Origin of the sequence: Rothia sp. HMSC08A08 (genome assembly GCF_001808385.1) — a bacterium.
GTDB classification, from domain to species: Bacteria; Actinomycetota; Actinomycetes; order Actinomycetales; family Micrococcaceae; genus Rothia; species Rothia dentocariosa.
Map to the genome: position 1 here is coordinate 26,416 of NZ_KV793068.1, position 56,865 is coordinate 83,280.

The following is a 56,865-nucleotide window of genomic DNA, read 5'->3' on the forward strand; positions in this document are numbered from 1 at the left end:
TTCCAGGAACAGCCTCTTTAACAGGCATTCCCAAGGGCAGAGACTTACGAGGCTTGAGCGGAATAACACCGTTTTCAGGGACGATCTCATCAAGTTTATAGGTATCGGCGATCGAGCCTTCATCATGATCTTTCGGGGTCGTGACCATCTTCCACTCTAGCGGGGTAAGAGGTTTTTCCTCCCCCAACTTCGTGTTCTTTTTGATTGCCGTACCGTCGGGTTTTCCCGTTATAACCGCGTTCGTCCTTTCGGTAGATTCCCAGCTGCCGTCGGAACGCATCTCAACTTTTTCTGGGGATTCCTCACTCCCATATTTTTTCTCGATGGCCCACGTGCCGTCAGCATTAACGTGAGTTTTTTGTTCGCTGGAAGAATCTTTTTCGATTTTCTCCCAGGACCCATCGGCGTTGAGGGTAAATTCTTCCGTAGAATCTTCCGGATTTTTATTCTTCACCTGGAATGTGCCATCGGCGTTAACCGAAACCGATTCCGTGCGTCCGTTATTGTCTTCTTCGACAGTCCATGAACCGTCGTCCTTGAGCTTTACATTCTTCGTTGAATCCAAAGGCTTCTGATCAGAGCGCGGGCGCGATGTACCGGCCTTATTATCGTCAGTAAGCCCCACGATCTGTTTCTCATGCGACGTTGCAGAAGCTGATGAGGATGCGCCGGAACCGCCATGAGTAGAATCTTCCGAACCGATTCCTTGTACAGAGGTCGAGCAAGCACTGAGTGCCAGCATGAGAATACATCCGGCAGATAGGGGACCAAATACGCGAGTGTGATTATCATTCTTCATCGAAAATTTCCTTACGGCTATGTAGTCTATGCGGTGTTTAAAAATACCTTTAGTTTCAGTCTACGGTTCTTGGACAGACCCGATGCCGCTAACACCCCACGTTTTCTTCCAACACTCAGCGAATATAGAGTACGTTCCCATATTTCTTCCAGCAAAGCTCCAGATAGAAGGGCGTTTTAGACACAAAAAGGGTGGCGCATCCAGCCATACAATCTGGATGCGCCACCATACTACCGAGAGAAATTATTCGAGGTTACTGAGCCTTCTCCCCTGCTTTAAGCGGGGTACGCGGTTTGAGAGGAACAACGCTGTTGCCGCCTACACCGCCTTCAGCATAAGCAATCGGGTTTACAGGAACCGTCGAAGGGGTAAGCTCTTTCCCAACTTCGCGTTTCTCTTGGCCTGGTTTCTCTTGGTAGACCTTGCCGTCGGCAGTTCCGTAAAGGGTAGAGTACGAATCTACGCTGCGCCACGTTCCATCGGCCTTAACCTCCATGCCCCTAGCACCTTTAGTCAGATCCGTATCGCCGCTCTCGCGTACTCGAATCCAGCTGCCATCGGGGTTTACGTGAACTCGCTCGTTCCGTTGTGCGTCAAAGCTTTCCCAGGTGCCGTCGGCATTCAGATTAGCTTTATCGCCTTTACTATTAGTCCACTCCCAGGTGCCGTCGGCTTTGGTGGTCATGGTATGGCTCTCGCTCTTATACTCCCATGAACCATCCTCATGCACTGTCGCTCCAGGGTAGGGGTCTCCGTATGTCGAGGTTGGCCGCGGCTTACCGGCCTTATTATCATCGGTCAGGGCTTTTGAGGTAGCGCTCGAACTTGCCGAAGCCGAGGCGCTGGTGCTGCTGGAAGCTGAGGCGCTGGGCGATGCAGTTTCCGAGGCAGAAGCGCTCGCGCTCGACGAGCTGGCGGCGGAAGACGAAGGTGCCACGCTGTTCACCGAGGAGGAGCAGGCGCTCAGGGCGAGCACCGCAACAAGAGCGGCGGAAAGCGGCATCGCTAGACGACGAGGGTTATGCATAGAAGTCTCTTTCAACAGTGATTATTGCACGGTGTTTATAGCACCGACTTATTCATTCTATCGGCATCTCTCCATAAAATGCAGAATATATCCTTCATATTTTAGAAGGACTGCATCGTATTTTATGTTTATCGAGGTAAAAGGCGGCAAGCCTAGAGCGCATAGATTCGCTTTCTCACGGTAAATAGCACGAGGGGGCTGTAAAATCTTGAGAAAGCATTCGATACCGCCCACACGGAAGGAGGGATGCATGCGCATCAGCCGCATCTATAACAATAATGTCGCCCTCACCCGTGATTCCTACGGGCAAGAGGCGGTAGTTATCGGGCGCGGACTTGCCTTTGGTAAACGCAAGGGCGATCTGGTTGATCCAACTAAGGTCGAGCAGACATTCATTCCCGAACACGATATTTCCGCCGAGCGGCTCAGTTGGTCACTCTCCGAGATTCCCCCGGAGATTCTTGCTATTGCCTCCGAACTTGAAACGAAGGTTCGCAATACCCCCGATATTAAAATCGCGAATTCCTTCATCATTCCTTTCGCAGACCACCTGCACTATGCTGTTGCGCGCGCTCGCGAAGGACTGCAGGTTGATTATCCTCTCGCACCAGAGGTAACGCTGCTGTATCCGCGTGAAGTTGAGTTCGGGCGCCGGGCACTTGATCTGGTACATGAGCGTTTGCATCTCACCCTAGATCCGCAGGAAGCGATTCCTTTGGCGTTACATCTCGTCAATGCCCAGTTTGCAACGGCCGATATGTCACGGGCTTTCCGCATGACTGAGGTTTTTGCGCAGGTTTTTGATGTTATCGGAGCAACGTATGGTAAGCCGATAGACACAAATTCCATGTCGGCGGCGCGGTTTATTACCCATCTGCGTTATCTCTTCGTACGTGCCGATCGAGAGAACAATAAACAACAGCATATTACTCAGCCCGGTGTTTTGGCTGCGCTTCGGGCGGATGCGCCCCAAGCCTTCGCATGCGCACAAAAGGTTCTTCTACTATTAGAGATGCAGCTCAATCAGCCGTTACGCCAGGATGAGCTCACATATTTGACGATTCATATTGACCGCCTCGCCCAAGAGATGTGGGGTTCTTAAAATTTAAACTCATCACCTCCGTACAATAAAAATTCTCTTGACCGTAAATAATGCATGATTTTAATGTTTTATTCACGATCACAAGCATTTTTAGTCAAAATGTACCTTACCCCCTGACAAGCCCTTCCAAAACTCAATATATTCCCATATTGGAATATAAGAATATACGCTATTAGTTCATCAAAATACAGCAAATAACAGCTCTTTACCCCCTGTCCGACTGATAACCTTTCACGCTCTCCACCCTCTAGACCATGTCCTTAAGAACGACATAGTTTAGGTCACATATACTATATTTATGTGCCGAGCGGTTCTCGTGTAGAAGCATTTTTTCATATATTTTTCTCCATATTTAAAACCATTACCGACCGTGATATTCTCAAAGGGCTTAGACCCTTAAATACGGAAACAACACACATTCTGTAGTAACGAGAGGACCATCATGGTCACTATCATCGTGGCGGCACACGGGGAGTCAGCACCCGCGCTCTTAAAGACCGCCAGCATGATCCTCGGAAACCTCGATAACGTGTATCCGGTGACATTTCTCCCCGGGCAGGGTCCGGAAGATTTGATCGAAGAGTACACGCGCATCGTTGCGGAAACAGGATCCGAAGAAACCCTTATTCTCGTCGACCTCTTCGGCGGCAGCCCCTACAATGCAGGCGCTCGATTCGCGGCAGAACACGAAAATATTGATGTTGTCGCAGGCGTCAACGTGCCGATGCTCATCGAAGTTATCAGCGGCGCCGGTCGCAAAAATGCAACCCTCAAGAGCCTGGTCGCCAAAGCCCATAAGGCGGGCGTGAAGGGTATTCGCTCCTTCCAAGAAGCCAACCAACCGGTACAGGAAGAAAAGCCTTCTCAAGAGGCAAAACCCGCCAAAACACCGGCGGCACCGGAAATACCCGCAGAACAGCAGGTTGAAGGCGGGCATATGGATGCTATTTTCACGCGCATCGACTCCCGTCTTATTCACGGGCAGGTCGCGGGCACCTGGGTTCCTTACGTGGCACCGCAAACCTTTATTGCCGCATCGGATGCAGCCGCCCACGACAACCTCCGCAAGACCCTGCTGCTGCAGGTGGCGCCCGCCGGAGTCAAAACCAATGTGCTCGATATTGCTAAAGCGGGGCGCGTGTACAACAACCCCAAGTACACCGGCATGAAAACCATGTTTGTACTCGAATCCCCGGTCGATGTGGTGCGTCTAATAGACGAAGGCGTCGAAATTCCAGAGGTCAATGTTGGCGGCGTAACCTACAAAACCGGTATGACGCAGCTTTCTGAGGCCGTCTACGCGAGCGAAGAAGACCTCGACGCATACCGTGAGCTTCTCAAACGCGGCGTCAAGCTGTACGTACAGCAGCTTCCCAACCACAACCCCGTCGATCTGGCAAAAATTTTGAAAGAGAAAGGTCTCGACTCATGAGTCCCCTCGCATTTATTCTCGTCATTGTGGTGGCGTTCATTGCGGGTGTCGCATCCGTGGTGGACGAACGCCAGTTCCACCGTCCCCTGGTGGCATGTACCCTCATGGGTTTCGCCCTCGGAGACCCCACCACTGGCATTATCTTGGGCGGTATGCTCGAACTCATTGCCCTCGGGTGGATGAATGTCGGCGCGGCGATGGCACCCGATGCGGCGCTCGCATCATGTATCGCAACGGTCGTCGTCATTCACGGTCACCTTGATAAAGCGCAGGGCATCGCCGTTGCTATTCCGATTGCAGCAGCCGGGCAGGTGCTCACCATTTTCGTGCGAACTATTACCGTCTTCTTCCAGCATCAAGCCGACCGGTTCGCCCAAACGGCGAATTTCCGGGGTATTGAGCTCATGCATATCAGCGGCATGGTTCTGCAAGGTTTGCGCGTGGCTGTCCCAACCGCCGTGGTTGCCCTTATTAACTCCGAAACCCTGCAGAACTGGCTGCAGGCTATTCCTGCTGAAGTGACGAACGGCCTGCGCATCGCTGGCGGCATGATTACGGTGGTCGGTTTCGCTATGGTCATTAACATGATGAAGTCCCGCGCCCTCATGCCATTCTTCTTCCTCGGATTCATCGCGGCAGCCGCTATTCCGGCGTCCCAGGAAATCACGCTCAGCGGCGGCAACCATGATGCTATCGGCAACCTCGCCGCAACCCTGGCAGATCCCGCGCAGCTGAACCTAGTCGCGATCGGTATTGTCGGGGCGTGCCTGGGACTGCTGTACACCCAGCTGAATCCAATCTTCCATAAGAGTGAGGCGGCACCAGCAGCCGCACGCCCAGCCGACGACCTCGACAACGAGCTTGAGTAGGAGCGAATCATGACTGAGAAAACTCAAGAAAAAGTAACCGCAGAGGTTCCCGACCTCACCAAGCGCGACAAGATTGATACGTACATCCGCTCCACCTTCCTGCTCGGCTCCTTCAACTTCGAGCGTATGCAGGCCATTGGTTTTGCGGTGTCGATGATACCCGCGATTAAACGTTTCTACACCAAGAAGGAAGATCAGGCAGAAGCACTCACCCGTCACCTGGAGTTCTTCAACACCCAACCCTGGGTCGCGTCCTCCATTATGGGTGTGACTGCCGCTATGGAGCGCGAAAAGGCAGCCGGTAAAGAAGGTATTGATGATGCCGCCATTACCAACGTGAAGGTTGGTCTGATGGGACCGCTCGCAGGCGTGGGCGACCCGATTTACTGGGGTACCGCGCGCATCGTGCTGGCGGCGGTAGGTGCATCCTTCGCTATTGCGGGCAATATTCTGGGACCGCTGATTTTCTTCTTTGGCATGACCGCGATTCGGTGGGCTACCCGCTGGTACGGCTTCAAATATGGGTACGAAAAAGGTACCCAAATCGTGGGCGAAGCGGGCGGCAACACCCTGCAGAAGATTACGCAGGGCGCCTCGGTGATGGGCCTGTTCGTGATGGGGTCGCTCGTATACCGATGGACGACCATCAACATTCCGCTCAAGCTCACGGAATACGAACAAAACGGTAAGAACGTTGAGGTCACCGTGCAGTCGATGATGGATCAGCTGCTGCCCGGGCTCGCCGCACTGGCCCTGTGTTTCCTGTGCATGTGGCTTCTGCGCAAGAGGGTTAACGCCATTTGGATTATTTTCGGTCTCTTTGCCGTGGGTATTGCAGGTTCCTACCTCGGATTCCTGTCACTTCCCTCGTAAGCCCTAGTGACTGTTTAGCCACCCTGCGGGATGCGCGCTCCGGTAGACTGGTACCGGGCGCGCATCCCGTGATTTTTAGCCACCGCACAGACCTGAGGAATCCCATGAAAAAACTGATGGCATTCGACTTGGATGGAACTCTGCTTTTTGACCGGACCATCGACCCCGCGAATGTACAGGCTATTCACCGCTGGCAGCAGGCCGGGAATCTTGCGGTGTGTGCGACGGGGAAAAGTATTTTCGCCACGAAACTTGCCCTCGATAAAACCGGCGTAACCTTCGATTACAACGTGCTGTACACCGGCGCGGTTGTGACCGATGCCGAGTACAACATCCTGCACGCGCAAACTCTGCCGGTGTCAGTGGTGCGCGCCTGCTATGAACGGTTCAAAGAAGAACCGGGGGTCGCTCTTTTTGCCACGACTTTAACCCATGACTATCGTCTGGCGGATAATGTGGGGTCTTCGACTAATATTCTGCCCGAGTTCCTGCCGCTGGCAGAGTCCGAGATTGATACCCAAGATTATGTGGGCGTGCCCCTGTGGATTCCTGAAGACGATGCTCGCGAGCGCACCTACCGCTGGATTCTTGAGGAGTTCGGTGATTCAGTGGATTGTCACAAGAATCAGGATTTTCTGGATATTGTGCCCCCGCGGTGCACGAAGGCGACCGGGCTGGCGTGGCTTGTGGAGTATCTGAAACCGGTTGAGTATGAAACCTACACGATTGGGGATTCCTGGAACGATGTACCCATGCATGAGTGGGCGGATCATGCGGCGTCGTTCAGCTATTCCCCGGATGATGTGAAGGCGCGAACCGAGGTTTCGGTGGATCATGCGTGGGAGTTTATTGACTCTTCGTTGGGTGCGTAGATTCTACGTTTCACGTGAAACTTTTTGCGAAAACAACGTCTATAGATTGTTAAAGCGGGGTAGATGGCGAATGTCTTCAACAAATAAAGAGCGCAATCCCGAGAGTTTTGGCGATGCTTTTCGGCAGGCCGCCCGTGAGTCTTTGGTGAAGAACCAGCGCGAGCGTTCCAGCGATATTGTTTCTATTGCCCCGATTCAACTGGCGCTCGCCGCGTTGGCTATAGGTATTTATGCCCTGTGGAATAGTTGGTTGTGCTTGATTCCGCTGGGAGTGGTGCTGGTGCTCATGTGGGTGCGGTACACCATGCAGCGGCAGATTTCCCGCGATTTTGCGCAGCTGGATGCGGCGCGCACGGCTTGGCGTAAAACCCGCGATAAGCAGTATTTAGAGTTTATGGCGGAGAATGCCGGGCGCATCCTGAAGGAGAATAAGGCGCTGACCAAGGATGCGCGCAAGCGTGTGCAGGAGTACGCCGACTACGCCTCATCCCGGCTTTAATCCGCTGCCCCCGTTTTCCCGCGAAAGAAAGGCTCTTTCATATGGACGAAAGAGCCTTTTGCAGCGATTCTGCCTGCTGAGTAGTACACCCAGGGGTGTTTTGATCACCCCTGCCGAGTACGTTGCTGCATTTATTACATATATGTAATAAATGCAGCAACGTACCTAACCTAAACCCATGCTTCCCCATTCCAGACTTCTTCTTTAAGTTCTCCCTTCATCACCTGATCCAAGAAATTTTGGGCAAAATTTTGAGCTTGAGAATACGACTCTGGGAACATTTGGGGTTCATCTACTGATTTTGCGATAAGTTTCCTGTATTCCTGATCATTCCAGTTCTCAGGGAAAATTAACCCCTGACAATATGGGTCAAGGTTATTTTCTAGCCTTTTAGCTTCCAGTGCTTTGTACAGATCTGCCGCACGTATCCCAAGAGACTGCTGCGCAAGTACTGGAATATCAATAAGATCTTTAATACGTGTGCTCCGAGAACCGCAATGTCCTACCCCTGGATATACCTGCATAGTTGCAGTTACTTTATCTGCAATATGATCTACCAGTGGATATAGGCTAATATTAGGCATTTCAGGAACATCAAAGACTTCTGCTAAATCATTTCCTGGATAGGATTCATAAGGGGCTGTCGTTATATCTCCCACAACAAGGTCAATATCAATCGGAGAGCATACCGGAGCTCCTGATGCTTTCGAAAGTATGGAAACTTGAAGTTTTCGCCCTGCTTTATCACCCGGCATGACGATATTACCTTTTTCTCGTAGCCTCATCACAACATCATCAGGCGGTATATGTGCGGGGTTTCGGATAAGAATATCCTGTAATGCTTTGTGAGCATCCTGGATAGTTGATTGTGTACTGAAAAGGTCAATATCCCTAGTAGCACGGGCTTTCGTATCTCGCCATAAAAGCGCATTACCCCCTTTGAGAACCCAACCGTGTGGTGATGCCCCAAATATACGTGCTAATACAATGGCACGGTTAAATTCCGCGTCCCGTCGAGCGGGTGCAATATCAGAATATCTTCCTTTACCATCTTTCACTGAGGTGCGTGCCTGAAGGTATGTTCGTGCCAAGATTCTTCTTTCATGGTCGTGTTTTTATAAATTTTCCGGGATATTTCAACTCGATCTGAGGGATAGATGATATCGGGATTACCAATATGCCCACGACCCTCAACCGGCATAATTTTTTCGCCAGATTCTAGGTATGAATCCAAAGCCGGATGCGCAGAAACACGTGTTTCAATCCTGGTTTTGAGAAGCTCACCCATAATCCAAGGTGCGGACGCCGAGTAAACCCTGTAAGAGTACTTGTGCACTGCATCCACAACATCAGACCAGTGAACCTCATACTCTTTCTGAATAAGTTCCTGCAGAACGAGTGAAACCTTCTCAAGGTCGCGGCCTTCCCGCAAGAAATCACAGATCAGTCGGGTTGGAGGAACCAAGGGAAGACCTTCAACAATAGTGGCTTCAGCAGACATATCTTGGCGACGCGACAGACGAATATCCTCGAAAGAGATCTGCTTACGCTCCCGTGAATAAAACTCGTACTGCTGTGTATAGAAGTCGCCTACCCCATATACTTCGGCCGCAGAGGCAGAAGCAACAATAAATTGGGGAGAATCCCACAGTCTCTCCCCCGCACTCTTTTTGGGGTCCAGCGAAAGCCACGCCGCGCGAAGATCGCGATGGATATCCCAGCGAGCAGAGGACAAAACGTACACACCTCGCCGCACCTGCTGTACATACCCTTGACGCACTTTACGATGCAGAGTCGCACGGCTTACCCCGCGCACATCCACCTGTGCCGAGGTTATGAGCCCATACTGTTCGCCCGCAAGAACTTCTACGTCTAGCCATCCCATACTGAGATTATTTCATATATGAAACAAAAACAGTAATATTTGAGATTACAAACTCATTTTAGAAGGTCTTATACTCACGACTGCCTCACAAGAACCTGGTTCGGCAAGGATATTCGCGAGGGCGTAAACCTCGCTATCGAGAACTATGCTCTGTTGCATAAGCTCTGGCGCGAAGAGCGTGTGAACAGGTCGGGGCGCTTCCGCACGCCGCTCAACGGATTTACCTCAACCCCGCGCCCGCTCAACGGTGTTGCCCCGTTCGTATGACACGGCAGCATCCGTACTCCCAAAATTGCGGAGCAGGCGGCATACTACGGCGACGGCTTCTTCCACAACAACATCTTCTGGCCTAAGGAACACACGCAGCGCATGATTGAGCTGTACCGCGAACGCTACGAATATTACAGTCACGGCAGTGCCGATCAGGCTATCGTAGGTCTGAGTGGGCAGATCTTTATGCGCAAGAATTCACAGGATGCGCGCCGCGAGTTCCGCCCCTTCTTTGATAGCGCCCCGGTCTACGGCGGCGGTCCGTCGATGGAGGACTTCATGGAGCAGACCCCATTGACCGTGGGTTCGCCGCAGGAAGTTATTGAGAAGACCTTGAGTTTCCGCGATTATGCGGGCGATTACCAGCGTCAGATGTTCCTGATCGACATGTGGTCTGGAGTTAAAGACCGTGCTGGAATAGCTCGATCTGTTGGGTGAAGAGGCTGTGCCAGTACTGCGCAGGGAGTTTGCAGCTCTGAAACCCGCCCACGTGCCGGAGGCACCCACCCACACCTCGCTGATTGACTGTAAGGAACGCGGTGAAGCGCCCATTCTCGGCGGTACGCGTGCTCAGCAAGCCCAGCGGGCTGCGTAATTCAGCAGTGCATTCTTTGGCATTACCAAGGGTGCCTCAGTTATCAATACCGGTTCGGGCGATGATCCGCATCGCCTTACAGTCACCCCGTTTGAGCAGCTTCTTCAGGATGCTCACGACGGGTAACGATTATCTCGCGTGTGGTTAGATATAGGGGTGGGCGGACTATCAAAATCCGCCTACCGTTATATTCTTATTTTGGAATATATACCTTTTGACATGGCAATATTCCATCATTGATATAAGAAAATGTAGGGGAGATTCAGCACAACAGTGCATCGAATCTCCCCTTGCTATCAGGTTTTCCGTGAGGGCGAATATACGCCACGCTTATTTTCTGAAGGTCTTACGTTCTTTTTACAGAAGCAGTATCTTTTGCCCCATTCTCCACAACCTCTGGAGCATCAGGAAGATCCTCCGGCAGAGGGTCTGCATCCATATCCACAGCCGGTTCAGCAACTTCTTCATCAAGACGCTGCACCACCGGTTCGCCGATCTTTAGTTCTGATTCATCGGGACGTTTGAGCTGAGCGCCAAGATGAGTCAGTTGATCGCGGTTAACCAAGACAACTAATACCAAAGCGTTCAGAAAAAGACCGACGATAAAGAAAATCCAGCCGATCAGCATAAACCTTCCTCCACTGAGCACAGCACCTACTATCAGCAGTGCCGCCGAGCATAGATATGCGGGTGAGAGAAGGAATTTTGTGTTCATAGCAGACCTTTAGCGAACGTTTGAGCGTGGGTGAGAGCCTCGTGAACCGTTGGGTTTTGAGGGAAGAACTCCAAGCTTACCGGCATCAGACTCGCGGGTCGAAGACTGCGCGGCTTCATCCGATGCGGAGTTTTCTTCTTCACCATCATAAGCCCCGTCATCACCCTCAGGACTGTCATGACGCTCCGTATTTTTATCGCGCATAGCGCCCACAAGGTTATTTTCCATCTCACTTAAGCTTGTCACCAAAGCGGGCGTAGGCTCTCCTTGAGCCTTGGAAATAGTGACCATGTGTGCAAGAACATTCAATCCCAGCGCGGCAAGAACTAGAATCCATCCGAGCCACAGCAGCCATGTCTGTGAGAGGCTAATCAGCAAGGCACCGACCACGATAAGAAGTAGGGAGGTGAGATAGGCGGGCGAAAGTTTTTTAGAATTCATGGGTTTTCACAGCTTTTCAATTATAAAGAAACGCATAAAATATTCGTATACATTATGCGTTTGAACGGCGTAAAATTCCTCTTAATCCAATTTTAGATGATATGAGGTCTCAAAGCATTTCATACCGTGAATTTCCTTAATTTTCCCAGGTTCACGGTGTGAAAATCATAGCTTAACGTTGTTCATCAAATATGGCATTAGAAACATATGGCGAAGAAGGGGCGTCCTTCACGATGGGAATAGTCGAAGTTCCCAGATGACTGCGGAGCATGTTATACCTTTCAAGAGCTACGGCAGGCAACGAAGGCAGAATAAAGTTATTATTCGTGCGCACATTCTCAGCCTGAACCAGAATATCCAACTTACGAATTACTCGGGAAACATCGTGGGAATCGTAACGATCCTGAGCTGAAATCACTGCACGCTGTGCCGCCATCAGCGCCGCATCACGCAGACGAATATAGTCGCTTCGCTTATCCTTGAGCTTTTCGATATGGGGCTTATATTCCTCAGGCAGGCTCTCGATAATCTCGTCGCGGCGAGTAATAGCGGTGTACATATCCTTCACGCGAGCGTAGGTCTCTGGATCAACCGTTGCCTTTGCTTCTTCCTGCAGGGCTTCCAAAGCCGCATTCTGAGCCAGTTTGAGCAGTTCTGGAACGGCGGTATCTTCCTCATGGTTCACCTGCACCTTCAAGATCCTCACCACAAACGGCAGGGTCAGTCCGGGCACCACGAGGGTAAAGAACAGAACCGAAATCATCATCACGATAGCGTCTTCGCGCACCTGTTCCATACCGTCGATCATGGGAATAGAGAGCGCAAGAATCAGGGTCACTAGGCCGCGCATCCCCGACCAGGTCATCACGATAACCTCGGCGAAGGATTCAGGAGCGCCTTCATGCACCGGGCGGGCAGCCTTACCAATCAGCCAGATTACCGAGAACCACACAAGACGAATTATCATTGCGACCACAGCAATAACGGCACCATCGACGAAGAGACCGGCAATACGCTCTGAGTTGGCTTTATAGATAATTTCGCTCGCCTGCAGACCGATCAGCCCGAAAGCAATACCGGTCATAAGCAATTCAATAATCTGCCAGAAAGATGAGGTCGTTAGACGATCCTCTGCTTCTAAGGCCACCAAATACTTAGTGCTGGTGAATTGAATTGCGGCAATCACCACGGCAATAACGCCGGATGCATGAATATTTTCTGCCACCAGGTAGGCAGCGAAGGGAATCACAAGAGTTACGGCATTTCTCGTCACCACATCGTGGGCGCGCAGACGCACATAACCACCGATCCAGCCAAACGCAAAACCGATAATAACCGCTAGAACCGAGCCTAAAGCGAAGTCCCTCATAACTTCGAGTGGTTCGATGGCGTGGTGCTCCTCCATCGAATGAATAGCAGCATGAAAGAGCACAATCGATATAGCATCGTTGAAACTACCCTCAGTCTGAAGCGTGCCAATCAGACGTCGTGGAATACCGACAGGCTCGGCAACGGCCTCAACAGCAACGGGGTCAGGGGGTGAAACCGCGGCACCAAGTGCCAGAGCGACAGCAACCGTCATTCCGGGAACCCACCACAGGGCAACACCGGCAACGGCAAGCGCAGATGCCGTGGTGAGCAGCACCGAATAAAGGAGAACAGATTTCCAGCGGCGCCGGAGTGTACCCCAGGAGAACTTTACGCCAATGGCCCACAGCAGCGGCGGCAGAAAGATCGGCAGAATAATATCGCTGTCGATTTCAATATGGGGTCGATCGGGAGGTAGCAGCAGCGCTCCAACACCCAGGATGGTTATCATCACGGGCCAGGGAAGATTAAGGCGATCGCCAACGCTCACCATAATGACTGTTGCAAGTAGAATCAGAACTATAACGGATAAGTAGAGCATTGTCTCTCGTATCAACCCCTTGTATTTTTAGATACACTCACACTCAACTTTACCGGAGAGTCACAGGTAACAGCCCTTCTCGCAGGAGAGTTCGGGTAATGTTCACCTACAAGACGAATAACCGTAAGGTAATACTATTCCAATTTTGGAATATATCGCTTTTACCCCGCAAAGACAGGGAACCCCTTCACCAAAATCAGCCTCTGCGAACTTGGTGAAGGGGCAATTATATTCCGTGAGGGAAGCTAGATGCTATGCCGACCCACAGCCGCCGGAACCGCATCCGCACCCACCAGAAGCGGCAGGTTTCGGAACCTCAACCGGCTGAGCGGACTCGTGCCCGCCGCAGCATCCACCTTCGGAATGCGCATGTTGTTCTGTCGAGACGGAATCGGAACCGCAGCCGCCCGACCCACAGCCGCATCCGCCCGAGGATGCGGCAGGCTCGCTTTCGTGTCCGCCACAGCATCCGCCGCCATCAACGGAACCGCAGGCTGAGCCGCGTGCCTCACGGTGACCTATCAAATCAACGCCGAGCTCCGAAAGATACGCTAGGTACCCAGCGAGCGCATCACGACTGCCCGAACCGGCGATCACAATCCCGCCGTGACGCAGTGCTTTGAGGGTTTCATTCACGAGCGGCCAACGCTCAATATCATCGGTAATGGTAATAGCACTCACAATATGCATGGCCAGAGATGCCAGCGAACGCAGCGACTCTTCATAGCCTTCGGGAAGGTGAATAACCTTATCGGGGGCGGCAAGCCGCAAGACAGAGAGGATGCGCATCAGCGTCATCGGAACCGCCTGCTGAGGTAGTTTTACGGTAATGCCGGTAGATTTCCCAGCTCCTAAAGCCACCATCCGGTCAGCGAGTTCATGAGAATCAATATCTTGGCTTATATCTAAAATTTCATAAGAATCAATAGAAATTGAACGTGTACCTAATGCTTCAGCTAATTCCTCATCTTCAGTATGAATTGCTATTACATTGCGAAATTCTTGGCGGCGAAGTGCAGATGCTGCTTCAATAAGCGCAAAATCTTGACCGTCTTCAGTGCTCAGAAGCGACTGCGCTTCATCGCGGGTCAATCCCTCTCCCCCGCTAATGCGTGCCACAAGTTCGGAATATGCGTTACTCATACCATTTATTAAACACCTACGTAAGCCTCAATTTTTACAGTTATGCCACTAGCAATTTCTATAGTTTTCTACATAAATACAATTACTTCTTCATACTCTTTACGAGAATTTATAGGTGTTTTTCATGACAGCAGAGAGATTTCACCCGTAAAATAGACGTGTGGTACTTTCTCAAGCAAAAATTTTAGACACAGCATTTGATCTTCTGGTAACCAATGGTTTAGCGGATTTGTCGATGCGCCGTTTGGCGGCTGAACTTCAAGTTGCTCCCGGCGCCCTCTATTACCATGTCAAGAATAAACAGCACCTTTTGGTGCTTCTTGCGAACTATATCTTGGATAAGAAAGCTCCAAAGGAGCTTCTTATGCCCGCGGATTCTAAGGATCCAGAGGCAGTGAAAGAGTCCTTGATCGTGCGCGGACAGGTTCTTTTCGAGACTATTTATTCCATTCCAGAATTTCCTGAAGTTATTCGCCTGGCATTGGCAACTAATCCCGAGCGGCTCAAACCCGTGGCGGCTATTGCCTACGACGCTCAAAATATGGGGTTTGAGCCTGGAGAGGCGCTGCGCCGCGCCCGCATGCTCATTCACCTTGCCTTGAGCCTGGTGGAAGAGGCACAGGCTATTCCTGTATTGACTTCGCTGACTGCGGAAGCCGAAGAGAATCCCCTGCAGGAAATTCCTAAGCCGGTGTGTGAAGCATATACGGCTGATATTTCCACCGCGATCGATGGGCTCATGCTCTCCAAATAATTCCCGCATACAGATGCATATGCATCAGCCGGGGCTGCTGTCGTTGTGCAGTCGTGCCCCGGTGCGCAGGCGTGCAGATGGTATGTTGAAGAGTACCGTTTTATCGCATTGCCTGAATGGAGTTCTATGACGACCACCGCAATCCCGCAGTGGGCTTCTCTGCCCGAACATCAGGATGAAATTCAGCGGGTACGCCAAGAGTTTCGACAGACCTATCGTAAAGAGCCCGATGGGGTGTGGTCCGCACCTGGTCGTTTGAACCTCTTGGGTGAATACATCGACTTTCTAGGTGGTTCGTGCATGCCCATGCCGCTACCCTACCGTACCTACATTGCGGGGTCGCTGCGCCGAGACGGGGTGCTGCGCGCATCCTCTCTGCAGATGCCCGGAGACGAACGCACAATCGTGATTCGGGATATTCAACCCGGGCATATTAAGGGCTGGTTCACCTATGTTGCCGGTGTTGCGTGGGCGATGAATCATGAGGGTGGTCGCGATATTATGCTTCCCGGTCAGTTCGGGGCTGATTTGCTCATTAACTCGCGGGTTCCCGTGGGAGGGGGGCTTTCTTCGTCCGCCGCTTTAGAATGCTCCACAGCACTGGCACTTCTTGACCTTTCCTGTCCGCTGCGCCCCGGTTGCCCGGATACAGATGCGGTTCCTTCCGACCGCTCCCCCGATAACGATGCACTCCGGGCTCGCCTGGCACAGGTGTGCATCACCGCAGAGAACAAGGTTGCGGGCGCCCATACCGGCGGACTCGATCAGACGGCGTCGCTGCGGTCAAAGCCAGGTCAGGCTTTGGTCATCGATTTCCGTGATTTTTCGATAGACCCTATTCATCTGAACCTGCAGAAGCACGGGCTAAGTTTTCTTGTTGTTGATACGAATACCCCGCACGCGCTTGCACATAATGGTTTTGCCGACCGGCGTGCCGCCTCTGAATCGTGTGCGAAAGCGCTTGGTCTCACCTTTCTGCGTGATGCTCTCCCCGAAGATCTTTCGTGTGCACACCACGATGAGCGTGAGGCTAAAGAGTGGCGTTTGGAACTAGTAGATTCTTCGGTTAATCGTTCTCTGACAGCGTTGGAGGAACGTGAGGATCCGGCGACTTTCCCGCGCGGCTGGGTTCGCCATGCGTTTCACGATATGACGCTGGTGGGGCGCGCCAGCTACCTGCTCAAACATGCGGATGAGCTGGGGTATCGGGCTTTTGAAGAGGCTGGGCGCATCTTTACCGAGTCCTTTATTTCGATGCGCGACGAGCTTCGCGTCTCCCGCCCGGAGATCGACGTTGCGGTTGAAGCTTGCCTGGCACACGGGGCCCTAGGGGCGCGCATCGTTGGAGGCGGTTTCGGCGGCGCCGTGATGGCTCTTGTTAAAACATCCCGACTTGAGGAAACAGCTCAGGCGATCGCCCAAGCATACGCCGAACACGGGTACGCCGAGCCTCGTTTTCTGCCGATGGTTGCCGGTTTTCCTGCGGATTGTGATTGGCTCTCGGAGAACTTTAGATAAATTTCACCCTAACTCATGTCATGATATTTCGAGGGTTGTTTATACTCTGTACAACCTCTACACTGTGTTTCAACCAGTCACCCAAAATAAAGGAGAGTCTTATGGGTTTCGATCCGAAGAACATCGTCGAGCAGGGCATCGACAAGGCAAAGAACCTCGTTAACGACAAGGCAGGTAAGGAAGTCGTCAACGACGAGCACACCTCGAAGGCTGAAGAGGTCGTCAATGAGAACGTCCAGAAGATTACCGATAAGTTCGGTAAGTAAGACTCTAGTCTTCAAGAATTCCCCGCATTCATTTTCATGATGCGGGGAATTTTTCTGTATTCGAAGGCCTTTACCAGCAGATTCATGATTCTTTCGCCTATGCTGGAATTATTGTCTCAAACGCTCTGTTTTTGTAGTGTTAGATAGCCCGCATGCAGTCTGTTGCTTTACCCCGATGGGTCACAGTAACCGCGGCGGGCTCCCTATTGTGTTATACCTTTGGAGATCAAAATGCTCGAACGTCAACAAGCAACCCAAGAAGACGCACGCAAAGTTCAGGAAGACGGCGGAGTCGTCATCTATTGGCGCCCTGGATGCCCCTTCTGCGAGCGCCTCGATTCGTCGTTAGGCGACCTGGGCAATCATGCAACCTGGGTCAATATTTGGGAGGATCCTCAGGCGGAGGCCCATGTGAAGAACCTCAACGACGGCAACGCGGTTGTTCCCACGCTCGATACCGGCGATATGCATTTCGTAGTGGCTGACCGACAAGCCCGCGAAAAAGCCGCAACTCTCATTCGCAACACTCTTTCCTAAACCGCCGAAGGACTCCCCTATGCCGCGTCCACCGCTGAACCGCGATACGACCCTTTGCATTTCCCTGTCTGGACGACCGTCAAACCACGGTATCAAGTTCCACAATTATCTGTACGAGAAACACGGCCTTGATTACCTGTATAAGGCGATGACAACCACGGATATTGAGGGTGCTATCGCGGGTGTGCGCGCCCTGGGTATTCGCGGATGTTCCGTTTCTATGCCCTTCAAACAAGCGGTTATTCCGCTCATGGACGAGGTCGATCATTCGGCGCAGGTCATTGGGGCGGTCAATACTATCGTCAATACGGACGGGCACCTGCACGCCTACAATACCGACGTGATTGCGGTAGCTTCCTTGCTGAAGTCGCATGCTGTTGATCCTAAACTGCCGTTTCTTCTGCGCGGTTCAGGAGGCATGGCGGCGGCCGTTGCGGGTGCCTTCTACGATGCTGGGTTCCGGGCGGGCACTATTATCGCTCGCAATGAGGATGCAGGCACGGCGCTCGCGCACCGGTACGGGTATGCGTGGGTGCCTGAACCCGGCGATCTTACCGCCCCAGTGATTGTGAATGTTACCCCGATCGGTATGTCTGGCGGTGCCGAGAGCGAGCAGTTGGCATATCCGCAACCCACGATTGAGGCGGCGTCGGTGGTATTCGATGTTGTGGCGATGCCTGTGGAAACCCCGCTGATTCGTGTTGCTCGCGCTGCCGGTCGTGAGGTTATCACGGGCGGCGAGGTGATTGCTCTGCAGGCAGCTGAACAATTCCGGCTGTATACGGGCGTCACGCTTAGCCCCGATGACATTGCTCAGGCTGAGGCGCAGGCGAACTAGTCTGTACAAGCGTTCCTCTGGGTGCAGTTCGTTGATCGAGCTGCACCCGTTTTTTGTAATTACACATCCTGGGTTTTAAGTTTTCCACAGGTGGGGATAAACATGGGGAAAACCTTACATGCCTGTAATTTCGAGATGATAAAGCCTTCTATCCACAGGTAACTACGGGGTACTAACAAATGTGAAATTACATCACTGTAGTTATTCACAGTGTGGAAAACTCATGTGGATAATCAAAAAATACAGGTGCTTTTCTGTGTTTTAAAGCAATCGGTGAGCCGCAGTATCCCGCCCTGTCCCCATGGGGAAACTTGGGATACTGCGGCCCACCAAAAATTAGTTATCCACAGGTTTTTCGAGCGTTACCTTTGGATACTTCGTGTTCGCTGAATAATCTGAGGTGCTAAAAGCGCCGCCGTAGCAAGAGCACCGATCACAAAACCGCCCGCGTGAGCCTGCCAGGAAATCCCGGGAACGAGGAAGCCAAAGGCAACGTTCACGGCGATCATAATCATGAGGGCCCGTATATTATCCCGTTCGCGCAGAACCACCATAATCATCAGGTAGGCACCAATCAGCCCGAAAATACCGCCGGATGCGCCCACAACCTCCGCAGTTGGATCGTCCAGAAGAAGCACGCCAAAAGAACCGCCTACGATGGAGAGCAGGTATACGAGCAGATACCGCCACCATCCCATCATCTGTTCAAGGGCAATACCAAAGATATAGAGGGAGAGCATATTCATCACAATATGCGAGTAATCGTTCTGTGAGTGTAAGAAACCACTGGTTAGCACGCGATAGTACTCCCCTGTGAATTCGGTGTAGTCCCATTTCAGGGCAAACATGGAATACACCCAGTACTGCGGGATGATAAGCTGAAGCAGATATACCACCAGGTTAATCCCGATCAGGGTGTACGTTACGTAGGGAACGAACCTGCGCGGTGCGCGCGCCTGATATTGGCGTCCATATAGCTCTCGGTAGCAGTCAGGACAGATCATCCCGACGTCCAGATTAATTTGACATTCCCCGCAGGCGGGACGCATGCACCGTTTACACCGTGCATAGCTCACACGGTCGGAATGCCGCGGGCAGGTGGGCTCCGTCTGAGAGCTATTTTGCTGTGGATTAGATGGGTAGTCCACGTTTTTCCTTTCATACGCTCTTACTCAGTCCCTCGGTTCCCGTGGTTCGGCTCATGGATTACGAGAAGAACGCAGATACGGTGAAGGACCCGTCCCGGTTACCCAGGCGGGTCCTTTCCCAGCACGAAATTAGAGTTTCTTGATGTCGATTGAAGAAATGACGACATCCTTCACCGGACGATCCTGTGCACCGGTTTCAACGCTTTCAATAGCGTCTACAACCTTCTTTGAGGCTTCATCAGCGACCTCACCGAAGATGGTGTGGCGACCGTTCAGCCAAGGAGTCTCTGCCGTGGTAATAAAGAACTGCGAGCCGTTGGTGCCGGGGCCTGCGTTTGCCATTGCGAGCAGGTAGGGCTTAGAGAAAGAAAGCTCGGGGTGAATCTCGTCCTTGAACTGGTAGCCGGGGCCGCCAATACCCATGCCGAGAGGGTCACCGCCTTGAATCATGAAGTCCTTGATAATACGGTGGAACACCACATCTTTGTAGAGCGGAGTGTTCATGACCTCGCCGCTGCGGGGGTGCTTCCACTCTTTAGAACCGTCTGCCAGACCGATAAAGTTCTCAACGGTCAGCGGTGCATGGTTGCCAAAGAGATCAACGACAATATCACCGTAGTTGGTGTGAATAGTTGCTTGAGCTGTTGCATTAGTCATAGGTCTATTTTGTCATGTTGTCTCTATGATGCGCTAGAAGCCGCGCTATCACGGCGTCACGTTAAATTTAGCCTGCTGAGAAAACACGGGCGGTTTATCAGTATTTTTAGCTGAGGTGAGGGTTTCAACAAGCATTTTTCAGGGTAATTCCTTATGCTGAGAGGTGAACATTTACCCGCGTACGTGAGGTATTGCGGTATGACTGATGGAGGTTCACAATGTTCTGCAAAAAGCGCAAGGCTCGTAAAGCCGCGAAGAATTCGGCTGTCGTCGCCGCTATGGCCATGGCAGAGAAGGCCGATGACCTGAATATCCCCGGGCACGCAGATATGTTTGCTGAGAAGCTCACCGGCAAGAAAAAAGCCATGAAGAAGGCTCGCAAGACCGCCTCGAAAACCGCACGCAAGGCTCATAAAGAGCTGGCACGCATCGAGCGTAACGGCGGTAAGCGCCCCCGTAAGGGTCTAGCCCTGGTGGGTCTGGTTCTTGCGCTGGGCATTGGAGGCATTGCCGCCTACAACGCGGCCCGTCCGGTTGAAGACCCCTGGAAGAGCGCCTAGTTACCCTCTCCCCCATATCCGAAAAGCCATTTTCTTGATTCCCTTGTTCTCACGGCGGATCGCAGAAGATGGCTTTTCTGTTTTAGGGTTCCTCTACTGAGGTCATATAAGTCTGATACCAGACCAACGTGCAAACACGTAGTTCACTGTGTACGCCCACTGGGTTCTAGAAGCTTCAAGATGGCAATCGAGGCAAAGAGAGCCGATACCGGCCAGAGGAGATCTCCCCAGCCGAAAGACCGAAAGAATGCGACGCCAAAACCCGTGATCATCGCGGATGCAGCTGCCAAGATTACCGAGGCGGTTAATGGAATACGGCGTGGCAGAAAGAAGTGGGCAGTCCACAGTAAAGCCATCAGGAAGAAAATGGCGGATAGTCCTCGCCACCACGGTTCCAGCTTGCTGATCCCAGCTTCGCCCGAGGTGACAACTGCGGCTATCCAGCCGATGATAACCAGTGCCACAACGGCTACTGCCATAAGACCTGAAGCCACGCGGGAAATGTCGTTATCCTTTTTCATCATATCGGTCATCAAGGTGCTCCCATCGCCCGGGCAGGGATTCTATCCTACTGTTTACACCTGTCATGGCTAGAGTCCATAGGGTGGCAACTGAACGTAGCACTGACGGATATTGGCTGAATATTCAGCGCCGCAACAGATAGAGCCTGCTGAATTATCTGGTGAAGAAGACTATTTCGACAAGGATAAGTCATATACACAGCAGAGGGCTAGTAGGTTCGGTATCGTGCAGATACACATTTTGACCATTAGCCCGTTTTATATATGAGCAAGCAGGCAGATATAGCAAAGAGGCCTCAGACATAACGTCTGAGGCCTCTTCGGAAAACTAGTCCGGCGACAACCTACTCTCCCACACCCATCAAAGTGCAGTACCATCAGCGCAAAGAGGCTTAGCTACTGGGTTCGGAATGGAACCAGGCGTTTCCCTCTCACTATAATCACCGAAACGTGGAGGCGAGGGGACTCGAACCCCTAACCCTCTGCTTGCAAAGCAGATGCGCTACCAATTGCGCCACGCCCCCGCGGTGCTCTACTACTATAAACTACTTTTTATAACGTAAGCAAATCCAGCAGAGCGTTTCTTATGAGAAGTACATCACAAGATTTACAGACCCCTAAAAATTGTTTCCTTCACACGTATGTGCATTTCTTTGAGCCCCTCCAGCGTAACCCTCTGTTCACGCATATACGTTTGAGCCACATCGACGAGATCTTCGGGATTTCCATCAATAACAATAATCAGACTGTCCTTCTCACCCGACTTACGGCTGCTGCTTTTTCCTGAGGTATCGTCCATCCAGCGTGCCGTGAAGCTCTTCAAGTTATTGAATTCCTGGGTCTCCATAGCATCCTGAAGCGCCATAGTTATCAGATTCAAACGCTCGGCACCCAAAACCTGAATTGAAATATCCGCAGTAGCACCCGAAGGAACCTGAAGTTTATTGCGCTGCACGGTATATTGCACTCGCATTCCCTGCGAGAACTGCGCGTTTTGCAGGGTTCGCAGATTTTCCTTGATCTTGTTCCATGCGCCCTTCGTGAGGCTTGCATCGACGTCAAGGGTATTCGAATCGTTATCTTTTTGAATGCTCAACGTATCAACAGCATAGCGAGGTACCGAAACCCCAAGAATTGTTCCCCACTCAGCTTCGGATATTACCTGTGGGGCAGGAATGGTCATAGCTGCTTCATTATCCGAGGGTTCAAGAGTAATGGACTCGGGGTGTCCATATTCCCACAAGGCCGAAAGAGCACGTGCGGTACCGGCAGAATCTTGTCGCCCACGACTCGTTATCGAGATACGCCCAATAAGTTCAAGATCATCCTCGGAGTTATCGTCCTTGTTCCGACCCTGAATCGTAAATTCTTCGACCTTGAGATAGGTTCCGTCAATATTCTCTCGAATATCGCGCTCCCATTTTTCAATCTGTTTCCTCCGCGAAACAGTCGCCGCCGCCTCATCGCCTAATATTCCAGCACGGGCAAACTGGGGCATCATCGCAACAACGTCGGCAGCCACGATGCATCCCGCCGTCAGCAAAAGCGAGCGCCTGCTCAGAGAATTCACACGCTGAGGAACATATTTCTTCCATCCGCTAGACTGAGCATCTTTGTGTGCAACATCGTTATTTTCCGCGTTCTGCGACATTACGATATTCCTTTCACCGGTGAGTGAGATTCTACGTTTTTATCTCTACTCCCAGAATACCCAATACCATCGCAGAAGAACTCATCAGGACTGTCTCATCCGCTTCACATCACATGAGATTACGTTCAGGCAGATTAGTATGCGCACCATAAACACTTAAAGCTGTGGGGCAAGAATTACTGCAATTCTCGCCCCACAGCTTTGTCTTCGGATTATCCTAGGCAGATTCAGCTTTTTGAGTCTCTTCTTCATGCTGCCCGGCGTTGTTTTGTTCAAGTGCCTCGTTCTGGAGTGTCACATCGGCTGCCGCAAGTTCGGCAATACGGATTTCCCCGGTAGTGGGGTCATCATAGGTGACATATTCAGGATGCCCCTCGATCTCAGTACCGTCATTTACGTGAGTCTCCGATATTAAGAAACCGTGTGCACCTAAAATTTTGGCGACTCGGTCAATATCTTGAGGGGTTGGTGTATGGTCTACCACACGACGAATGTATTCGTTAATGCGTTGGTCACTTACATACGCCTCGCCGCGAGCGGCACGCGACTGCATAAGACGACGCACAACTTCTTGAAGCTGTTCGTCAGTCAAACGCATTTTCAAAATTGCCATAACCGCTGCACGGTCTTGAACAGGAACGTCCTTCGGGTAACCGACACTGAGCCAGTCAACAACACGCGAGATGATGTTTTTATCCGGCATCGGATACCTCCTCTATACGTTCATCATATCTATCTTCAAGCATGTATTTAGTGACCTCCACCGGTCACACCAAAGATATTCCACCCAAAAGTATGGAAGATGAAATCTTTGGCGACCCACAGAATGCCAATAAACACAATTCCTATGATGATAGCAAATACAACGCTCGCGGCAATCTTTGAACCGCGACTAGGAGGCTGAATCTCGATAAGTTTACCGTCTGCCGTGTACTCGGTATCCCCCGCCAGCAAACGCATTCCAAAGGCGTAGAGTGCTGGCAAACCGGCACCTAAGAAAAGCCCAGCAAGAACAACAGGGACGATCTTTTCAAACAATTCGAAAAGAGACATTATGCACCCGCCTTTTCACGTGCCGGAGAGGATAATTCAGGCATGTCTTGATCATCGCTTTGGCGGCTCTCAAGAGTTTCGTCCTGAGTCTCCTCTGCCTTGCTGTCATTCTTGCTGTCGTTCCAATCGGCGGTCACGTTCGATGCGTCCACAGCATCCTTCTGGGAATGGCGCCACATCCAGATACTAAAGGCCAGCAGGATCAAGAAGACAACCAATTCACCCACGTGATGAGTGTTCGTCAGGTTATTCAGTCCCGTACCAATCAGCCACGTAATAGCACCGATAGCGGCAGCGGCGGGAAGAGTAATAACCCAGGCGATCACCATACGCCCGGCAACACCCCAGCGCACTTCTGCGCCTTTACGACCCAAACCGGTACCCAGAATTGAGCCGGTAGCAACATGGGTGGTCGAAAGTGCCATACCAAAGTGCGACGAGGTCAGAATAATTGCTGCGGATGCTCCGTCGGCGGCTACGCCCTGCGGGGTATCAACTTCCACAATGCCCTTACCCAGGGTGCGGATAATACGCCAGCCACCCAGGTAGGTACCCAAGGCAATGGCTATAGCACAGGATGCTTTGACCCAGAACGGAATAGCATCGTCGTTTTTTACGGTGCCGGAAGCAACTAGGGCTAGGAATATCACGCCCATAGTTTTCTGTGCATCGTTGGTGCCGTGTGCCAAGGACATAAGGGATGCGGTGCCCACCTGACCCCAACGGAATCCGTTGGTCTTCTTATCGTCAGATACCGGCGAGGCGACGCGATAGACCAACCATGTACCCACCGTAGAAACAAGAGCCGCCACAACCGGGGACATCACGGCGGGAATTACGATCTTGGAAACAACGCCTTCCCACTGCACACCATTGAGCCCCATAGCGGCAAGCGCGGAACCGATCAAACCACCGAAAAGAGCGTGGGAAGAACTGGAGGGAAGCCCAAAAAGCCAGGTCAGCACATTCCAGAGAATACCGCCTACAAGGCCGGTAAAGACGATCAACATAAGATCGGCGCCGTTGGTACTGATATCAATCCTGTCAAGGTTTACCAGCCCTTTACCGACGGTTTTAGCAACCTCAACGGATAGAAAGGCACCCACTAGGTTCAGCGATGCTGACAACGCCACCGCTGTCTTAGGCTTAAGCGCACCGGTAGCGATGGAGGTCGCCATCGCGTTTCCGGTATCGTGAAAGCCGTTTGTGAAGTCGAAGGCCAGTGCCGTCAACACCACAATCACGAGGATGATAAGTTCAGTAGTCACATTTTGATTATGGAATGTCTCGCGTAAAATCTAAAGTATTCTTCCCCGAAACGAAATAACACTTAAAACAACATAAACCAACACAATGCCTGTGGGCTACAATGCCTCATCTTGACCTAAAAACCCGAGAAATAAAGGATATACGGATAATAAATCCACCATATATCACGAGCCTTTTCCATGGTTTTCTGTGGTTTATAGCGTTTCCTAAGATTCTCCCCAACAGCAGGTCTCCTCATGTATAACACGTGTTCATCTACTGTTCATGTAGATGCGAGGATTTATGACGCAGCGCGATTATAAGGTTTGTAATTCTATCTAGGAACACTACATATTTGAGAGAATTTAGCGGCATTTTGGTGATAAAACGAAGGACCCCGAGTTCTATGCTCGGGGTCCTTTTCTAAAACTAGTCCGGCGACAACCTACTCTCCCACACCCATCAAAGTGCAGTACCATCAGCGCAAAGAGGCTTAGCTACTGGGTTCGGAATGGAACCAGGCGTTTCCCTCTCACTATAATCACCGAAACGTGGAGGCGAGGGGACTCGAACCCCTAACCCTCTGCTTGCAAAGCAGATGCGCTACCAATTGCGCCACGCCCCCGCATTAGCGGAAAATCGCTATGAAGTTCTAAATGGAATCTGTAGATTCCTGCCAGGCCTGACGGACCTGCTGCGACTGAACCTTTTTGAAGCCCAGAAATGCCACGATCGAGACAGCCGCAAGAACAAAGAGCTTTTTCATAGCAACCTTTCGTCATGGAGAGTGGGCGTACCAAGACTTGAACTTGGGACCTCTTCGTTATCAGCGAAGCGCTCTAACCGCCTGAGCTATACGCCCTCCCATTCCGGCGGAATTCTCCGCAAGAACGAAATATAACTATACAGATGTTTTACCCTGTTGCCAAATCTCTTAGATGTGCATTACAACACAGACAGAAGCCCCATAAAACCAAAAAACCGGGGGAGTATCACTCCGATACTCACCCCGGTTGATAACGCACAAAGACGGCGGTTTTAGATACTCAGGACTATCTTATGATTCGTCGCTGAGGGTCAGCGTAATACCACCCACGAGCTTAGCGGCCAAGTTATACAAAATTGCGCCGATCATACTCAAAAGCGTGAAGATAACGGTGTTAATGACCGACAGAATAGTCGTTGCCAAAGCCACCTGACCGATATTGACCATCTGGGTAATATCAATATTGGTGTTACCGGTACCCATGGAGGTTAAGATCTGGTTCACGCCGGTAAAAGCACCCGAAGCCTGCAAGAAAAGCCAGAGGATTACCGAAGCCACAATGGTCACAATACCCAGAGCCATAGAGAGCAGGAAGACCATCTTCGCAACCGACCAGGTATCAATTCGCTGAACCACCAGACGAGCACGGCGAATACGCGAGCGCGGAACCGGGCGGATAGACTGGCGTCGTTGTCCCTTGTTTTTAGGGCGTGTACCATTGGCAGGACGCTTCGCAGAACGCTGCTGTGATGAACCACCAGGCTTAGATGCATTGCTTTGCCGGTTAGAAGCATTCGTACCGCCCGCAGGGGTTCCCTGTGCTGCGGGTGCCGTTTGTTTTCCTGGAGCCGACCCCTGTGGGTTTGCGCTCATTAGTTACCTCCGTCTACATCGGTGGATGCGGTGGTTGGCGTATTTTCTTGCGTATCCACCACCTCGGAATTTATCACAGATTCTTCTGTGGCTTCCACCTCAGCGTCGTCTTCTTTCTGTTCATCTAGCTGGCGATCTTGGTTACGAGCAATACCAATAATGCTATCGCCCTTACCCGGCTTCGCAAAGATAACGCCCATAGTGTCGCGTCCCTTGGCAGGAACTTCACTCACATTGGTGCGAACAACCTTACCGCTCTGCATCACAACGAGCACCTCATCGTTCTCAGATACGATCAGGCCACCCACAAGAGCACCACGGCCTTCCACAAGCTTAGCAACCTTAATGCCGAAACCGTTACGACCCTGAACGCGATATCCCTCAACATGAGTACGCTTAGCGTATCCGCCCTCGGTCACTACGAACACGAAGGACTCAGGGATAACAACCTGTGCCGATATCAGTTCATCACCGTCACGGAACTTCATACCGGTCACGCCCGAAGTCGAACGTCCCATAGGACGCAGAGACTCATTGTTAGCATGGAAGCGCAGAGACATACCATTGCGCGAGATCAGCAGAATATCATCTTCGGGAGAGACGAGGAATGCAGAGACCACTTCGTCATCATCACGCAGATTAATCGCGATTAGACCGGCGGTACGGTTCGTATCGTAGTCACTCAGACGAGATTTCTTGACCAATCCGCCCTTCGTGGCAAGAACCAGGTACTCGGCATCCTCATAGGTCTTCAGATCCATAACCTGAGCAATATGCTCATCCGGCTGGAATTCCAAAAGGTTTGCCAAATGCTGTCCCTTGGCATCACGCCCAGCCTCTTGCAATTCATAGCCCTTGGTGCGGTATACGCGCCCCAAGTTGGTGAAGAACAGAATCCAGCTGTGCGTGGTAGTCACGAAGAAATGTTCCACAACATCGTCGCCGCGCAGCTGAGCACCTCGAATACCCTTACCACCGCGATGCTGGCTGCGGTACTGGTCGCTGCGGGTGCGTTTTATGTATCCGCCGCGGGTAATCGTTACGACAACTTCTTCCTCAGGAATAAGGTCTTCCATCGACATATCGCCGTTGAAACCGCGCAGAATCTCGGTGCGGCGGTCATCGCCGTAGCGATTCACGATCTCGCCCAGTTCCTCGGAAATAATCTCACGCTGGCGATCTTCAGAAGCAATAATCGCGTTATATTCCGAAATGAGGCGCTGCAGCTCGTCGTGTCGATCCTGAATCTTCTGACGTTCCAGAGCCGCCAGACGACGAAGCTGCATATTCAGAATTGCCTGAGCCTGCGCTTCATCAATATCCAGGAAGTCCATCAAGGCCGAACGAGCTTCATCGGCTGTGGGGGAGCGGCGGATAAGTGCAATAACCTCATCCAGAGCGTCCAGAGCCTTGAGCAGACCGCGCAGAATATGCGCTTCTTCCTCAGCCTGACGCAGACGGTACCGAGTACGACGTACAATCACGTCCATTTGGTGGTTTACCCAGTGGCGAATGAAGGCATCAAGCGAGAGAGTACGCGGCACGCCATCCACAATCGCCAGCATATTGGCGGAGAAGTTCTCCTGCAGCTGGGTGTGCTTATACAGGTTGTTGAGTACAACCTTGGGCACGGCATCGCGTTTGAGCACGATTACAAGACGCTGGCCGGTACGGCCTGAGGTTTCATCACGCAGATCGGAAATTCCGGTGACTTTACCTTCCTTGATGAGATCGGCAATCTTAATCGCCAGGTTATCGGGGTTTGCTTGGTACGGCAGCTCGGTCACCACAAGGCAAGTGCGCCCGTGGATCTCTTCGACATTGACAACCGCGCGCATCGTAATGGAACCGCGGCCGGTGCGGTAAGCATCCTCAATACCCTTGGTACCCAAAATGGTGGCGCCAGTGGGGAAGTCCGGTCCCTTAATACGCTCCATGAGGGCACTCAGAAGCTCTTCATTCGTGGCATTCGGGTTCTTGAGGAACCATTCCACACCTGCGGCAACTTCACGCAGGTTATGCGGAGGAATATTGGTTGCCATACCCACGGCGATACCTGAGGAACCATTCACCAAAAGGTTCGGGATGCGCGCCGGCAATACTGTAGGCTCAAGCGATTTACCATCATAGTTAGGCTGAAAATCGACGGTATCTTCATTGATGTCACGCACCATTTCCAGGGCGATAGGTGCCATCTTCGTCTCGGTATAACGCGGAGCCGCAGCGCCGTCATTACCGGGGGAACCAAAGTTACCCTGACCGAGCGCCAGGGGATAGCGCATAATCCAGCTCTGGATCAGGCGTACAAGGGTATAGTAAATGGCGCTGTCGCCGTGGGGGTGGAATTGACCCATCACATCGCCCACCACGCGAGCACACTTATTGAAGGCACGATCGGGTCGATACCCACCGTCATACATCGCGTAGATTACACGACGATGCACAGGCTTGAGTCCATCACGCACATCGGGCAGGGCGCGACCGATAATAACCGCCATTGCATAGTCCAAGTAAGAACGCTGCATCTCGGTCTGCAGATCTACCTGTTCAATATGACCGTGGGGATCGTCAAGCACAATCTCACCACTATTTGTGGTGACCTCGATATCTGGGTTTTCGCTTTGGTTTTCTTCACTCATAGTTGTTCCGTTCCTCTGTGACTCTCTCGCTTATATTCCGTTTGGGAAATATAGCCAATTGGCTATATGCCAAACCCTTTAGATATCGAGGAATCGAATGTCCTTGGCGTTCTGCTGAATAAAGTCGCGGCGTGCTTCCACATCTTCACCCATCAGAACCGAGAAGATCTGATCGGCAGCAGCCGCATCCTCCATCTTCACCTGAAGCAGGGTACGGCGTTGAGGATCCATCGTGGTATCCCACAACTCGGTGTAGTCCATCTCGCCAAGACCCTTATAACGCTGAATACCGTTGTCTTTGGGTAGACGCTGATTCTTTGCCTGACCGCGCGCTAGAGCCTCATCTCGCTCGGCATCAGAGAACACATAATCATGCGGAGCGTTTGACCACTTGATGCGATACAGCGGAGGCTGTGCCAAATACACATATCCGGCTTCGATGAGCGGGCGCATAAAGCGGAAGAGCAGGGTTAGCAATAGGGTGGTGATGTGCTGGCCATCCACATCGGCATCGGCCATAAGAACGATCTTGTGGTAGCGTGCCTTCTCTAGGTCGAAATCGTCGCCGATACCGGTGCCGAAGGCCGTAATCATAGCCTGAATCTCAGCATTGGAAAGCGCTCGATCGAGGCGGGCACGCTCCACGTTGAGGATCTTACCGCGCAGCGGCAAAATGGCTTGGCTGTTTGGATCGCGCCCCTGCACTGCCGAACCGCCTGCTGAGTCACCCTCCACCAGATAAATTTCGGAGATCGATGGATCCTTTGAGGCACAGTCCTTGAGTTTACCGGGCATTGAGCTGGTTTCCAGCAGACCCTTACGCCGAGTCGTTTCTCGCGCTTTACGTGCCGCCATACGTGCCTGTGCCGCCGTAATAGCGCGGCGCACCACATCCTTGGCGACAGCGGGGTTACGATCGAACCAATCGGCCATATGATCGTTAATCTCGCGCTGGGTAAAGGATTTTGCTTCGGAGTTACCGAGCTTTGTCTTCGTCTGCCCTTCGAACTGCGGCTCAGAAATCTTAATCGAAATAACCGCAGTCAGACCCTCACGCACGTCTTCACCGGTGAGGTTATCGTCTTTATCACGCAGCAGTTTATTCTCGCGAGCATAACGATTCACCAGGGACGTCAGCGCAGCACGGAAACCCTCTTCGTGAGTACCGCCTTCGTGAGTGTTGATCGTATTCGCATAGGAGTGCACCGACTCTTTATAAGAACCGGTCCACTGCATAGCCACCTCAAGCGCCATATGGCGCACGGTGTCTTCAGCCTCAAAGTAGATAATGTCCTCGTTGATAACGGTTTTTGAACCCGCATTGAGGAAGTGCACGTAGTCGAAAAGACCATTATCGTAACGATAAGTGACCGTGCGGTGCCCTTCGGAGTTTGCACCTACACGGTTGAGGGGAAGAACTTTATCTTTTTCATCTTCTTCTTCAGCAACCTCATCGCCCCCCTCAAACTGGTCACGCTCATCGGTGAGAGAAATTGTCAGTCCCTTGTTCAGGAACGCCATCTGTTGGAACCTGGCACGCAGAGTCTCAAAATCAAACTCAACGGTCTCAAAAATCTCGGGATCAGGGTAGAACGTCTGAATAGTACCGGTCTTCTGAGAGGCTTTACCGCGGCGCAGGGGACCATCAGGAATACCACCGTTAGCAAAAGAAATGTGCCAGGAATAACCCTGACGGTGGACTTCGGTTATAACCTTTTTTGAGAGCGCATTAACGACGGAAATACCCACGCCGTGCAAACCACCGGAAACGGCATATCCGCCGCCGCCGAATTTACCGCCAGCGTGAAGAACAGTCATAACGACCTCGACCGTGGATTTATGCTCGGTCGGATGCTCATCCACGGGAATACCGCGGCCATCATCTTGAACGCGCACGCCACCATCGGCCTGAATTGTAACTTCAATATGGCTTGCGTAGCCTGCGAGCGCCTCATCTACGGAGTTATCGACCACCTCGTAGACCAGATGGTGTAGACCACGTTCGGTTGTCGAGCCGATATACATACCGGGACGTTTACGAACCGCTTCCAGACCCTCCAAAACGGTAATGTCAGATGCGCCGTATTCATGGGGTTGTTCAGATGTCACGAGTGCGTAACTCCTTGGGGTAGATCTCATGCCCGGTGATGTATCACCGCTGCACCTAGATGAGCGCAGCATCAGCATATTCTCTACTATTCTACCGAATTTCACGACTTTACGCCCATATTTTGAAGGGTGTGGAACGGCTTATTTCGAATATACAGCCTTCTAAGGCTTTTCTGAGCATACTCACCCCGGTATGCGGTGGGGGATATATACCGTACCGTTATCTTCGTTTCCGGCGATTTAGGCCCTTATGACGCAAAGGTGTCAAATAAGCGGGTTATCCGTAGGTGTCTCGTACCCCTCGGCCTCCCGGTGCCCGTTTAGGACCGCGCGATGCCCAGCGCCCATTATTCGGCCCGTAAATACGAATGTTCGTCACCACGCCTTCGCCGAGCTCACGCGCGAACATCTGCACAATCTGATTGCGCATGAGCCTAAGCTGCGTTGCCCACGCGGTCGAATCACACTGCACATCGACCACGGCATTCTCAAAGCGCGTGGGTTTAGCGTGCGTGGCAAGTTCGGGCCCAACGAGTTCACTCCATCGTGCCATGACGCTAGAGACCGCCACGGGTTCTTTCCACCCGCGAGATCGAATCAGGTACGAGATCACGCCGTCAAGCGGTTTAGGATCGCGAGAATCTTCACCGGATGCGGTATAGCCGCCCAACGCGCGCATATCGACCCGCTGGGCGCGAGTTTTCCGCTGTCCCGGTTCGGCGTTCATAGCAGAGCCAAATTCACGAAGAATTTTCTTTGCAGAGAATGAGTTGAGTCGCCCCTCGCCGCGGGCGGCTGCGGCGGCACGCATCCGTTCTACCATGGCGGCGGGGGCATCGACCTCATCACGATAGTATTCTTGCTCGGGATCAAGCGAAGATTCTTCATGATTCGACGCTTGCGTGCCTATTTCCTCACCGTCATCCCAGAGTTTCTCGCTCATGAGGGCAATTCCTCAGTCTGCGGTGCGTCTGTGGTTTCGGGCGCATATTCGGCGTGAGCGGCACTCACCCGCACTAAGCGGTACGTCCCCAGTTCCTCGGGAATATCGCTCAGCACGGCGCTGGTGAGCAAAACCTGTTCTGCCTGCGCCACCAAAGCGCCGAGCCTATGACGCCGTTCTGAATCTAACTCGGCAAAAACATCGTCAAGAATAAGAATGGGGGAGGACCCGGGGGAATCATCGTCGGCACAATGCACAAACCAGGAAGCCAACCGCAAAGAAAGCGCAACCGACCAGCTTTCTCCGTGAGAGGCAAATTGTTTAACAGCTAACCCGCCCAAAAGCAGCGTTATATCGTCACGATGCGGTCCAACCAGGGTCACCCCGCGTTCCAGTTCGGCGGCACGACGCTCGCGCAAGCGCTGCGCCATCGCATCTTTAATGTCGTCGATGCTCATACGCGAAACATGTTCGAGCCCTCGCTCGGTAATCTCCGGAAAAACCGTCGAATCGTAGGTAAATGAGATGTCCTTTGACCCGTCGGTCAGACCGGCGTAGGCACGCCGCAAGTGGGGAAGCAGAAGCCATAGAACGCGAAATCGTGCTGCGAGGAGCTGTGCCCCTAGCTGCGCTAATTGTTCCGACCATACATCAAGGGTGTGCATTGCGTTTTCATCGTCTGCCGCCAGGGAACCGAGGCGCTGCAATGTTTTCAACAGCGAATTGCGCTGGCGCAAAATGCGTTCGTATTCCTGACGGTACCCGGAAACGACGGGTCGCAGCGAAACCGCTAAATCATCAATAAAACGGCGTCGTCCCGCGGGTTCACCCTTGACGAGCTGCAAATCTTCGGGGGAGAACAACACGGTGCGCGTAATCCCTAGGGCTTCACGGGCGCGCACGGGAGCGGCTCGATTAATGCGCACCCGATTGCTCGCCCCGGGTGCTATCTCAAATTCGGTGACCGTTTGTTGTGAACCGCGTACCGTACGCACACGAATATAGGCTCGGGATGCGCCCACCCGCACGAGCGGACCATCATGGCTTACGCGGTGCGAGGAAAGGTTCGCGGTGTAGTCGATAGCCTCAATAATATTGGTTTTTCCAACACCGTTAGGCCCTAAAAAAACGGTAACTCCGGCGCTTAGCGGCAAATTAAGAAGGGGGTAGGTGCGGTAATCAAGAAGCGAAAGATGATCAAGATACACAATACCCCCTTCAATAAAAACGAATGATTATTCTAATTTTCTATGCCCCGGCGCCGAAACGCACAATTAGTTAGCGGGCAGGCGAATCGGCTGAACCAGGTAACGGTAGCTAAGATCTTCTTCACTCAGCGGTTCATCCTGACCAGAGAGCACGGCAGGTTTAGGAGCCTCAGTGAAGGAGAAACGTACAAAATCGGTATCAAAGGCTCCCAATCCCTCCGAAAGGTACGTGGGGTTGTATGCCACCGTAATTTCGTGACCGTCCAGCTGCGCGGGCATCGATTCGGATGCGCGAGCCTCATCACCGCGCCCGGCATCGATCGAAACCTGTCCGTCTTCGGTGAACTGAAGGCGCAGGGGAGTGTTACGTTCCGCCACGAGGGAAATACGGCGCGCCGCCTCCGCCAAATCTGATGTACGGACCACGGCATGAACTGCGGTTTCGGTTGGGAAGAGGGCACGAAGATTCGGGTACTGACCGTCCATGAGAACACTCGTAGTTCGGCGGGATCCTGCGGAGAAACCGATAAGATCGCCATTTTCAGGAAGTGCGATAGAAAGCTCTCCCGAGCTTGAGAGGGTACGCCCCACCTCGGTCATGGTTTTGGCCTTGAGCAGAACCGCAGCCTCAATTTCAGGGTTCTCAGGATTCCAGGTAATTTCGCGCATCGCCAGGCGGTACCGGTCGGTAGCAAGAAGAGTCATGGTTGAACCGGAGATTTCCAGGCGAATACCGGTAAGCAACGGTAAAGTTTCGTCTTTGGAAACTGCGATCTGAACCTGGGAGACAGCCTTAGCGAATTCCGCGCCATCAACGGTACCGGAGATCTGCGGTAGTTCGGGAAGCTCCGGATAGTCCGCCACCGGCATACCCGCTAACTGGAACTTTGCGGAACGACAGGTCATAAAGATTGTGGAGTCATTAGCAACGAACTCAACATCTGCATTAGGCAGCGAGCGGCAAATTTCGGCAAGCATCTTACCCGGTACTAAACAGGTTCCTTCCTGCTCTACCGACGCCTCGATCGTCTGCTTAGCACTGATTTCATGATCGAAGCTCGAAATAGAAACCTCACCACTTTCAGCTTTGATGAGAAGGCCGTTGAGCACGGGAGAGGTGGGACGAAGAGGTAGCGAGCGCGCGGTCCAACCAACCGCCTCGGCAAGTACGTCACGTTCAACGGTAAATTTCATCAAAGAGCCTTTCGGTGATGAAGCAAACGGGTTTGAAAAACAACGATGATGAGCTCACGGATGCGTATGGAATTGAGAACCCTACATCGTGCGTGTGTAGTTTATGCAAAACTGCATAATCCATCCTACCGGATACAGGTTCGTCAAGGAGAGGCTACGGGATAGTTCCGCTCAGAGGGTTTAGAAAATTTTGTAATTACATCTTTAGGAAGGTAGATCATGCAGTACAGCTTCAGAAGGTTATGAAAATTGTAATTACAAAATCTGGTGCTGTTGTCTCATTACCGTAGTCAAGACAGTTGGGTATTGCGTTCAATTGGACCTGCGTGGGTGCGCTTTATGTTATGTGAGGGTGTTTTCTTTAAAGTACAGTAATGTTAATAACCCCTGTGGATATCGTGGAAAAACCAGAGTTTCCCTGTAAAATCAAGGAAATCATCTGTGGATATTAAGTGGACAAAAATTAGCGTTTCTGAGGATGTATTGTGTATGGATATTTATACATCTACTTTCGTCCACACATCATGAATAATCATGCACTTAATATCCACTTAACGCCCCGGTTTAACACACACGTTATCCACAGGCTGTTTAAACCTTGAAATTCCGGGGAACTACCGACTTTCACGCTGATCCTGCTTGATTTTGTTCGTCAAATCGGTGACCTGGTTAAAGGTAGTGCGTCGTTCGGCCATTTGTGCTCCCACCTTCCGTACCGCGTGCATAACCGTGGTGTGGTCGCGGCCGCCTAATTCCTGCCCGATGCGCGGCAATGACATATCTGTGAGCTCACGCAGTAAGTACATGGCAATCTGACGTGCATTTGTAAGGGTTCGAGTGCGGGACTTTGACCGTAAATCTTCTAAAGTCACATCGAAATAGGAAGCCGTAGTCGCCAGCACTTGCCCCGAGGTAATTTCGGTGTCGCCCGCATCTGTAATGAGATCCTTGAGCACAACTTCGGCTAAAGCAACATCGACGGGCTGCTTATTGAGCGAGGCGAATGCCGTTACACGAATGAGCGCGCCCTCCAACTCGCGGATATTCGCCGTAATATGCGATGCAATATACTCCATCACATCATCGGGAACGTTGAGCGATTCACTCTGTGCCTTCTTGCGCAAAATAGCGATACGAGTCTCCAACTCGGGAGGCTGAACATCGGTAATCAGACCCCACTCAAAGCGCGAACGCATACGTTCGGCAAATCCAGTGAGCTGTTTTGGTGGCAGATCAGAAGTAATCACAACCTGCTTTTGGTGATTATGCAGGGCATTGAAAGTATGGAAGAACTCTTCCTGCGTATGTTCTTTACCCGCCAAAAACTGGATATCGTCAATCAGAAGCATATCGACATTGCGATAAATCTGCTTGAAAGATGATCCCTCATCGTCACGAATCGAATTGATGAAATCGTTCGTGAACTCCTCAGAATTTACGTACCGCACGCGCAAGCTCGGGAAAAGATGCTTGGCATAGTGCCCAATCGCGTGCAGGAGGTGGGTTTTACCCAGCCCCGAATCGCCATAAATAAAGAGGGGATTATAGGCTTGGGCGGGGGACTCTGAAACAGCAAATGCTGCGGCGTGTGCAAAGCGGTTAGACTGACCAATCACAAAAGTATCAAAGGTGTAATTTGGGTTCAGACGTGCCGAAGAATCCCAACCGGAATCCGAAGAAACAGCGGTATGAGTATCTGCGGTTTGGGAAGAAATGTCCTCAGTCTCTGCAGGAGAAGAAATCGGCTGAGCGGGAATGGCAGAGTCCACATGCTGCGGCGTGTGTACTTCGGAAAAATCGGTGGGGGAGGGGGAAGAACTCTGCGGGCGCTCGGCGAAGATGGCGGGATCAACCGGTGACGCTGTCGGTGCATCGGCAACGGGCACATCCGCAGTTTGATGAGGCGGTACAGGGGTGTGGAGCTCGGCCTCAACCTCATGAAGCGGGGGCATAGGAGAATCGTCTTCGATCTGCGGTATCGAAGGCGAAACCGTCTGAGATGTTTGCGCAAGCGATTCATCAATCGTGAAAGCCTCTGATACACCGGGGCCAAAAACGGTGGTCAGAGCCTGTTGGAAGGGGGCCTTGAGCTGAGACTGAAAAATATTGCGGGTTAGTTCGCTGGGAACGGCAATCAGAAGAACGGTTCCCACGAAAGCCTGAGGCTGCGCAAGACTCACAAAACCACGCAGACGCTGAGAGACCTCAGGATTCGCTTGCAGAATGCTTATGACCTGTTCCCAGCGTTCCTGAAGCTGCGTGTGCTCAGCGTTCATCAGTGATTCCCCTCGTAAAGATGACAAAGATATGTACCGATTCTACCGTAGGTTATACACATCATAAACAGCTTATCCACAGGAGTTATACACAATGTGGAAAAATTGTGTCTTTCCTGAGGATAACCGGTTGAAAAATTCTTGAATTTCGTTATTTTTCCTTGATATATCAAGGAAATTAAGTGTATAACAAGGATGTGGAAAACTGTGGATATGATGTTTTGAAGACCCGTTGAGAACACCTGTGGATAGTCTAATCCCCACAACCTGGGGATAACTCGGGGTTATGTGCGGGGCGGATTAACTTGCTTTGCAGCATAGACTCTTCTAGAGTTGTTCTGTTGTATGTGTACCGCCTACCTCGAAGTGTCGAGGTACCATCGGGCACGAAAAAGCTTAGAAATCCTAGCCAGCGGGTAGGATTTTGTGTCCAAGGAGATAAGTATGAGTAAACGTACTTTCCAGCCGAATAACCGCCGTCGTGCGAAGAAACACGGTTTCCGTCTTCGTATGCGTACTCGTGCCGGTCGTTCTATCCTGTCGAACCGTCGTTCCAAGGGTCGTTCCAAGCTTTCGGCATAAAGAACTCAGCAAAACCCGCTAACGCATTCGTGTTAGCGGGTTTTCCACTACAGGGAAGGAAAACGTGCTGCCAATCCAGCACCGGATGCGCACCAGCTCCCAATTTTCCGCGACTTTTCGTTCCGGTACCCGCTCAGGGCGCCGGAACTTAGTTGTATATACGGCTCAAAAACCCGGAAATACAACCAGGATAGGTTTCATTGTGTCAAAAGCCGTTGGAAATGCTGTGACTCGTAACCGTGTTAAACGGCGTTTGCGTGAACTCGCTGCCGCAACCGTTAGCACCTACCCGCAGGGACTGTATATTGCCGTGCGGGCGCTTCCCGCATCCGCTGGAGCGAACTGGGAAGAATTGCGCGCAGACTATCGAGGTGCCCTAGAATCCTCTCTGAAAAAACTTGACCGTCAAGATCAACACTGCAATGTTGAAAACCGTGGGGGAGGGGACTATGAACCATCGTCGATGTGATGAGCGTTTTCACCCTCATCACAGCAGCACACATCATCCCCACACACATCAGCTTGATCCCGATGAATGCCTCGCACAAGCGCCCCATGAGTTTGTGCATCCGGTATCTTTTCTGCATGCGGTCTATACCCTGCCGCAGAATATTCTGATTGGGCTTATTAAGGCTTATCGTAAAGTCGTATCCCCACTCTATGGGGATGTGTGCCGGTATTATCCGACCTGCTCCGCCTACGGGTTGGAAGCGGTCACCACTCACGGAGCCCTCGGCGGTCTCAGCTTAACCGTGCGGCGCATTCTGCGGTGTAATCCCTGGGCAACCGGCGGAGTCGATCCCGTCCCGCCCGGAAAACGGACCTTTGCTTCCGGTCAGGAACCTAAAATTATGCTCCTGAACCATCCCCTAGAAACTCACTCGAACAACCACTAACGGTTGTCGAGATTCCTACGAAGACTTAGCCGAGTCATAAGGAGAAAAACTCCCGTGAACATTTTTGACATGATCCTTTGGCCCTTTAAATTGGCCGTGTCTGCGGTGCTGTGGTTCTTCCACACGATCTTTACCAGTATTGGTATGGATCCGTCCTCAGGTCTGACCTGGGTGCTGTGCATTATCTGTCTGACTCTCGTGATGCGTGCCGTAACCATTCCCCTATTTATGCGCCAAATTAAATCGATGCGCGGTATGAACGCCATGCAGGGTGATATTGCAAAGCTGCAGGCCAAATACAAAGGTAAGAAAGATCAGCTTTCCCGCCAGGCGATGGCACAGGAGCAGATGGCGCTGTACAAAAAACACGGCACCAACCCGTTTGCCTCCTGCCTGCCGATTATTGCCCAGATGCCTATCTTCTTCGGTTTGTACCAGGTGCTCATGGGAGTTTCCGGGGCGGCAGCAGCGAATGAAGGCATCCTTATGCTTCCTGCCGATCTGGTGAAACAGTTCAGTGAAGCCCACATTTTCGGTGCCCCCATTTTCTCGACCATGATGAACCCCGGCAACGGCAATCATGCCGCCACCGTTGCCCAGGCCATCATCATGATTCTGCTCATGAGCGGTACCCAATTCTTCATTCAGAAACAGCTCAGTGCCAAGAACATTTCCGAGGCAGCTAAAAGCTCCCCGATGTTCCGTCAGCAGCAGATGATGATGTACATTTTCCCCATTATTTTCGCGGTGACGGGCATTAACTTCCCTCTTGGTGTGATGTACTACTGGACCGTCTCAAACTTCTGGGCACTGGGCCAGCAGTGGTGGGTGATCCGCAATAACCCCACCCCCGGTTCCCAGGCTGAGAAGGAACTCAACGAACGCCGCGCCGCTAAAGGTCTGCCCCCCGTTGGGAAAACCAAAGAACAGCACGAAAAAGAGCTTGAGGAGGCGCGTGAGCGTGCTGCCGCGGGTCAGCGTCAGCAGCCCATGAGTAAGAAACGCCAGAAACAGCAGCAGCGTAAAGGTGGCGGGCAGAACAATTCGGGCAATAAAAACTCGAATAAGCCGAAACTCAACTAAACACAGCATCGATAAATTCAAGGAAAACCATGACTGAAATATTTGAAGAAACCGCAGAATCGCCAAGCACCGCATCGGAAACTGAGGCTGTCGAAGAAATCGACGAAATCAGCATGATTGAGGAAGAAGGGGATATAGCCGCTGACTACCTCGAAGAACTTCTCGATATCGTTGATCTTGACGGAGATATTGATATTGAGGTGCGCAACCAGCGCATCTATCTCTCGGTGGTCAATGATGACGATGGGAATGAAGATCTGCGCCACCTTGTCGGTCGCCGCGGTGAGGTCTTAGACGCTCTGCAGGAACTCGTGCGCCTGTCGGTTCTGGCCGCCAGCGGCAACCGTTCGCGTCTTATTCTCGATATTGCGGGTTACCGTGCACAACGTCGAGAACAGCTCACCGAAATAGCCCTCGACGCCGTCGAGAAGGTGCGTGCCTCCGGCGAAGATTTCCACCTGAAACCACTGGGCGCCTATGAACGCAAGGTTGTACACGATGTGGTTGCTGAGCAGGGACTCTACAGCGAATCCGAAGGCGAAGGCACACGTCGCCATGTGGTGATTTCCCTTCCGGAGGCGTAAATGACGGTTCCTTGTGAAGGTCAAGACCTTGTAGCCGCCACCGCAATTTTTGGTGATCGTCTTCCTCTGGCACAGCGCTATGTGGAACATTTGGCGACGACGGGGATTGAGCGCGGGCTCATTGGTCCGCGCGAAGTACCGCGGCTGTGGGCTCGTCACGTGCTCAACTGTGCCGCCGTGCAGGAATATATCGCCGAAGGCGCATCCGTGGCGGATGTAGGCTCTGGAGCGGGTCTGCCGGGGCTTTGTCTGGCTATTGCCCGCCTCGATCTATCAATCACGCTCATAGAGCCTCTGGAACGCCGTGTGATATGGCTTCATGAAGTGGTTGAGGATCTAGGCCTTGAGAATGTAAAAATTCTGCGCTCGCGTGCCGAGCAGGCTGTCGGGCAGGTTGAAGCCGATGTGGTGACTGCTCGCGCCGTATCTGCGCTGGTGGGTCTTGTGGATATTACCCTGCCGATTTTGCGCGGTACCGGTGAGCTTCTGGCTCTCAAAGGGCGTTCTGCACGGGAGGAAATCAAGAAGGCTAAGAAGAAACTCAACCGTTTCGGGGCTCGCGAGACTGAAATCCTGACGGCGGGGGAGGGGCTGCTGGATGAGCCCACAACCGTTGTGCGAGTTACACTCTAGTCTCGATAAACTCTGAAGCTGCGAGCTTCATAGGGGTTGAAGGTACATTCTCAGATGTATCTTCAACCCTTTTCTTATGCTCGTTGCCTGATAGCGGAGAAAGAAAGAGTTTGTGGTACGCAAGAGATGAAAAGGAACTTTCGGCGTAGGCACCGTAGTTTTTCGTGAATGTGGAATATTAAAAATGAGTAGTAGAACTTGTATAAATTTTCCTGGCTGAGAGGTTGATAATCGGTTCATGATGCTGTGCTGAGAGTGAATACTTGGGGGGTGAAATCATAAATTTTCGTGAAAAAATACGAATCCTAGACAACTTGTCGAGGGTGTACGTGGTATATCGCTGTTTTGACAGGTAATCTTAAAGAGGAACGCGCAGACCGGAGACAGCATCGGTGTTTCACGTGAAACATCCTTGATGCTCTTTATTCAATGTTTCACGTGAAACATGGTGTGCGTATCTTTATCTGGCGAAAGACACATCAACCATCAGCATCAGGCGCGGAGGATATATGACGATCACCCCCGGTGGCTCGACGCCGCCTTTACTGCCCAAGCCCCCACATACACGCGTCTTTACCATCTCGAATCAGAAGGGTGGAGTCGGTAAAACGAGTACCGCCGTGAACATTGCGGCCGCCCTTGCAGAAGCGGGAATGAACGTTTTGGTCATTGATAATGACCCCCAGGGAAATGCTTCGACGGCTCTCGGTATTGAGCATGGCGTGGAGCTTCCTAGTACTTATAACACCCTGATTGACGATACTCCGCTTTCCGATATTGTGCAGGAGTGCCCTGATCTCGATAATCTGTGGTGCGCGCCCGCGAATATAGACCTTGCCGGGGCAGAGATTGAACTTGTTTCGGTCGTGGCACGTGAAAAACGCCTCAAAAACGCTCTGGAGGACTATACTGAGTGGCGTGCCCAGCAGGGGATGGGACGGCTCGACTACGTATTTATCGACTGTCCGCCAAGTTTGGGACTGCTAACCGTTAATGCTTTTGTGGCGGCAGAGGAAATCCTGATTCCTATTCAGTGTGAATACTATGCCCTGGAAGGTTTGAGCCAGCTGCTCAAGAACATTCAGATGATTCAGAAACATCTGAATTCCAATCTAGAGATTAGTACGATTCTGCTGACCATGTACGACGGGCGTACCAATCTTGCATATCAGGTAGCGGAAGAGGTACGGGAACATTTCCCAAAGGAAACTCTCCAGACCAAGATTCCGCGTTCTGTACGCATTTCGGAGGCACCGAGCTACCAGCAGACCGTTATTAGCTATGATCCAACGTCTACCGGTGCTCAGGCCTATCGTGAGGCGGCGCAGGAAATTGCGCGCCGCTAAGAGGAATACGGAGCATATGGATGTTCTGGAATATCGGCATATCAGGATTGGTAATGACTCCGATATTCTCCATAAATAAACTTTTTGAGTTTTATATCTAGGGAAATACCGAATTTTCTGAGCGCAGATTTTACGGTGCTGCAAGGTTCATATGAAGTGTAATCGGCATGCATGAGAGCGGTAGGAAATTTGGTGTGAGGAAGGAAAAACATGGCAGAGAAGCGACGGGGTCTCGGAAGGGGACTGGGTGCTCTCATTCCCAATAATACGACGCCTGTTGTGACTGCTTCCGATGTTGCTGAGAAAGAGGCGGAGAAGAAGGTAGCGGAGACTCGCAAACCTCAGCAGGAGGAACAAGCCGCCGCATCCTCGGCAAAACGCCCGAAGACTCGCAACGTAAAGCCGGAGCCGCAGAAAAAATCTGCCCCGAAAAAGGAACCGTCTGCGACAACGAAACGGACAGAACAGCAAGAGAACCGCATCTCTTCGTCGCAAAAAGCTACGGATCCGAAACCTCAGAAATCTTCTGCTGAGACTCGGAAACCTTCTGGTTCATCGAAGCCGCAAAAGGTTTCTGCGATTAAGATGCCTAGTCTTAAAGCCCCTGCCGTGAAAGCGGGGGAGAAAAAAGAAGAGAACGTACACGTCTCATCTGTTTCTTTGTCCGCATCGCAGCCTGTGCAGAAATCAGATGTTTCACGTGAAACGTTGTCTCAGCCTCGCGAAGTTCAGAAGAAGAAACCTCGTATGGATATGGGTGCGGCACTTCGCAATACGACGTTAACACGCCGCCCGGTAGATTTCTTCTTTGGTGAAGAAACGAAGGAAGCTGAGGAAGAAGGTAACAGCAACCTCGTACCCGTTCCTGGAGCTCAGTTCGCAGAAATCAAAGTTTCTGATATTCACCCAAACCGCAAACAGCCTCGCGTTGATTTTGATGAACAAGACATGGCTGAGCTCATCCATTCGGTTCGCGAGATTGGTGTTCTGCAGCCTATTGTGGTGCGCCCTTCACGCGAGAAAAATGCCGAAAAATATGAGTTAGTGATGGGCGAGCGGCGTTGGCGCGCAACCCAGGCTGCGGGTCTAGAAACTATCCCCGCCATTATCCGTGACACGCAAGATATTGATCTGCTTCGAGACGCCCTGCTGGAAAACCTGCATCGTAGCCAGCTGAATCCCATTGAAGAGGCGGCTGCATATCAGCAGCTTATGGAAGATTTCAGTACCACCCAAGAGCAGCTTGCAAAGCGTATTGGGCGCTCTCGCCCACAGATCTCAAACACGATTCGTTTGCTCAGGTTGCCTCCTCTCGTACAGCGCAGGGTAGCGGCAGGCGTTATCGCTGCCGGGCATGCGCGTGCCCTGCTGACTTTAACCGATCAGGCAAAGATAGAGACCATTGCTCAGAAGATCGTGAATGAAGGGCTTTCTGTGCGTGCCGTTGAGGAGCTTGTTGCCCATGCGAGCGAAGCTCCGGCAGATAAAGAGCGGAAAACCCCGCAGCCACAGAAGCATCACGAGCGATTGGACTATATAGCGGATGCGTTCGCCGATAAACTGGATACCTCGGTTAAGATTTCGCTCGGTGCTCGTAAGGGCAAGATGACTATTGAGTTTGCTAATGTCGAGGATCTCAACCGCATTATTCGGGTTCTGGATTCTGATTTCAAAGGTTCTTAGTTCATACGATAGCTTAGAACCCTTCCTCACATAATCTACTGGGGGTGGTGATGTTTCACGTGAAACATCACCACCCCCAGCCTTGTATAAAGTGTGTATATCTGGTGTATTGAGCTTCGTGGGCGTTTTTACCTGCTGTCTGACATTGTTTCCGGATAAGAAGAGCTCACAGAGGTCTGGAGCATGTGTGAAAACGGTAGGTATACGAGTCTTTGCGGGACCTACAGCGGTGTATATAGCAGAGCAGGGGAGTGGCACGAGGACTAATAACACGAACTCCGAGCTGAAGGTAATTGTAAGCCTGCGCTTCCTTTTTGGATATTGAGGATTACAAGGGTATTTATCGAGACAGGCTAAAATCCTACGTTTTCGACACTATGAAATGGTTACAGGAAGAACTATGCCGAAGTCATACAGACATTCACGGATAGTATCTTCATAAGATATTCTTATCTAAAATACAACCTCAAAAAGTATATAAAGTGTTTGTAGCCCTGTAAACGAAGCAGGTATAAAGATAGAAAGTGTGGATGTTTCACGTGAAACATCCACACCTTCTATGGGTTTTTGAGGATGAAGGCTTGAAGAAAACCTACTTGATGTATTCCTCAAAATCAGCGATGAGTGCCTGTTTGGGACGAGCGCCTACGCTCTTCTTTACAACCTGCCCATCTTTGAAAAGGTAGATCGCGGGGATAGAAGTAATGCCGTATTCCATAGCGGTGTCGCCGCTCTCTTCGACATTGACCTTCACGACATCGACCTTCTCGCCATATTCGGCGGCGATTTCATCAAGAACCGGAGCGACCATGCGGCAAGGACCGCACCACTCGGCCCAGAAATCAACGATCACCGGTTTGGAATTTTCCAGAACCTCAGCCTTAAAAGTGGCATCGGTTACTGCTTTTGCATTGCTCATATCTGTTTCTCCTGACTAAAGGTTTTCGAGGTAGTGCTGTGCGTCGAGTGCTGCTACCGCACCCGAACCGGCGGCGATAATCGCCTGACGGTAGGTTGGATCAATGACGTCGCCCGCGGCGAAAACACCGGGCAGAGAGGTTTTTGACGAGCGTCCCTGAACCGCAATCGTGTTCTGATCGGTAATCTCCAGCTGATCCTTAACCATCTCGATACGCGGATCAGAACCGATAGCAATGAACAGTCCGTCGAGCCTCATATCGCGGGTAGCGCCAGTAACGGTATCGGTCAGAACGACCTCTTCCAGCTTGGAATCGCCGTGAATCTCGCTCACTACGGAATTCCAGAGAACTTCAATCTTGGGGTTGTCGAAAACGCGCTGCTGCATAATATCGGATGCGCGCAAAGAGTCACGGCGGTGGATCAGATAGACCTTGGATGCGTAGGTGGTGAGGAAGAGTGCTTCTTCCAGAGCAGAATCGCCGCCGCCTACCACCGCGATTTCTTTATCTTTGAAGAAGAAGCCATCGCAGGTTGCGCACCACGAGACGCCGTAGCCAGAAAGTGTATCTTCACCTTCAACACCCAGCTTGCGGTACTGCGAACCGGTTGAAATAATAACGGTTTTCGCCAGGTGCACGGAACCGTCGGAGAGAATAACCTTCTTAATATCGCCGTCGAGCTCCAACTTTTCGACATCTTGGTAGCGAATATCCGTGCCGAAGCGCTCCGCCTGGGCACCGAAATTGGTCATGAGTTCGGGTCCCTGAATGCCCTGCACAAAACCGGGGAAATTCTCGACTTCGGTTGTAGTCATGAGAGCGCCGCCGGGGGAGAGGGAGCTTGCGAAGAGTACCGGCTCAAGGTTGGCACGCGCCGCGTAGACGGCGGCAGTGTACCCGGCAGAGCCGGAACCCACGATAATAACGTTGTGGACCTTCTGATCGCCCTCAGAGGCCGTTTCTTGGGCTTTTTCTTGGGGGGTAGAGGATGCGGCAAGGTTCAGACCGCCGAGAGCGGCGCCTCCGAACAGATTGCCCAATGTATTTTCAGTGCTCATTCTTCTCTTCCTCAATTTTCTGCTGATAGTCGCTCAACGCAACAGTATCCCCAATTATTCCATTCTGGGGGCGGCTAATCCATATTGACTGGGGTCGAAGCCGGGTACCGAAGAAAAATGTGACATTTTATGTTCAGGGTTGCACCCGACGGAGAATACTGGGCGGAAGCTTTGAGAGAGTGAGATCGAGGCAAAATAAATGGCGCATCCCCATGTATGAGGATGCGCCACTCGTTGAGGCTATACGCTACTCGGCCTTAATCTCGCCAATGCGCAGACCGTAGCTGTACCCTGCGATAGGCTGTGAGAGCTTGGGTGCTTCATCGAAGGAGATGATGATGTAGCCGCCCTTATCGGCAGACTGCTTGTCCTTATCCAGCTCAACCGTGACGTCCTGCCCAGAGAAGCTTCCCTTGCCAACTTCGGTAGCACCGCTCATCGAGGCTTGGTTATTGGTGTATACGGTGAAGGAACCGCCGGAACCGCCTGTCTGCTGAATAGTTAGTTTAGAGACAACCGTGGGAGATTCCAGTTTAGCGGCAAGCCCGAATTCCTTGACAACACCACCGAAGGCGGGACTGCCAAAACCATAGCTGGACCAGGTGGTTGAGGGGCTACCATCGGTCAGTGCGGGAAGACCGGAGTCCATATCCGCCATAAAGTTAGGGTTGCTCGGCACCAGACGCGATACGGAGGTAACCTTTACTGGCACATTGGAGGCGCTGGGAGATGCCGACGGGGAGGCTTCCTCAGATTCCGTAGACCCTGCCGTAGCGCTTGCGCTTGTCGAGGCGTTCTTGCCTTTAACCGGATTCGATGCGTGATTCGACCCCAGGCCGGTCAGTGTGGTGAGCACGCCACCGGCAACAATGACCAATAGAAGCACGGCGGCGAAGGCAATAGCCCAGGTTCCGCGGTTTGTACCCTCGTCTTCGTCGTCTTCATAGACGCCGTCATCGTTCGGTCCGGAGACCATAGGTGCAACGTTCATCGAGGGGATCTGTGAGACCTCCCAGGCCTTTACGGCGCTGATAGCGGAGGTTTCGGAACCCACCATTGGAATGTTCTCGTAAGTTTGCGGTGCGGCACCGGTAAGGCTATCACCGAAGATTTCGGCCCCGAGTGCCTCATCAGGGTTGCCGTCGGGAGAGACCGAGGGGTTGTCGGTCAGTAGGGTGTCAAGCAAAACATCCGGGCGGCTGTATGAGGTCACCAGGTATTTATTGCCTTCGGGGGCGATTCCCATATCGAGAATCTGAATGTTGTAGCGGCTATTGACCGCCAGCGCCCGCGAATTCTTCTCCAAGAGGTGGCTGCGCACGGGAGAAGCCACCACCACCGAAACCTTACGGTTCAGAATCTGATCCTTACCTTCGAGGATCATATCTGATTCGGCGGTGATGATAATCTGTGCGGTGATTTCGTAACGGCCACCCAAAACGGTTCCGACCGGAATCTGCTGCGACAAGTTCTCTCCCGTCATGTATTTTCTCGCCTATAGTTTAGTAGGCTCTTCCAAAGATTTTACCCGGATTACGCCAGATACGGTGTTTTTAGCGGTTTGCGGGCTGGTTTAAGATTCGTTTGAGGCCCCTCGCCGTGCGAGCGCTTTTACCTTGCCTGCAATGGGTGCGAAGAGAGCATCTGCCTCACGCACGCGGAAAATCTTGAGCATCACCACATAGCTGAAGAGCATGGTGAGACCACAGATTATAAGGGTTATAACCGCTGAAATTTTTGATGCCCAGGCGAAGCCATCAAGATTGTATCCGCCCAATACCCACAATACGGCGGCGGCAATAACTCCCGCAAAACATGCCGCGAGGGTAGTACGAGCGTACATGTTGATAATACGCTTCTGCCCATAATACCCAAGTCTGCGGCGAATTTCGTAGTGGCTGATGGCGACCACGAAGAGGTTCTGCACCGGGAAAATCAGGGAGAGCGCATACACGGTGTAGCGCGGGTCAAGCAGGGAGGCAACCCCACTCATAATGACCATAACAATCGCGGCGTAGAACTGAATGAGGAAGGGGGTGCGCGCATTCTCTCGGGCATAGAGAACGCGCCCGTAGAGGAAGGATATGGTCAGTGCGGGGGTTCCCAATGCGGTAATAGCAATGAGGCGCCCAATGACGGTTGCCGCAACCGGATCTCCGCCGCTAAAGAGCACCGCCACGGGACCGGCGAGGACGATAAGTGCGAGCGCACAGAAAACGGTGGCAATACCGGCGGTACGCATACCGTGTGAAAGGGCGTGAATGACGCTGTCGCTATCGTCCGCAATGGCGGAGGAACTCATGCGGTTAAAGAGCACGGTAGCGATGGAAATGCCGATCACGCCGTGGGGGAGTGAGTAGAGCATCGAGGCGTAGTTCATTGCCTGCAGACCGGGAATCTGAATACCCATATCGGCATACTGGGCGCGGGCGCTCACCACGGATGCGGCAACCCGCGTCATATACATATACGACAGGTTAGAGACCGCACCCGCGGCAAGGGTCCAAATCGCCAGACGAGATGCTTCCCGCAGTCCGATACCGCGCCAGCCAAAGTCCGGCTTGAGCCGCAGCCCCAGCTTCCTGAGCGGGATAAAGAGAACGATAGCCTGCAACGCCACACCCAGAGTTGCCGATCCGGCAAGGAAGATCGTCTGCATCGACGTCCAGCTTTCGACCGAGTGGCGTGGCGGATTGATGGTTGTATCCTGCGCCCCGAAGGTGAAAATAAAGATAAAGAGCGCAGCGATAGCAACGACGTTATTGAGCACGGGCGCCCACATGAAAGCCCCGAAGGCCTCTTTCGCGTTGAGTACCTGCCCAATGACCGTATAAAGCCCGTAGAAGAAGATTTGCGGCAAACACCAGAACGAGAATATATACCCGAGTTCTTTCTGCTCTGGCGTCCATGTAGAGCCCATGACGTTGATAATAGGGATGGCGCACGCCAGCGTAATCGCTGTAATCAGACCGATGGCCGTCACCGTAATGGTCACGAGCTTGGAAATATACCGTTCGCCGCCGTCTTGGGCTTTAGCGGCTTTGATAATCTGCGGCACGAGCACGGCGTTGAACACACCACCGGCGACCAACACGTAGATGAGGTTGGGGAGCGTATTTGCGGTCTCGAAGACGTCACCTACGGTCGAGAGGGCACCCAGTGCCACCGTGAGAAGGATTGCCTTAAGGAACCCTAGAACACGGGATACGAGCGTTCCCGCCGCCATAATGGCGCTTGAGCGTGCATCGGTACGTGCCAACTTCTTCTCCTGGTTGTGACGTTAGAGCTGGGTATTAATATACTCTCGTGCAATATCTGCGATGCGCCGTTCATTAGCGAAAGAGAGTTTCTGGCTAAGCTCTGCCAGGGGTACCCACGCAACATCGACTGCTTCATGATCGGGGTCATGCTCAATGGTTAGGCGGCCTCCGGTAGCACAAAAAAGGTAGTGATGTACCGTTTTATGAATGCGCTGCCCACTAGACGTAAACCAGTAGTCGATATACCCGAGGGTAGCAACAATGTAACCGGTAATTCCGGTTTCTTCGGCTATTTCTCGCTGAGCTGTTTCTATCAGATTTTCATGACCTTCAACGTGTCCCTTAGGTAGACACCATTCGAGCTGTCTGTTGCGGTTATAGCGCGCAATGATTGCCACAGGCAGGTCGGGACTATCAAAATTAATCATGAGCCCTCCCGAAGAGACCTCTTCAAGCGCAGGCACCGGAAGCTGGGGCGCGAAGGGGCGCATTTTGGGTGCGCGCGGTACGGGAAAACTCATAGTTCTACCTTATCCGATGCGGCGCTATTTTGGGCTATGGTGCGGCTGATAGGAGCCCTCTAATATGCTCTTGCCGCTAATATCTGGCAGGATTAAGAGACTATGTCGCAAAAACTTGATGTGCTCTCAAAATATCCGGATGCTGTTGAACTCGGCGAACTCTACCGCCAGGCGGGTTTTGATCTCTATCTAGTCGGTGGTCTGGTGCGTGATGAACTACGCAATACCCCCGGCGAGTTTACCGATTTTGATATGACTACGAACGCCACCCCCGCCCAGAGCAAGCAGATTTTGAGCGCCTGGGGAGAGCATATCTGGGATATCGGCAAAGAATACGGCACTATCAGCGCCCGCAAAAACGGCGCTGTTTACGAGGTAACGACCTACCGCGCCGAAGTGTACGTTGCTGATTCCCGCAAACCCACGGTGGAATTCGGCACCGATCTGAAGGCTGACCTAATACGGCGCGACTTCACCATCAACGCCATGGCTGCTGCGCTGCCTTCGGGGGAAATCGTGGATCTTTTCCACGGCACTAAAGATTTAGCAGAGGGCGTTTTGCGAACCCCGCGCTCGCCTCAAGAATCCTTTTCCGAAGATCCTCTTCGTATGATGCGCGCGGCACGGTTTGCTGCTCGGTTCAATCTCACTGTAGCGCCGGAAGTATCCGAAGCGATGCGGCAGATGGCATCGCGCATCGAGATTATTTCGGCGGAACGGGTGCGCGACGAACTCATCAAACTCATCTGTGCAGATTACCCGCGCGTGGGCCTGAACTTGCTCGTAGAAACCGGGCTTGCGGACTATGTGCTCCCGGAGCTGCCCGCCCTGCGCATGGAAATGGACCCTTCACACCACCATAAAGACGTTTATGAGCACTCGCTCAAAGTTATGGAACAGGCGATCGAGAAGGAAACTGACGCTGACGGTCCCTGCCCCGCGCCCGATTTTGTGCTGCGTTTCGCATCGCTTCTACACGACATTGGCAAACCCAAAACCCGCAGATTCGAGAAAGACGGCTCGGTATCTTTTCTGCAGCACGATGTGGTTGGCGCGCGCATGGTCAAAAAACGGATGCGCGCCCTACGCTTTGATAACGACACCATCAAGGCGGTGGCGCGCCTCGTGGAGCTTCATATGCGCTTCTACGGCTACCGTGAGGCCGGGTGGACCGACTCGGCAGTACGTCGATATGTGCGGGACGCAGGGGAGCAGCTGCAGCGTCTCCACAGGCTTTCTCGGTCGGATGTCACCACGCGCAATAAGCGCATGGCGCGCTCGCTGGCGCAGGCATACGATGATTTGGAGCGGCGTATTGATGAGCTTGCAGCCCAAGAAGAGCTGGATGCGATGCGCCCTGAACTGGATGGCGAACAGATTATGGCGGTGCTGGGCATCGGTCCTGGGCCTCTTGTGGGGCAGGCGTATAAATTCCTGCTGAACCTGCGTTTGGATGAGGGTGAACTTGGTGAAGAAGAAGCGACCCGCCGTCTGCTTGTGTGGTGGCAGGAGCACGGAGAGCCCTAAATCCCCATAATACGGCGGAATACTGCGGAAAAGAGTATGACGGAGACTACGGTGTATAAGGTTCACTAAATGCCTCTGTGAAGCTAAATTGACGTGTAGGATGGTACTCAGCGGCAGCGTTCGCCGCGCACGAATACACATTCACCGAAAGGGCATTACTATGTCTGATAACTCTGCCTTTAATCCGGCTTCTAACCCCGCATTCAACGGTTCTCAACCTCACGGACAGCCCATACAACCTATTGCCGTAGCACCGGTCATGATGGTGCAGCAACCCAAATCCATGGCGGTGGCATATCTGCTGTGGTTTTTCCTAGGTTCCCCTGGTATTCACAAGTTTTATCTGAACCAAACGGGTCAAGGGATTCTATACCTGTGTTTATTCCTTACTGGCTGGGCAACTGTTTGGTTTCTTATCGGGATAATTCCTCTTGTAATTTTGGGCATATTGCTCATCATTGATATTTTCCTGATACCTGGCCGGGTGAACCAACTCAACGGTGTAACCCCCGTTGTCGTGAAGCAGTAACAGCCCATTATCACGATCCCACCGCGCATTGGAGAATCCCGCATCCTCACAGTCGAGGATGCGGGATTTTTGTCTGAACGAAGGTTGGTGCGGTGGGGGAGGGGAGGGCAGACTCCCACCGAATACACACCCCGTTCCCAGGGTTTGCGCATGTGAACTGTCTAAACTTGCAGTGAGCGCGTTATATACAGCGCGCTGAAACACTCACGAAGGAAGGAAATATGTCGCAACAGGTTTATGAACCTAAACTTTTCGCCCATGGAACCGTTCCGGGCAGCCGTACTTATGTGAACTCCGAACATGAACAATCGACCGTCGTCGTGATTCGCCCCAAATCTGTGATTCTCACCTATGTGCTGTGGCTTTTCCTCGGATGGTTAGGCATCCACAAGTTTTATCTGCGTCAGCCAATTCAGGGGCTGCTTTATCTGGCGCTCACCGGTATAACCAGCCTGCTGACGCCCATAGGTTTAGGTTGGATAACCGGTATTCCGCTAGGCCTTCTGCTCTTCAAAGACCTCTTCACGAATATCCTTCGAGTCGCCATCCTCAACCTTCGGGACTCTTCGGTTCGTTACTACTAAAACCAGAATTTTTAGCGTTCAAGACTCTAGCTTCAGGATGCTCCCGTTACACCCACGCGGTGTGGCGGGCGCATCCTTCTCTTTGCTGGATTCTACCCTGTATTCTCGTGTAGTATAGAAGAATCTGTGTGTGCATCCTGAACAAGAGGATGCTGCACCGGGTGCCACATGAATCTCCTGCTATGGAAATCCCATAGCCGTTTAGCCCAAAGGAGGGGTTTAATCATGCGTGCATACGAACTGATGGTTATCCTCAACCCCGAGGTTGAGGACCGAGCGGTAGAGCCGTCTCTGTCGAAGTTCCTGGAAATCGTCACCAACGCTGGCGGTACCATCGACAACCTTGACATCTGGGGTCGCCGCCGTCTGGCATACGAGATCCAGAAGAAGTCCGAAGGTATCTATGCGGTTGTTAACTTCACCGCGAGCCCTGAGACCGCCGCTGAGCTCGACCGTGTTCTAAACCTGAACGAGTCCGTTATGCGTACCAAGATCATCCGTCCGGAGGATCAGAAGGTCAACAAGTAAGACTCTAAAACCGCGACCTGATTAAAATGTCAGGTTCCTATGGTTACCTAGAGTTATATACTTGAATCCATTCGAGGAGGCATCAATGGCAGGCGAAACCATTATCACTGTGGTCGGGAATCTCACCAGCGACCCTGAGTTGCGCTACACTCCCGCAGGTGCAGCGGTTGCAAACTTTACGATTGCATCTACCCCGCGTACCTACAACCGTCAAACCGGTCAGTGGGAAGACGGTGAGGCACTGTTCCTGCGTGCGTCTATTTGGCGCGACTACGCAGAGAACGTCGCAGAGACCCTGAAAAAGGGAACCCGTGTGATCGCCCAGGGTCGTTTGAAGTCTCGCTCGTATGAAACGAAGGAAGGCGAACGCCGTACCTCAATGGAGATCGAGCTCGATGAGATCGGTCCCGCTCTACGGTACGCTACCGCCCAGGTAACCCGTTCACAGCGCACCTCTGGAGGTAACTTCGGTGGTCAGCAGGGCGGCAACTTTGGCGGTAATAACTTCGGTAATAACCCCCAGCAGGGTGGTTTTAACAATTCCGCGCCGCAGCAGGGCTTCGCTCAGCAGCAGGGCGGAAACGGTTACTCCAGTAATGCCGGATTCGGTGGGGGAGCCCAACAGGCGCCCGCACAACCGGCACAGCAGCAGGCACCTGCAGCTGATCCGTGGACCTCGCAGTCCGGCGGAAACTACGATTGGGGTACCGGTGCCGATGATGAACCTCCGTTCTAAAGAAACGTTCCGTCTTCCTCAAACCAAACCATATATCAATCCATCCCGCGGTTAACGCCGCGGGCTCCCAACCTAAAGGAGCACCACGATGGCTAAGGCTGAAATCCGTAAGCCCAAACCTAAGCAGAACCCCCTGAAAGCTGCTGACGTCACCGTTATCGATTACAAAGACGTCGCCTTGCTACGCAAGTTCATCTCCGATCGCGGCAAGATCCGCGCTCGCCGCGTAACTGGCGTGACCGTTCAGGAACAGCGCAAGATCGCTCAGGCAATTAAGAATGCCCGTGAGGTTGCACTGCTTCCCTACTCCGGCGCTGGCCGCTAACGAGAAGGAGAGTAACAAGTACTATGGCTAAGATTATTCTGACTCAGGAAGTAACCGGTCTGGGTGCCGCTGGTGACATCGTCACCGTTAAGAACGGCTATGCACGTAACTACCTTCTTCCTCGCGGCTTTGCCGTTTCGTGGACCGTTGGCGGCGAGAAGCAGGTTGAATCTATCCGTGCGGCCCGTGCGGCCCGTGCGAAGGCCTCCCTGGAAGAAGCCCAGGAGACCGCAGCTAAGCTCTCTGCTCGCCCGATTGTAGTAGCACACAAGGCTGGTGCTGATGGTCGTCTCTTCGGCTCCGTTAAGGCAGATGCTATTGCTGACGCTATTGAAGAGGCAGGTCTCGGCACTATCGACAAGCGCACCATTCACCTCGGTTCCGCTATCAAGCGCACCGGTGAGTACCAGGTGACCGCTCGTCTGCATGAGGATGTTGTTGCCAACGTTACTCTGGACGTTGTAGCAGCCGCATAAGCAGGGCGTATTTAGACGCTGTGAGGGCGTCGCATTCCGACTGGGATGCGATGCCCTTTTCATATGTGGAGCCAATTATCCGTTTTACCCGAGAAGTGCGGGGTAGGGGAGGGGTATGTTTCACGTGAAACATTGCGTGTTACAGAGTACCGTCAATAAAATCTATGACCGCTTGGGTTACCTCTTCCAAATGCCCCTCGATCATATGACCACCCGTTTCGAAGATACATGTGGTGAGATTCGGGTATCGGTACATAGAACTCTGCACATGCCCTCGCGGCTGGGCAAAAGGCACAACTCGGTCATCTTGTGCATGGATCAGAAAAACGGGCGGTTCCAAGCTCTCAATGGGGTATTCCTCAAGATGGACCGCCATATCCGGGTTTGTGATAGCTGCGTCGATCTTGGCTCCCATACGTCGCTCCTGTAGGGGGAACATCCCATATATGGTGTGTGTGGGAAGCCCAAATAGAGGTTTGAAAAACGGAGACAGCAGCCACATGATGTAGTCATGGTTCAGAGCGGCAGGAGGCCCCATACGCGTGGGCAGCTTTCGTGGTTTTTCCTCCCAGGGCGGAGCAGAGCTGAGGAGAATAAGACCTGCGGTCCGTTCCGGATAATCCAGAGCGAAACGAAGAGCGGGGGTTCCTCCGGCAGAGGCGCCTAGCACATAGACCTGCTCAATATTGAGGATATCGAGGAGGGCCATCAGAGCCGCTGCCTGTTCTTTGGGACTCCCTTCACCTGCGACCGCGCTTCCGGGGTACCCAAAACGCGATGGAGCAATAATCCTGTAGTGTTTCGAGAGCTCCCTAACGTTCTCAAAGGCTTGGTCGTAGCCGCCATAGATACCGTGCAGAGACAGAATAACGGGAGGGTCGCTATATACTGAGGACGACCCGGTGGGCATAATATCGAGATATGCTATCTCTCCATAGCTGAGATGCGCCGTTTTGACCGGATACGACGCGAGTTCGTCCACAGCATCGTGGAGTGCCCGGCGGCATCGTATACCTTGAACACTTATGTAGGTTGTGGCAGCAAGCGCTGTACTACCAAGGAGGCACCTGCCCCACCGGACGTATCCTGCACGGTTTTTCTGTGGTTCCGGTGTACTGCTAGTCCTACGCATAGTTCCCTACCCCTTCGTATACGGTCTATTTTTAACTACAGTAATTTCACAGACGTGGGCGCACAACCCTAGGGGACGGGTATCAGGACTATTCTTGGAGATACTTCGATATAGTAGTATTTCTATCTCTATACGTTGGATAACTATATTTCTATAGGAATTTTCTTATAGACAGCATCAATGTTTCACGTGAAACGGTGTATGTAAAAAGATTGAGAAATAATAAAAATTCCGAAGGAACCTCAAAAATCCTATATTCTCCGAAGTGAGAACCGTAGACTGGACGTGATAGAGCAACCTTAAACTTCTTCAGAAGGGTAGATGTAGATGTTACAGGTTCAGAATCTTACTAAGATGTACGGTGATAAAACCGCCGTTAACGATATGTCTTTTATCGTTCCCGACGGTAAAGTCACCGGTTTCTTGGGTCCCAATGGGGCAGGTAAATCGACCACGATGCGCATGCTGGTCGGACTCCATAAGCCCACCTCGGGCGAAGCCCTTGTGGACGGCAAAAATTATCAGTCCCTTAAATCTCCGCTCCATACGGTAGGAGCCCTCCTTGACGGGAAATCGGTGCATCCGGGGCGCAGTGCACGCACGCACCTTATGTCTATTGCGCTTACCCATGGTATTTCGGCGAAACGTGTGGACGAAGTTATCGGCATGACCGGTCTTAGTCAGGTGGCTAAGCGGAAGGTTGGCGGTTTTTCCCTCGGTATGAACCAGCGTTTAGGTATTGCCTCAGCTATCTTGGGCGATCCCCATAACGTTATTTTGGACGAGCCGGTTAATGGTCTTGATCCCGAAGGTGTGGTGTGGGTTCGTCAGTTGGCAAAGTATTTGGCATCCGAAGGTCGGGCGGTGCTGATTTCTTCACACCTCATGAGCGAGATGGCGCAGACCGCTGACGACCTCATTATTATTGGGCGCGGTCGCCTGCTGGAACATACGTCTATTGATGAACTTATCTCGCGAGTAGGCGGTCATAAAGTTCTGGTTCGTACCGATGAACGTGACCTTTTCGCTTCACTCCTTGCGGAACGATCGCTTCCTTTCGAAGCAGTCGATACCGATGGTTTGTTGGTTTCGGCTGATGCTCGCGACCTGGGTGAACTCGCTTTGCGTGAGCAAATTTTGCTCTATGAGCTGGCGCCTCATGAAGCGACTCTTGAGGATGTTTACCTTGAAATTACACGTTCAGAGGTTGAATATGTCTCTGATAGTCTTCCAGGTGCTGGTGCCGTAGCCGCGGTTTCTTCGGTGCCGAAT

At 52.2% G+C, this 56,865-nt stretch carries 56 protein-coding genes, 3 tRNA genes, 2 rRNA genes and 2 pseudogenes (1 of these 63 only partly in view); 29 read left to right on the forward strand and 34 right to left on the reverse strand.

Going from position 1 to position 56,865, the window contains the following annotated elements:
• Together HMPREF3164_RS11330 and HMPREF3164_RS05045 are read right to left on the reverse strand one after the other, a co-directional pair.
• Positions 1 to 799, reverse strand: a pseudogene (locus tag HMPREF3164_RS11330) (hypothetical protein); the annotation flags it as partial.
• 253 nt (positions 800 to 1,052) lie between these two features.
• The gene (locus tag HMPREF3164_RS05045; protein ID WP_070449365.1) at positions 1,053 to 1,826 is read right to left on the reverse strand and encodes a hypothetical protein; all 774 of its coding nucleotides are present in this window, start codon (positions 1,824 to 1,826) and stop codon (positions 1,053 to 1,055) included.
• A 250-nt stretch (positions 1,827 to 2,076) separates the two neighbouring features.
• Between HMPREF3164_RS05045 and HMPREF3164_RS05050 the strand changes: the two genes are divergently transcribed.
• The 6 genes from HMPREF3164_RS05050 (at position 2,077) to HMPREF3164_RS05075 (ending at position 7,473) form a co-directional block, all read left to right on the forward strand.
• Positions 2,077 to 2,928, forward strand: a complete 852-nt coding sequence (locus HMPREF3164_RS05050) for a PRD domain-containing protein (protein ID WP_070449367.1) — start codon at positions 2,077 to 2,079, stop codon at positions 2,926 to 2,928.
• 442 nt (positions 2,929 to 3,370) lie between these two features.
• Complete coding sequence (locus tag HMPREF3164_RS05055) at positions 3,371 to 4,360, forward strand: mannose/fructose/sorbose PTS transporter subunit IIA (RefSeq protein ID WP_070449371.1); 990 nt, start codon at positions 3,371 to 3,373, stop codon at positions 4,358 to 4,360.
• Complete coding sequence (locus HMPREF3164_RS05060) at positions 4,357 to 5,229, forward strand: PTS mannose/fructose/sorbose transporter subunit IIC (RefSeq protein WP_070449374.1); 873 nt, start codon at positions 4,357 to 4,359, stop codon at positions 5,227 to 5,229. The genes HMPREF3164_RS05055 and HMPREF3164_RS05060 overlap by 4 nt, the downstream gene beginning before the upstream one ends.
• A 9-nt stretch (positions 5,230 to 5,238) precedes the next feature.
• Positions 5,239 to 6,102 carry a PTS system mannose/fructose/sorbose family transporter subunit IID gene (locus tag HMPREF3164_RS05065; RefSeq protein WP_070449377.1) on the forward strand — a complete coding sequence of 288 codons (864 nt, stop codon included), beginning with the start codon at positions 5,239 to 5,241 and terminating at the stop codon, positions 6,100 to 6,102.
• A 104-nt stretch (positions 6,103 to 6,206) separates the two neighbouring features.
• Positions 6,207 to 6,974 carry an HAD family hydrolase gene (locus tag HMPREF3164_RS05070; RefSeq protein WP_048755410.1) on the forward strand — a complete coding sequence of 256 codons (768 nt, stop codon included), beginning with the start codon at positions 6,207 to 6,209 and terminating at the stop codon, positions 6,972 to 6,974.
• Positions 6,975 to 7,044: 70 nt separating this feature from the next.
• A complete protein-coding gene (locus HMPREF3164_RS05075; RefSeq protein ID WP_048751402.1) occupies positions 7,045 to 7,473 on the forward strand; it encodes a hypothetical protein in 429 nt (142 codons plus the stop codon).
• Positions 7,474 to 7,643: 170 nt separating this feature from the next.
• On the opposite strand, the gene HMPREF3164_RS05080 is transcribed toward HMPREF3164_RS05075, so the two are convergent.
• Both HMPREF3164_RS05080 and HMPREF3164_RS05085 read right to left on the reverse strand, forming a co-directional pair.
• Entirely contained in the window at positions 7,644 to 8,531 is an 888-nt protein-coding gene (locus HMPREF3164_RS05080) for a nucleotidyl transferase AbiEii/AbiGii toxin family protein (protein ID WP_048755412.1), read from the reverse strand.
• Positions 8,528 to 9,358 carry a type IV toxin-antitoxin system AbiEi family antitoxin domain-containing protein gene (locus HMPREF3164_RS05085; protein WP_070449378.1) on the reverse strand — a complete coding sequence of 277 codons (831 nt, stop codon included), beginning with the start codon at positions 9,356 to 9,358 and terminating at the stop codon, positions 8,528 to 8,530. The genes HMPREF3164_RS05080 and HMPREF3164_RS05085 overlap by 4 nt, the downstream gene beginning before the upstream one ends.
• Positions 9,359 to 9,454: 96 nt before the next feature.
• Here HMPREF3164_RS05085 and HMPREF3164_RS10885 point away from each other — a divergent pair.
• A pseudogene (locus HMPREF3164_RS10885) lies at positions 9,455 to 10,223 on the forward strand (LLM class flavin-dependent oxidoreductase); the annotation flags it as partial.
• 346 nt (positions 10,224 to 10,569) lie between these two features.
• Here HMPREF3164_RS10885 and HMPREF3164_RS05095 read toward each other — a convergent pair.
• From HMPREF3164_RS05095 to HMPREF3164_RS05110, 4 genes are all read right to left on the reverse strand, one after another.
• A complete protein-coding gene (locus HMPREF3164_RS05095; protein ID WP_048751397.1) occupies positions 10,570 to 10,938 on the reverse strand; it encodes a hypothetical protein in 369 nt (122 codons plus the stop codon).
• 9 nt (positions 10,939 to 10,947) lie between these two features.
• A complete protein-coding gene (locus HMPREF3164_RS05100) occupies positions 10,948 to 11,379 on the reverse strand; it encodes a hypothetical protein (protein WP_048751395.1) in 432 nt (143 codons plus the stop codon).
• 172 nt (positions 11,380 to 11,551) lie between these two features.
• Positions 11,552 to 13,288, reverse strand: a complete 1,737-nt coding sequence (locus tag HMPREF3164_RS05105) for a cation:proton antiporter (RefSeq protein WP_070449380.1) — start codon at positions 13,286 to 13,288, stop codon at positions 11,552 to 11,554.
• Positions 13,289 to 13,540: 252 nt separating this feature from the next.
• A complete protein-coding gene (locus HMPREF3164_RS05110) occupies positions 13,541 to 14,431 on the reverse strand; it encodes a biotin synthase (protein WP_070449384.1) in 891 nt (296 codons plus the stop codon).
• 160 nt (positions 14,432 to 14,591) lie between these two features.
• Here HMPREF3164_RS05110 and HMPREF3164_RS11530 point away from each other — a divergent pair, with 160 nt between their 5' ends.
• The 5 genes from HMPREF3164_RS11530 (at position 14,592) to HMPREF3164_RS05135 (ending at position 18,344) form a co-directional block, all read left to right on the forward strand.
• Positions 14,592 to 15,185: a TetR/AcrR family transcriptional regulator gene (locus HMPREF3164_RS11530; RefSeq protein WP_037231446.1), complete on the forward strand. Its 594-nt coding sequence runs from the start codon at positions 14,592 to 14,594 to the stop codon at positions 15,183 to 15,185.
• A gap of 126 nt (positions 15,186 to 15,311) precedes the next feature.
• Complete coding sequence (locus HMPREF3164_RS05120; RefSeq protein WP_070449387.1) at positions 15,312 to 16,703, forward strand: galactokinase; 1,392 nt, start codon at positions 15,312 to 15,314, stop codon at positions 16,701 to 16,703.
• Positions 16,704 to 16,804: 101 nt separating this feature from the next.
• Entirely contained in the window at positions 16,805 to 16,969 is a 165-nt protein-coding gene (locus tag HMPREF3164_RS05125; protein ID WP_004005912.1) for a hypothetical protein, read from the forward strand.
• 231 nt (positions 16,970 to 17,200) lie between these two features.
• Positions 17,201 to 17,506, forward strand: a complete 306-nt coding sequence (locus HMPREF3164_RS05130; RefSeq protein WP_070449389.1) for a glutaredoxin domain-containing protein — start codon at positions 17,201 to 17,203, stop codon at positions 17,504 to 17,506.
• A 19-nt stretch (positions 17,507 to 17,525) separates the two neighbouring features.
• A complete protein-coding gene (locus tag HMPREF3164_RS05135; RefSeq protein ID WP_070449392.1) occupies positions 17,526 to 18,344 on the forward strand; it encodes a shikimate 5-dehydrogenase in 819 nt (272 codons plus the stop codon).
• Positions 18,345 to 18,706: 362 nt separating this feature from the next.
• Here HMPREF3164_RS05135 and HMPREF3164_RS05140 read toward each other — a convergent pair whose 3' ends face one another.
• Positions 18,707 to 19,348 (reverse strand): rhomboid family intramembrane serine protease, encoded by a 642-nt coding sequence (locus HMPREF3164_RS05140; RefSeq protein ID WP_246822615.1) that lies wholly within the window; start codon positions 19,346 to 19,348, stop codon positions 18,707 to 18,709.
• Positions 19,349 to 19,621: 273 nt separating this feature from the next.
• On the reverse strand, positions 19,622 to 20,149 hold the full coding sequence (locus HMPREF3164_RS05145) for a peptidylprolyl isomerase (protein ID WP_004005916.1): 528 nt from the start codon (positions 20,147 to 20,149) through the stop codon (positions 19,622 to 19,624).
• A 218-nt stretch (positions 20,150 to 20,367) separates the two neighbouring features.
• On the opposite strand from HMPREF3164_RS05145, the gene HMPREF3164_RS05150 reads away from it, so the two are divergent.
• Positions 20,368 to 20,709 (forward strand): hypothetical protein, encoded by a 342-nt coding sequence (locus tag HMPREF3164_RS05150; protein WP_070449398.1) that lies wholly within the window; start codon positions 20,368 to 20,370, stop codon positions 20,707 to 20,709.
• 143 nt (positions 20,710 to 20,852) lie between these two features.
• Here the strand turns inward: HMPREF3164_RS05150 and HMPREF3164_RS05155 are convergent, their stop codons facing one another.
• From HMPREF3164_RS05155 to dnaA, 18 genes are all read right to left on the reverse strand, one after another.
• Positions 20,853 to 21,242, reverse strand: coding sequence for a hypothetical protein (locus HMPREF3164_RS05155; RefSeq protein ID WP_070449400.1), 390 nt, complete (start codon positions 21,240 to 21,242; stop codon positions 20,853 to 20,855).
• Between the two features lie 319 nt (positions 21,243 to 21,561).
• Positions 21,562 to 21,678, reverse strand: a 5S ribosomal RNA gene (rrf, locus tag HMPREF3164_RS05160).
• A 3-nt stretch (positions 21,679 to 21,681) separates the two neighbouring features.
• Positions 21,682 to 21,754: transfer RNA gene (locus tag HMPREF3164_RS05165), tRNA-Ala, on the reverse strand.
• 83 nt (positions 21,755 to 21,837) lie between these two features.
• Positions 21,838 to 22,881 (reverse strand): Tat (twin-arginine translocation) pathway signal sequence, encoded by a 1,044-nt coding sequence (locus HMPREF3164_RS05170; protein WP_070449402.1) that lies wholly within the window; start codon positions 22,879 to 22,881, stop codon positions 21,838 to 21,840.
• 217 nt (positions 22,882 to 23,098) lie between these two features.
• Positions 23,099 to 23,584: a DUF3349 domain-containing protein gene (locus HMPREF3164_RS05175; protein ID WP_004005920.1), complete on the reverse strand. Its 486-nt coding sequence runs from the start codon at positions 23,582 to 23,584 to the stop codon at positions 23,099 to 23,101.
• Between the two features lie 47 nt (positions 23,585 to 23,631).
• Positions 23,632 to 23,934, reverse strand: a complete 303-nt coding sequence (locus HMPREF3164_RS05180) for a hypothetical protein (protein WP_004005921.1) — start codon at positions 23,932 to 23,934, stop codon at positions 23,632 to 23,634.
• Complete coding sequence (locus HMPREF3164_RS05185; protein WP_070449404.1) at positions 23,934 to 25,202, reverse strand: inorganic phosphate transporter; 1,269 nt, start codon at positions 25,200 to 25,202, stop codon at positions 23,934 to 23,936. The genes HMPREF3164_RS05180 and HMPREF3164_RS05185 overlap by 1 nt, the downstream gene beginning before the upstream one ends.
• 412 nt (positions 25,203 to 25,614) lie before the next feature.
• Positions 25,615 to 25,731: ribosomal RNA gene (gene rrf / locus HMPREF3164_RS05190) — 5S ribosomal RNA — on the reverse strand.
• Between the two features lie 3 nt (positions 25,732 to 25,734).
• Positions 25,735 to 25,807, reverse strand: a tRNA-Ala gene (locus HMPREF3164_RS05195).
• A gap of 27 nt (positions 25,808 to 25,834) precedes the next feature.
• Positions 25,835 to 25,948, reverse strand: coding sequence for a DUF2648 domain-containing protein (locus HMPREF3164_RS11045; RefSeq protein ID WP_115333524.1), 114 nt, complete (start codon positions 25,946 to 25,948; stop codon positions 25,835 to 25,837).
• Positions 25,949 to 25,970: 22 nt separating this feature from the next.
• Positions 25,971 to 26,044 (reverse strand) — tRNA-Ile (locus HMPREF3164_RS05200).
• Positions 26,045 to 26,239: 195 nt separating this feature from the next.
• Positions 26,240 to 26,821 carry a DUF3566 domain-containing protein gene (locus HMPREF3164_RS05205; protein WP_070449406.1) on the reverse strand — a complete coding sequence of 194 codons (582 nt, stop codon included), beginning with the start codon at positions 26,819 to 26,821 and terminating at the stop codon, positions 26,240 to 26,242.
• Positions 26,821 to 29,460: a DNA gyrase subunit A gene (gene gyrA, locus HMPREF3164_RS05210; protein ID WP_070449407.1), complete on the reverse strand. Its 2,640-nt coding sequence runs from the start codon at positions 29,458 to 29,460 to the stop codon at positions 26,821 to 26,823. The genes HMPREF3164_RS05205 and gyrA overlap by 1 nt, the downstream gene beginning before the upstream one ends.
• A 78-nt stretch (positions 29,461 to 29,538) precedes the next feature.
• Entirely contained in the window at positions 29,539 to 31,599 is a 2,061-nt protein-coding gene (gyrB, locus tag HMPREF3164_RS05215) for a DNA topoisomerase (ATP-hydrolyzing) subunit B (protein ID WP_210396063.1), read from the reverse strand.
• Positions 31,600 to 31,846: 247 nt separating this feature from the next.
• On the reverse strand, positions 31,847 to 32,512 hold the full coding sequence (locus HMPREF3164_RS05220) for a DciA family protein (protein WP_083297349.1): 666 nt from the start codon (positions 32,510 to 32,512) through the stop codon (positions 31,847 to 31,849).
• Entirely contained in the window at positions 32,509 to 33,720 is a 1,212-nt protein-coding gene (gene recF / locus HMPREF3164_RS05225; protein ID WP_070449413.1) for a DNA replication/repair protein RecF, read from the reverse strand. The genes HMPREF3164_RS05220 and recF overlap by 4 nt, the downstream gene beginning before the upstream one ends.
• A gap of 66 nt (positions 33,721 to 33,786) precedes the next feature.
• Entirely contained in the window at positions 33,787 to 34,914 is a 1,128-nt protein-coding gene (dnaN, locus tag HMPREF3164_RS05230; protein WP_048752405.1) for a DNA polymerase III subunit beta, read from the reverse strand.
• Positions 34,915 to 35,528: 614 nt separating this feature from the next.
• Positions 35,529 to 37,190, reverse strand: a complete 1,662-nt coding sequence (gene dnaA, locus HMPREF3164_RS05235) for a chromosomal replication initiator protein DnaA (RefSeq protein ID WP_070449416.1) — start codon at positions 37,188 to 37,190, stop codon at positions 35,529 to 35,531.
• Positions 37,191 to 37,634: 444 nt separating this feature from the next.
• Between dnaA and rpmH the strand changes: the two genes are divergently transcribed.
• The 8 genes from rpmH (at position 37,635) to HMPREF3164_RS05275 (ending at position 43,997) form a co-directional block, all read left to right on the forward strand.
• Positions 37,635 to 37,772, forward strand: a complete 138-nt coding sequence (gene rpmH, locus HMPREF3164_RS05240; protein ID WP_004005930.1) for a 50S ribosomal protein L34 — start codon at positions 37,635 to 37,637, stop codon at positions 37,770 to 37,772.
• Between the two features lie 64 nt (positions 37,773 to 37,836).
• Positions 37,837 to 38,241 (forward strand): ribonuclease P protein component, encoded by a 405-nt coding sequence (gene rnpA / locus HMPREF3164_RS05245; RefSeq protein ID WP_048752402.1) that lies wholly within the window; start codon positions 37,837 to 37,839, stop codon positions 38,239 to 38,241.
• Positions 38,222 to 38,668, forward strand: a complete 447-nt coding sequence (yidD, locus tag HMPREF3164_RS05250) for a membrane protein insertion efficiency factor YidD (protein ID WP_048752400.1) — start codon at positions 38,222 to 38,224, stop codon at positions 38,666 to 38,668. Before rnpA ends, yidD begins: the two co-directional genes overlap by 20 nt.
• A 54-nt stretch (positions 38,669 to 38,722) precedes the next feature.
• Positions 38,723 to 39,751, forward strand: a complete 1,029-nt coding sequence (yidC, locus tag HMPREF3164_RS05255) for a membrane protein insertase YidC (protein WP_070449419.1) — start codon at positions 38,723 to 38,725, stop codon at positions 39,749 to 39,751.
• 29 nt (positions 39,752 to 39,780) lie between these two features.
• A complete protein-coding gene (locus HMPREF3164_RS05260) occupies positions 39,781 to 40,335 on the forward strand; it encodes a Jag family protein (RefSeq protein ID WP_004005934.1) in 555 nt (184 codons plus the stop codon).
• Positions 40,336 to 40,968 carry a 16S rRNA (guanine(527)-N(7))-methyltransferase RsmG gene (gene rsmG, locus HMPREF3164_RS05265; protein WP_070449421.1) on the forward strand — a complete coding sequence of 211 codons (633 nt, stop codon included), beginning with the start codon at positions 40,336 to 40,338 and terminating at the stop codon, positions 40,966 to 40,968.
• 509 nt (positions 40,969 to 41,477) lie between these two features.
• The gene (locus HMPREF3164_RS05270) at positions 41,478 to 42,314 is read left to right on the forward strand and encodes a ParA family protein (RefSeq protein WP_004005936.1); all 837 of its coding nucleotides are present in this window, start codon (positions 41,478 to 41,480) and stop codon (positions 42,312 to 42,314) included.
• 210 nt (positions 42,315 to 42,524) lie between these two features.
• Complete coding sequence (locus HMPREF3164_RS05275; RefSeq protein ID WP_070449423.1) at positions 42,525 to 43,997, forward strand: ParB/RepB/Spo0J family partition protein; 1,473 nt, start codon at positions 42,525 to 42,527, stop codon at positions 43,995 to 43,997.
• Positions 43,998 to 44,589: 592 nt separating this feature from the next.
• Here the strand turns inward: HMPREF3164_RS05275 and trxA are convergent.
• The 5 genes from trxA to HMPREF3164_RS05300 form a co-directional block, all read right to left on the reverse strand.
• Positions 44,590 to 44,916, reverse strand: coding sequence for a thioredoxin (gene trxA, locus HMPREF3164_RS05280; protein ID WP_048755435.1), 327 nt, complete (start codon positions 44,914 to 44,916; stop codon positions 44,590 to 44,592).
• A 15-nt stretch (positions 44,917 to 44,931) separates the two neighbouring features.
• Positions 44,932 to 45,975 carry a thioredoxin-disulfide reductase gene (gene trxB / locus HMPREF3164_RS05285; protein WP_070449425.1) on the reverse strand — a complete coding sequence of 348 codons (1,044 nt, stop codon included), beginning with the start codon at positions 45,973 to 45,975 and terminating at the stop codon, positions 44,932 to 44,934.
• Positions 45,976 to 46,222: 247 nt separating this feature from the next.
• On the reverse strand, positions 46,223 to 47,458 hold the full coding sequence (locus HMPREF3164_RS05290) for a serine/threonine protein kinase (RefSeq protein ID WP_070449426.1): 1,236 nt from the start codon (positions 47,456 to 47,458) through the stop codon (positions 46,223 to 46,225).
• A gap of 90 nt (positions 47,459 to 47,548) precedes the next feature.
• Entirely contained in the window at positions 47,549 to 49,234 is a 1,686-nt protein-coding gene (gene murJ, locus HMPREF3164_RS05295) for a murein biosynthesis integral membrane protein MurJ (RefSeq protein ID WP_048752390.1), read from the reverse strand.
• A gap of 21 nt (positions 49,235 to 49,255) precedes the next feature.
• A complete protein-coding gene (locus tag HMPREF3164_RS05300; RefSeq protein ID WP_070449428.1) occupies positions 49,256 to 49,756 on the reverse strand; it encodes an NUDIX hydrolase in 501 nt (166 codons plus the stop codon).
• Positions 49,757 to 49,858: 102 nt separating this feature from the next.
• On the opposite strand from HMPREF3164_RS05300, the gene HMPREF3164_RS05305 reads away from it, so the two are divergent.
• The 7 genes from HMPREF3164_RS05305 (at position 49,859) to rplI (ending at position 54,461) form a co-directional block, all read left to right on the forward strand.
• Positions 49,859 to 51,283: a CCA tRNA nucleotidyltransferase gene (locus HMPREF3164_RS05305; RefSeq protein WP_070449429.1), complete on the forward strand. Its 1,425-nt coding sequence runs from the start codon at positions 49,859 to 49,861 to the stop codon at positions 51,281 to 51,283.
• A gap of 160 nt (positions 51,284 to 51,443) precedes the next feature.
• On the forward strand, positions 51,444 to 51,812 hold the full coding sequence (locus HMPREF3164_RS05310) for a TM2 domain-containing protein (RefSeq protein WP_141744107.1): 369 nt from the start codon (positions 51,444 to 51,446) through the stop codon (positions 51,810 to 51,812).
• Between the two features lie 221 nt (positions 51,813 to 52,033).
• The gene (locus HMPREF3164_RS05315) at positions 52,034 to 52,396 is read left to right on the forward strand and encodes a TM2 domain-containing protein (protein ID WP_048755440.1); all 363 of its coding nucleotides are present in this window, start codon (positions 52,034 to 52,036) and stop codon (positions 52,394 to 52,396) included.
• A 225-nt stretch (positions 52,397 to 52,621) separates the two neighbouring features.
• Positions 52,622 to 52,924, forward strand: a complete 303-nt coding sequence (gene rpsF, locus HMPREF3164_RS05320) for a 30S ribosomal protein S6 (RefSeq protein WP_004005946.1) — start codon at positions 52,622 to 52,624, stop codon at positions 52,922 to 52,924.
• A gap of 85 nt (positions 52,925 to 53,009) precedes the next feature.
• Positions 53,010 to 53,660 (forward strand): single-stranded DNA-binding protein, encoded by a 651-nt coding sequence (locus HMPREF3164_RS05325; RefSeq protein WP_004005947.1) that lies wholly within the window; start codon positions 53,010 to 53,012, stop codon positions 53,658 to 53,660.
• An 88-nt stretch (positions 53,661 to 53,748) separates the two neighbouring features.
• A complete protein-coding gene (gene rpsR / locus HMPREF3164_RS05330; RefSeq protein ID WP_004005948.1) occupies positions 53,749 to 53,985 on the forward strand; it encodes a 30S ribosomal protein S18 in 237 nt (78 codons plus the stop codon).
• Between the two features lie 23 nt (positions 53,986 to 54,008).
• A complete protein-coding gene (rplI, locus tag HMPREF3164_RS05335) occupies positions 54,009 to 54,461 on the forward strand; it encodes a 50S ribosomal protein L9 (RefSeq protein ID WP_004005949.1) in 453 nt (150 codons plus the stop codon).
• Positions 54,462 to 54,600: 139 nt separating this feature from the next.
• Here the strand turns inward: rplI and HMPREF3164_RS05340 are convergent, their stop codons facing one another.
• Complete coding sequence (locus HMPREF3164_RS05340; RefSeq protein ID WP_239664812.1) at positions 54,601 to 55,443, reverse strand: alpha/beta fold hydrolase; 843 nt, start codon at positions 55,441 to 55,443, stop codon at positions 54,601 to 54,603.
• A 477-nt stretch (positions 55,444 to 55,920) separates the two neighbouring features.
• Here HMPREF3164_RS05340 and HMPREF3164_RS05345 point away from each other — a divergent pair, with 477 nt between their 5' ends.
• Positions 55,921 to 56,865, forward strand: partial view of an ABC transporter ATP-binding protein gene (locus HMPREF3164_RS05345; RefSeq protein ID WP_004005951.1) — the 5' portion only. The gene runs 96 nt beyond the window's last position; only the first 945 of its 1,041 coding nucleotides appear in the window; its start codon is at positions 55,921 to 55,923; the stop codon falls past the right edge of the window.

Bases quoted from the DNA above. Each gene is read 5' to 3' on its own strand.
- HMPREF3164_RS05045 (WP_070449365.1), bottom strand. From the start codon at position 1,826: ATGCATAACCCTCGTCGTCTAGCGATGCCGCTTTCCGCCGCTCTTGTT.
- HMPREF3164_RS05050 (WP_070449367.1), top strand. From the start codon at position 2,077: ATGCGCATCAGCCGCATCTATAACAATAATGTCGCCCTCACCCGTGAT.
- HMPREF3164_RS05055 (WP_070449371.1), top strand. From the start codon at position 3,371: ATGGTCACTATCATCGTGGCGGCACACGGGGAGTCAGCACCCGCGCTC.
- HMPREF3164_RS05060 (WP_070449374.1), top strand. From the start codon at position 4,357: ATGAGTCCCCTCGCATTTATTCTCGTCATTGTGGTGGCGTTCATTGCG.
- HMPREF3164_RS05065 (WP_070449377.1), top strand. From the start codon at position 5,239: ATGACTGAGAAAACTCAAGAAAAAGTAACCGCAGAGGTTCCCGACCTC.
- HMPREF3164_RS05070 (WP_048755410.1), top strand. From the start codon at position 6,207: ATGAAAAAACTGATGGCATTCGACTTGGATGGAACTCTGCTTTTTGAC.
- HMPREF3164_RS05075 (WP_048751402.1), top strand. From the start codon at position 7,045: ATGTCTTCAACAAATAAAGAGCGCAATCCCGAGAGTTTTGGCGATGCT.
- HMPREF3164_RS05085 (WP_070449378.1), bottom strand. From the start codon at position 9,358: ATGGGATGGCTAGACGTAGAAGTTCTTGCGGGCGAACAGTATGGGCTC.
- HMPREF3164_RS05095 (WP_048751397.1), bottom strand. From the start codon at position 10,938: ATGAACACAAAATTCCTTCTCTCACCCGCATATCTATGCTCGGCGGCA.
- HMPREF3164_RS05100 (WP_048751395.1), bottom strand. From the start codon at position 11,379: ATGAATTCTAAAAAACTTTCGCCCGCCTATCTCACCTCCCTACTTCTT.
- HMPREF3164_RS05105 (WP_070449380.1), bottom strand. From the start codon at position 13,288: ATGCTCTACTTATCCGTTATAGTTCTGATTCTACTTGCAACAGTCATT.
- HMPREF3164_RS05110 (WP_070449384.1), bottom strand. From the start codon at position 14,431: ATGAGTAACGCATATTCCGAACTTGTGGCACGCATTAGCGGGGGAGAG.
- HMPREF3164_RS05120 (WP_070449387.1), top strand. From the start codon at position 15,312: ATGACGACCACCGCAATCCCGCAGTGGGCTTCTCTGCCCGAACATCAG.
- HMPREF3164_RS05125 (WP_004005912.1), top strand. From the start codon at position 16,805: ATGGGTTTCGATCCGAAGAACATCGTCGAGCAGGGCATCGACAAGGCA.
- HMPREF3164_RS05130 (WP_070449389.1), top strand. From the start codon at position 17,201: ATGCTCGAACGTCAACAAGCAACCCAAGAAGACGCACGCAAAGTTCAG.
- HMPREF3164_RS05135 (WP_070449392.1), top strand. From the start codon at position 17,526: ATGCCGCGTCCACCGCTGAACCGCGATACGACCCTTTGCATTTCCCTG.
- HMPREF3164_RS05140 (WP_246822615.1), bottom strand. From the start codon at position 19,348: ATGATCTGTCCTGACTGCTACCGAGAGCTATATGGACGCCAATATCAG.
- HMPREF3164_RS05145 (WP_004005916.1), bottom strand. From the start codon at position 20,149: ATGACTAATGCAACAGCTCAAGCAACTATTCACACCAACTACGGTGAT.
- HMPREF3164_RS05150 (WP_070449398.1), top strand. From the start codon at position 20,368: ATGTTCTGCAAAAAGCGCAAGGCTCGTAAAGCCGCGAAGAATTCGGCT.
- HMPREF3164_RS05155 (WP_070449400.1), bottom strand. From the start codon at position 21,242: ATGACCGATATGATGAAAAAGGATAACGACATTTCCCGCGTGGCTTCA.
- HMPREF3164_RS05170 (WP_070449402.1), bottom strand. From the start codon at position 22,881: ATGTCGCAGAACGCGGAAAATAACGATGTTGCACACAAAGATGCTCAG.
- HMPREF3164_RS05175 (WP_004005920.1), bottom strand. From the start codon at position 23,584: ATGCCGGATAAAAACATCATCTCGCGTGTTGTTGACTGGCTCAGTGTC.
- HMPREF3164_RS05180 (WP_004005921.1), bottom strand. From the start codon at position 23,934: ATGTCTCTTTTCGAATTGTTTGAAAAGATCGTCCCTGTTGTTCTTGCT.
- HMPREF3164_RS11045 (WP_115333524.1), bottom strand. From the start codon at position 25,948: ATGAAAAAGCTCTTTGTTCTTGCGGCTGTCTCGATCGTGGCATTTCTG.
- HMPREF3164_RS05205 (WP_070449406.1), bottom strand. From the start codon at position 26,821: ATGAGCGCAAACCCACAGGGGTCGGCTCCAGGAAAACAAACGGCACCC.
- gyrA (WP_070449407.1), bottom strand. From the start codon at position 29,460: ATGAGTGAAGAAAACCAAAGCGAAAACCCAGATATCGAGGTCACCACA.
- gyrB (WP_210396063.1), bottom strand. From the start codon at position 31,599: ATGAGATCTACCCCAAGGAGTTACGCACTCGTGACATCTGAACAACCC.
- HMPREF3164_RS05220 (WP_083297349.1), bottom strand. From the start codon at position 32,512: ATGAGCGAGAAACTCTGGGATGACGGTGAGGAAATAGGCACGCAAGCG.
- dnaN (WP_048752405.1), bottom strand. From the start codon at position 34,914: ATGAAATTTACCGTTGAACGTGACGTACTTGCCGAGGCGGTTGGTTGG.
- dnaA (WP_070449416.1), bottom strand. From the start codon at position 37,190: ATGAACGCTGAGCACACGCAGCTTCAGGAACGCTGGGAACAGGTCATA.
- rpmH (WP_004005930.1), top strand. From the start codon at position 37,635: ATGAGTAAACGTACTTTCCAGCCGAATAACCGCCGTCGTGCGAAGAAA.
- yidD (WP_048752400.1), top strand. From the start codon at position 38,222: ATGAACCATCGTCGATGTGATGAGCGTTTTCACCCTCATCACAGCAGC.
- HMPREF3164_RS05260 (WP_004005934.1), top strand. From the start codon at position 39,781: ATGACTGAAATATTTGAAGAAACCGCAGAATCGCCAAGCACCGCATCG.
- rsmG (WP_070449421.1), top strand. From the start codon at position 40,336: ATGACGGTTCCTTGTGAAGGTCAAGACCTTGTAGCCGCCACCGCAATT.
- HMPREF3164_RS05270 (WP_004005936.1), top strand. From the start codon at position 41,478: ATGACGATCACCCCCGGTGGCTCGACGCCGCCTTTACTGCCCAAGCCC.
- HMPREF3164_RS05275 (WP_070449423.1), top strand. From the start codon at position 42,525: ATGGCAGAGAAGCGACGGGGTCTCGGAAGGGGACTGGGTGCTCTCATT.
- trxA (WP_048755435.1), bottom strand. From the start codon at position 44,916: ATGAGCAATGCAAAAGCAGTAACCGATGCCACTTTTAAGGCTGAGGTT.
- trxB (WP_070449425.1), bottom strand. From the start codon at position 45,975: ATGAGCACTGAAAATACATTGGGCAATCTGTTCGGAGGCGCCGCTCTC.
- HMPREF3164_RS05290 (WP_070449426.1), bottom strand. From the start codon at position 47,458: ATGACGGGAGAGAACTTGTCGCAGCAGATTCCGGTCGGAACCGTTTTG.
- HMPREF3164_RS05300 (WP_070449428.1), bottom strand. From the start codon at position 49,756: ATGAGTTTTCCCGTACCGCGCGCACCCAAAATGCGCCCCTTCGCGCCC.
- HMPREF3164_RS05305 (WP_070449429.1), top strand. From the start codon at position 49,859: ATGTCGCAAAAACTTGATGTGCTCTCAAAATATCCGGATGCTGTTGAA.
- HMPREF3164_RS05310 (WP_141744107.1), top strand. From the start codon at position 51,444: ATGTCTGATAACTCTGCCTTTAATCCGGCTTCTAACCCCGCATTCAAC.
- HMPREF3164_RS05315 (WP_048755440.1), top strand. From the start codon at position 52,034: ATGTCGCAACAGGTTTATGAACCTAAACTTTTCGCCCATGGAACCGTT.
- rpsF (WP_004005946.1), top strand. From the start codon at position 52,622: ATGCGTGCATACGAACTGATGGTTATCCTCAACCCCGAGGTTGAGGAC.
- HMPREF3164_RS05325 (WP_004005947.1), top strand. From the start codon at position 53,010: ATGGCAGGCGAAACCATTATCACTGTGGTCGGGAATCTCACCAGCGAC.
- rpsR (WP_004005948.1), top strand. From the start codon at position 53,749: ATGGCTAAGGCTGAAATCCGTAAGCCCAAACCTAAGCAGAACCCCCTG.
- rplI (WP_004005949.1), top strand. From the start codon at position 54,009: ATGGCTAAGATTATTCTGACTCAGGAAGTAACCGGTCTGGGTGCCGCT.